Annotated in this window: 51 protein-coding genes, 1 tRNA gene and 1 pseudogene (2 of these 53 running past the window's edge); 32 read left to right on the top strand and 21 right to left on the bottom strand. The window is 64.3% G+C overall.

Annotated elements, in window-relative coordinates; translation table 11 throughout:
* Both ACWAT4_RS34750 and ACWAT4_RS34745 read right to left on the bottom strand, forming a co-directional pair.
* A protein-coding gene (locus ACWAT4_RS34750) for a hypothetical protein (RefSeq protein ID WP_249154535.1) crosses the window boundary here: on the bottom strand, positions 1-12 show its start. Its footprint begins 558 nt before the window's first position; the window shows 12 of its 570 coding nt (coding positions 1-12); it begins with the start codon at positions 10-12; its stop codon lies off the left edge, out of view.
* A gap of 206 nt (positions 13-218) precedes the next feature.
* The gene (locus tag ACWAT4_RS34745; protein WP_449729208.1) at positions 219-422 is read right to left on the bottom strand and encodes a cysteine-rich CWC family protein; all 204 of its coding nucleotides are present in this window, start codon (positions 420-422) and stop codon (positions 219-221) included.
* 114 nt (positions 423-536) lie between these two features.
* Here ACWAT4_RS34745 and ACWAT4_RS34740 point away from each other — a divergent pair, with 114 nt between their 5' ends.
* From ACWAT4_RS34740 to ACWAT4_RS34730, 3 genes are all read left to right on the top strand, one after another.
* The gene (locus ACWAT4_RS34740) at positions 537-2,114 is read left to right on the top strand and encodes a DUF1800 domain-containing protein (protein ID WP_449729207.1); all 1,578 of its coding nucleotides are present in this window, start codon (positions 537-539) and stop codon (positions 2,112-2,114) included.
* Between the two features lie 2 nt (positions 2,115-2,116).
* Positions 2,117-3,334, top strand: coding sequence for a DUF1501 domain-containing protein (locus ACWAT4_RS34735; protein WP_449731304.1), 1,218 nt, complete (start codon positions 2,117-2,119; stop codon positions 3,332-3,334).
* Between the two features lie 242 nt (positions 3,335-3,576).
* Entirely contained in the window at positions 3,577-3,900 is a 324-nt protein-coding gene (locus ACWAT4_RS34730; protein ID WP_212427320.1) for an antibiotic biosynthesis monooxygenase family protein, read from the top strand.
* A 16-nt stretch (positions 3,901-3,916) separates the two neighbouring features.
* On the opposite strand, the gene ACWAT4_RS34725 is transcribed toward ACWAT4_RS34730, so the two are convergent.
* From ACWAT4_RS34725 to ACWAT4_RS34700, 6 genes are all read right to left on the bottom strand, one after another.
* Positions 3,917-4,858, bottom strand: coding sequence for an aldo/keto reductase (locus ACWAT4_RS34725; protein WP_449729206.1), 942 nt, complete (start codon positions 4,856-4,858; stop codon positions 3,917-3,919).
* A gap of 258 nt (positions 4,859-5,116) precedes the next feature.
* Positions 5,117-5,572, bottom strand: coding sequence for a GNAT family N-acetyltransferase (locus ACWAT4_RS34720; RefSeq protein WP_212297018.1), 456 nt, complete (start codon positions 5,570-5,572; stop codon positions 5,117-5,119).
* Between the two features lie 75 nt (positions 5,573-5,647).
* Positions 5,648-6,460: a PAS-domain containing protein gene (locus ACWAT4_RS34715; RefSeq protein WP_212446520.1), complete on the bottom strand. Its 813-nt coding sequence runs from the start codon at positions 6,458-6,460 to the stop codon at positions 5,648-5,650.
* A 130-nt stretch (positions 6,461-6,590) separates the two neighbouring features.
* The gene (locus tag ACWAT4_RS34710) at positions 6,591-6,752 is read right to left on the bottom strand and encodes a hypothetical protein (RefSeq protein WP_212297441.1); all 162 of its coding nucleotides are present in this window, start codon (positions 6,750-6,752) and stop codon (positions 6,591-6,593) included.
* A 70-nt stretch (positions 6,753-6,822) separates the two neighbouring features.
* Positions 6,823-6,999: a hypothetical protein gene (locus ACWAT4_RS34705; RefSeq protein ID WP_212297016.1), complete on the bottom strand. Its 177-nt coding sequence runs from the start codon at positions 6,997-6,999 to the stop codon at positions 6,823-6,825.
* A 154-nt stretch (positions 7,000-7,153) separates the two neighbouring features.
* Positions 7,154-7,804 carry a glutathione S-transferase family protein gene (locus ACWAT4_RS34700; RefSeq protein ID WP_212297015.1) on the bottom strand — a complete coding sequence of 217 codons (651 nt, stop codon included), beginning with the start codon at positions 7,802-7,804 and terminating at the stop codon, positions 7,154-7,156.
* Between the two features lie 646 nt (positions 7,805-8,450).
* Between ACWAT4_RS34700 and ACWAT4_RS34695 the strand changes: the two genes are divergently transcribed.
* From ACWAT4_RS34695 to ACWAT4_RS34660, 8 genes are all read left to right on the top strand, one after another.
* Positions 8,451-9,653, top strand: a complete 1,203-nt coding sequence (locus ACWAT4_RS34695; RefSeq protein ID WP_212297014.1) for a pyridoxal phosphate-dependent aminotransferase — start codon at positions 8,451-8,453, stop codon at positions 9,651-9,653.
* A 424-nt stretch (positions 9,654-10,077) separates the two neighbouring features.
* On the top strand, positions 10,078-10,557 hold the full coding sequence (locus tag ACWAT4_RS34690) for a DUF992 domain-containing protein (protein WP_212297013.1): 480 nt from the start codon (positions 10,078-10,080) through the stop codon (positions 10,555-10,557).
* A 167-nt stretch (positions 10,558-10,724) separates the two neighbouring features.
* Complete coding sequence (locus tag ACWAT4_RS34685) at positions 10,725-12,773, top strand: elongation factor G (RefSeq protein ID WP_449729205.1); 2,049 nt, start codon at positions 10,725-10,727, stop codon at positions 12,771-12,773.
* A 405-nt stretch (positions 12,774-13,178) separates the two neighbouring features.
* A complete protein-coding gene (locus ACWAT4_RS34680) occupies positions 13,179-13,451 on the top strand; it encodes a helix-turn-helix domain-containing protein (protein ID WP_026201995.1) in 273 nt (90 codons plus the stop codon).
* A gap of 113 nt (positions 13,452-13,564) precedes the next feature.
* Positions 13,565-15,307: a SulP family inorganic anion transporter gene (locus ACWAT4_RS34675; RefSeq protein ID WP_449729204.1), complete on the top strand. Its 1,743-nt coding sequence runs from the start codon at positions 13,565-13,567 to the stop codon at positions 15,305-15,307.
* A 68-nt stretch (positions 15,308-15,375) separates the two neighbouring features.
* Positions 15,376-16,215 carry a shikimate dehydrogenase gene (locus tag ACWAT4_RS34670; RefSeq protein WP_212297010.1) on the top strand — a complete coding sequence of 280 codons (840 nt, stop codon included), beginning with the start codon at positions 15,376-15,378 and terminating at the stop codon, positions 16,213-16,215.
* A gap of 56 nt (positions 16,216-16,271) precedes the next feature.
* Positions 16,272-16,898, top strand: coding sequence for a hypothetical protein (locus tag ACWAT4_RS34665; protein WP_212297009.1), 627 nt, complete (start codon positions 16,272-16,274; stop codon positions 16,896-16,898).
* 75 nt (positions 16,899-16,973) lie between these two features.
* Complete coding sequence (locus ACWAT4_RS34660; protein WP_449729203.1) at positions 16,974-17,600, top strand: hypothetical protein; 627 nt, start codon at positions 16,974-16,976, stop codon at positions 17,598-17,600.
* Between the two features lie 218 nt (positions 17,601-17,818).
* On the opposite strand, the gene ACWAT4_RS34655 is transcribed toward ACWAT4_RS34660, so the two are convergent.
* Positions 17,819-18,961, bottom strand: a complete 1,143-nt coding sequence (locus ACWAT4_RS34655; RefSeq protein WP_212297008.1) for an alpha-hydroxy acid oxidase — start codon at positions 18,959-18,961, stop codon at positions 17,819-17,821.
* Between the two features lie 104 nt (positions 18,962-19,065).
* Between ACWAT4_RS34655 and ACWAT4_RS34650 the strand changes: the two genes are divergently transcribed.
* From ACWAT4_RS34650 to serA, 10 genes are all read left to right on the top strand, one after another.
* Positions 19,066-19,233, top strand: a complete 168-nt coding sequence (locus ACWAT4_RS34650; protein ID WP_212297007.1) for a hypothetical protein — start codon at positions 19,066-19,068, stop codon at positions 19,231-19,233.
* A 219-nt stretch (positions 19,234-19,452) separates the two neighbouring features.
* Positions 19,453-20,796, top strand: coding sequence for a phosphoglucosamine mutase (gene glmM / locus ACWAT4_RS34645; protein ID WP_212297006.1), 1,344 nt, complete (start codon positions 19,453-19,455; stop codon positions 20,794-20,796).
* A 137-nt stretch (positions 20,797-20,933) separates the two neighbouring features.
* Positions 20,934-22,184 (top strand): MFS transporter, encoded by a 1,251-nt coding sequence (locus ACWAT4_RS34640; RefSeq protein WP_212297005.1) that lies wholly within the window; start codon positions 20,934-20,936, stop codon positions 22,182-22,184.
* A 229-nt stretch (positions 22,185-22,413) separates the two neighbouring features.
* Positions 22,414-23,262: an outer membrane protein gene (locus ACWAT4_RS34635; protein WP_212297004.1), complete on the top strand. Its 849-nt coding sequence runs from the start codon at positions 22,414-22,416 to the stop codon at positions 23,260-23,262.
* A 169-nt stretch (positions 23,263-23,431) separates the two neighbouring features.
* The gene (locus ACWAT4_RS34630; protein WP_212427327.1) at positions 23,432-24,253 is read left to right on the top strand and encodes an outer membrane protein; all 822 of its coding nucleotides are present in this window, start codon (positions 23,432-23,434) and stop codon (positions 24,251-24,253) included.
* Positions 24,254-24,327: 74 nt separating this feature from the next.
* Positions 24,328-24,918 (top strand): glutathione S-transferase family protein, encoded by a 591-nt coding sequence (locus ACWAT4_RS34625; RefSeq protein WP_212427328.1) that lies wholly within the window; start codon positions 24,328-24,330, stop codon positions 24,916-24,918.
* A 61-nt stretch (positions 24,919-24,979) separates the two neighbouring features.
* Positions 24,980-25,444, top strand: a complete 465-nt coding sequence (locus ACWAT4_RS34620) for a GNAT family N-acetyltransferase (RefSeq protein WP_212427329.1) — start codon at positions 24,980-24,982, stop codon at positions 25,442-25,444.
* Between the two features lie 158 nt (positions 25,445-25,602).
* Entirely contained in the window at positions 25,603-25,809 is a 207-nt protein-coding gene (locus tag ACWAT4_RS34615; RefSeq protein WP_212297000.1) for a hypothetical protein, read from the top strand.
* Positions 25,810-25,888: 79 nt separating this feature from the next.
* The gene (locus ACWAT4_RS34610; RefSeq protein WP_212296999.1) at positions 25,889-27,061 is read left to right on the top strand and encodes a phosphoserine transaminase; all 1,173 of its coding nucleotides are present in this window, start codon (positions 25,889-25,891) and stop codon (positions 27,059-27,061) included.
* 222 nt (positions 27,062-27,283) lie between these two features.
* Positions 27,284-28,873 carry a phosphoglycerate dehydrogenase gene (serA, locus tag ACWAT4_RS34605; protein ID WP_212296998.1) on the top strand — a complete coding sequence of 530 codons (1,590 nt, stop codon included), beginning with the start codon at positions 27,284-27,286 and terminating at the stop codon, positions 28,871-28,873.
* Between the two features lie 45 nt (positions 28,874-28,918).
* On the opposite strand, the gene ACWAT4_RS34600 is transcribed toward serA, so the two are convergent.
* From ACWAT4_RS34600 to ACWAT4_RS34585, 4 genes are read right to left on the bottom strand one after another with little or no spacing between them, the layout of a single operon-like run.
* Positions 28,919-29,854 (bottom strand): amidohydrolase family protein, encoded by a 936-nt coding sequence (locus ACWAT4_RS34600; protein ID WP_212446513.1) that lies wholly within the window; start codon positions 29,852-29,854, stop codon positions 28,919-28,921.
* Positions 29,855-29,866: 12 nt separating this feature from the next.
* The gene (locus ACWAT4_RS34595; protein WP_212296996.1) at positions 29,867-31,132 is read right to left on the bottom strand and encodes a CaiB/BaiF CoA transferase family protein; all 1,266 of its coding nucleotides are present in this window, start codon (positions 31,130-31,132) and stop codon (positions 29,867-29,869) included.
* A complete protein-coding gene (locus ACWAT4_RS34590) occupies positions 31,129-31,992 on the bottom strand; it encodes an HpcH/HpaI aldolase/citrate lyase family protein (RefSeq protein WP_449729202.1) in 864 nt (287 codons plus the stop codon). The genes ACWAT4_RS34595 and ACWAT4_RS34590 overlap by 4 nt, the downstream gene beginning before the upstream one ends.
* A gap of 14 nt (positions 31,993-32,006) precedes the next feature.
* Positions 32,007-33,380: a 2-hydroxycarboxylate transporter family protein gene (locus tag ACWAT4_RS34585; RefSeq protein ID WP_249209534.1), complete on the bottom strand. Its 1,374-nt coding sequence runs from the start codon at positions 33,378-33,380 to the stop codon at positions 32,007-32,009.
* 121 nt (positions 33,381-33,501) lie between these two features.
* Here ACWAT4_RS34585 and ACWAT4_RS34580 point away from each other — a divergent pair, with 121 nt between their 5' ends.
* From ACWAT4_RS34580 to ACWAT4_RS34565, 4 genes are all read left to right on the top strand, one after another.
* Positions 33,502-34,401, top strand: coding sequence for a LysR family transcriptional regulator (locus ACWAT4_RS34580; protein ID WP_212296995.1), 900 nt, complete (start codon positions 33,502-33,504; stop codon positions 34,399-34,401).
* A 118-nt stretch (positions 34,402-34,519) separates the two neighbouring features.
* Complete coding sequence (locus ACWAT4_RS34575) at positions 34,520-35,692, top strand: thiolase family protein (RefSeq protein WP_212296994.1); 1,173 nt, start codon at positions 34,520-34,522, stop codon at positions 35,690-35,692.
* 278 nt (positions 35,693-35,970) lie between these two features.
* Entirely contained in the window at positions 35,971-37,521 is a 1,551-nt protein-coding gene (locus ACWAT4_RS34570) for an FAD-dependent oxidoreductase (RefSeq protein ID WP_449729201.1), read from the top strand.
* A gap of 135 nt (positions 37,522-37,656) precedes the next feature.
* The gene (locus ACWAT4_RS34565; RefSeq protein ID WP_449729200.1) at positions 37,657-39,630 is read left to right on the top strand and encodes a methyl-accepting chemotaxis protein; all 1,974 of its coding nucleotides are present in this window, start codon (positions 37,657-37,659) and stop codon (positions 39,628-39,630) included.
* Positions 39,631-39,633: 3 nt separating this feature from the next.
* On the opposite strand, the gene ACWAT4_RS34560 is transcribed toward ACWAT4_RS34565, so the two are convergent.
* The gene (locus ACWAT4_RS34560; protein WP_449729199.1) at positions 39,634-43,116 is read right to left on the bottom strand and encodes a PAS domain-containing sensor histidine kinase; all 3,483 of its coding nucleotides are present in this window, start codon (positions 43,114-43,116) and stop codon (positions 39,634-39,636) included.
* A 642-nt stretch (positions 43,117-43,758) separates the two neighbouring features.
* Here ACWAT4_RS34560 and ACWAT4_RS34555 point away from each other — a divergent pair.
* The 5 genes from ACWAT4_RS34555 (at position 43,759) to ACWAT4_RS34535 (ending at position 48,904) form a co-directional block, all read left to right on the top strand.
* The gene (locus ACWAT4_RS34555) at positions 43,759-44,190 is read left to right on the top strand and encodes a phasin (RefSeq protein WP_212296990.1); all 432 of its coding nucleotides are present in this window, start codon (positions 43,759-43,761) and stop codon (positions 44,188-44,190) included.
* 315 nt (positions 44,191-44,505) lie between these two features.
* Positions 44,506-44,582: transfer RNA gene (locus tag ACWAT4_RS34550), tRNA-His, on the top strand.
* Between the two features lie 301 nt (positions 44,583-44,883).
* A complete protein-coding gene (locus ACWAT4_RS34545; RefSeq protein ID WP_449729198.1) occupies positions 44,884-46,650 on the top strand; it encodes an adenylate/guanylate cyclase domain-containing protein in 1,767 nt (588 codons plus the stop codon).
* Positions 46,651-46,799: 149 nt separating this feature from the next.
* A complete protein-coding gene (locus tag ACWAT4_RS34540; RefSeq protein ID WP_449729197.1) occupies positions 46,800-47,954 on the top strand; it encodes a hypothetical protein in 1,155 nt (384 codons plus the stop codon).
* On the top strand, positions 47,951-48,904 hold the full coding sequence (locus ACWAT4_RS34535) for a DUF4238 domain-containing protein (RefSeq protein WP_449729196.1): 954 nt from the start codon (positions 47,951-47,953) through the stop codon (positions 48,902-48,904). Before ACWAT4_RS34540 ends, ACWAT4_RS34535 begins: the two co-directional genes overlap by 4 nt.
* A 584-nt stretch (positions 48,905-49,488) precedes the next feature.
* Here ACWAT4_RS34535 and ACWAT4_RS34530 read toward each other — a convergent pair.
* The 3 genes from ACWAT4_RS34530 to ACWAT4_RS34520 form a co-directional block, all read right to left on the bottom strand.
* Positions 49,489-49,701 carry a hypothetical protein gene (locus tag ACWAT4_RS34530; protein WP_449729195.1) on the bottom strand — a complete coding sequence of 71 codons (213 nt, stop codon included), beginning with the start codon at positions 49,699-49,701 and terminating at the stop codon, positions 49,489-49,491.
* A gap of 192 nt (positions 49,702-49,893) precedes the next feature.
* Positions 49,894-50,229 carry a hypothetical protein gene (locus ACWAT4_RS34525; RefSeq protein WP_449729194.1) on the bottom strand — a complete coding sequence of 112 codons (336 nt, stop codon included), beginning with the start codon at positions 50,227-50,229 and terminating at the stop codon, positions 49,894-49,896.
* 133 nt (positions 50,230-50,362) lie between these two features.
* Entirely contained in the window at positions 50,363-51,310 is a 948-nt protein-coding gene (locus tag ACWAT4_RS34520) for an AEC family transporter (protein ID WP_449729193.1), read from the bottom strand.
* Positions 51,311-51,686: 376 nt separating this feature from the next.
* On the opposite strand from ACWAT4_RS34520, the gene ACWAT4_RS34515 reads away from it, so the two are divergent.
* Both ACWAT4_RS34515 and ACWAT4_RS34510 read left to right on the top strand, forming a co-directional pair.
* Positions 51,687-52,037 (top strand): hypothetical protein, encoded by a 351-nt coding sequence (locus tag ACWAT4_RS34515; RefSeq protein WP_212446497.1) that lies wholly within the window; start codon positions 51,687-51,689, stop codon positions 52,035-52,037.
* A gap of 403 nt (positions 52,038-52,440) precedes the next feature.
* Positions 52,441-53,118, top strand: coding sequence for a ParA family protein (locus ACWAT4_RS34510; RefSeq protein ID WP_025032179.1), 678 nt, complete (start codon positions 52,441-52,443; stop codon positions 53,116-53,118).
* A 158-nt stretch (positions 53,119-53,276) separates the two neighbouring features.
* Here ACWAT4_RS34510 and ACWAT4_RS34505 read toward each other — a convergent pair whose 3' ends face one another.
* From ACWAT4_RS34505 to ACWAT4_RS34490, 4 genes and pseudogenes are all read right to left on the bottom strand, one after another.
* Positions 53,277-53,420 carry a hypothetical protein gene (locus ACWAT4_RS34505; protein ID WP_212296984.1) on the bottom strand — a complete coding sequence of 48 codons (144 nt, stop codon included), beginning with the start codon at positions 53,418-53,420 and terminating at the stop codon, positions 53,277-53,279.
* Positions 53,421-53,538: 118 nt separating this feature from the next.
* Positions 53,539-53,688, bottom strand: coding sequence for a hypothetical protein (locus ACWAT4_RS34500; protein ID WP_212296983.1), 150 nt, complete (start codon positions 53,686-53,688; stop codon positions 53,539-53,541).
* A 167-nt stretch (positions 53,689-53,855) separates the two neighbouring features.
* Positions 53,856-54,763 (bottom strand): annotated as a pseudogene (locus tag ACWAT4_RS34495) (4-hydroxy-tetrahydrodipicolinate synthase family protein).
* A 446-nt stretch (positions 54,764-55,209) separates the two neighbouring features.
* Positions 55,210-55,516, bottom strand: the final stretch of a protein-coding gene (locus ACWAT4_RS34490; protein ID WP_164938875.1) for a LysR family transcriptional regulator. Its footprint extends 617 nt past the window's final position; 307 of the gene's 924 nt are visible here — the last part of the coding sequence; its start codon lies off the right edge, out of view; the stop codon is at positions 55,210-55,212.

Below are 55,516 nucleotides of genomic sequence, written 5' to 3'. Positions count from 1 at the left end.
GACGAAGGCCATGCAGGTCAGGAGAATGAAGCGGCTCATGCGGCGTACTCGAATTAACGATTTGCAACTTAGCCGTGTCTGGTTAAGAGACGTGGTATTTTACGGGTTCCGCCGCGCGAAGGTAAATGGAGCCCTAAGAAGATCGCCGGATTCTACTTTTGCGCTCTTGCGCGATTCCGGCCTTCGTCAGATGCCAAACGCGTAATAGTTGCTGCCGACTATTTCGCGGACTTCCCTGCTGCCTTCCGCAAACATTCCCGGCACAAGCAATCCTCACCCCTCACCGGCATCGGCAGCTTGGCGGTCTCCTCCGCGCACCAGCAACTGCCCGAGAGATCACAGCCGAATTCGGTACCGCAGCGGGAACAGGCGAGGCGACGCGGGGCTGGTTGCGGATGCGTGATTTCTTTCGGATTTGTCATGATTTACGCAAAAGCTTCGCCGTCATTTTCATGTCGGGTTCATCTCCGCCCCTTGTATATTAAGCGCCGCGCACGGACCAGGGAAGCGGTCGGCATGGCGCGGAGAACAAATCCATGGCCCGCGATTCGCAAGCCGCTCTCGTCGCGTTGAACCGCTTCGGCTTCGGTGCCCGCGGCGGCGCATCCGGTGATCTCGTCAATGCGGCCTCCGATCCCCGAGGCTTCGTGAAGGCGGAACTGGCGCGTCCCGTTGGCGTGTTGCTGGAGGCGCCGGGCCTGCAATCGACGCCGCAGCTCGGGCAGGCCGCCTTTGCCTATCAGGACCAGGTCAAGCAGGCGCGCGAGGCGGCGAAGACGGCTGCGCCGACCGAGGCGCCGGCGCCGCCCGCCGATCCGAAGCCCGACAATCAACTGCGGCGCAATCTTTCGCTCAACACAGTGATGACCGAGATCGCAGGGCAAAGGGCCGAGGCCAAGCCTGCCGCCGACAGCAAGCCCGCCGACACGGCGATGAAACCCGACGGCATGCAGCCCAATGCAGCCGCGCCGCCGGCTGCTGCAAAGCCGGCGCAGCCGCTCAACGTGATCCAGAAAACCTTTCGTGCCGAGGCGCTGGCGCGATTGCAACGCGCGATGATGGTCGATTGCGGCTTCACCGAGCGCCTGGTCGTGTTCTGGTCCAACCATTTCTGCATCTCGGCGAGCAAGGGTGAGCTGGCGCGGATGTGGGCCGGGGCGTTCGAGCGCGAGGCGATCCGCCCGCATGTGCTGGGCCGCTTCGCCGACATGCTGAAGGCGGTCGAGCAGCATCCGGCGATGCTGTTCTTCCTCGATAACCAGCAATCGCTGGGGCCGGATTCGCGCGCAGGCCAAAACCGCAAGCGTGGGCTGAACGAGAATCTGGCGCGCGAGATCATGGAGCTGCATACGCTCGGCGTCGGCGGCGGCTACATCCAGGAGGACGTCACGTCGCTCGCGCGTATCATCACCGGTTGGACTTTTGCAGGCCGCAAAGGGCAGATCGGGGCGCCGGGCTCCTTTGCCTTCAATGCCAATGCGCACCAGCCGGGTCCGCAGGTGCTGCTCGGCAAGACCTATGACGCGACCGGCCTTGCGCAGGGCGAGGCTGCGCTTGCCGACATCGCGCGCCATCCGTCGACGGCGAATTTCATCGCGACAAAATTCGTTCGGCACTTCGTTGCGGACGACCCGCCGCCGGCGCTGGTGGCGCGATTGCGCGATGTCTTCGTCAAGACCGACGGCGATCTCAAGGCGCTCGCAACAGCGCTGGTCGATTCCGACGAAGCCTGGAAGGCGCCGCTGACCAAGATGCGCAGTCCCTACGATTTCCTGATCGCGAGTGGGCGGCTGCTTGCGCGCGTGCCGGAGGATCCCGGTTTCTACCTCAACAGCCTGAACCTGCTCGGCCAACCCTTGTGGACGCCGGCCGGACCCAACGGGTTTCCCGACACCACAGCGGCATGGGCCGCGCCCGAAGGCATGAAGCTCCGGCTCGACATCGCGTCGCAAATGGGCGCACGGCTCGGGCCCAATATCGATCCGCTCGATTTGCTGGAGTTTGCCGCAGGCGACGCGGCGTCAACCGAAACGCGCAAGACTATCGAGCGCGCGGAATCGCGTCAGCAAGCGCTGGCGCTGCTCTTGATGTCGCCGGAATTGCAGAGGAGATGATGATGGTCGACTGCGTCGAAAACCGGCTCGTCACCTCGCGCCGCGGCCTTCTGCTCGGCGGCGCCTCCTTCGCGGCCTGGGCCTATTTGCCGAAATTTGCGCGCGCCGCCGACGGCCGCGATCCCAGGTTGGTCGTCGTGATCCTGCGCGGCGCTCTCGACGGGCTCGCGACCGTCGCGCCGGTCGGCGACCCCGACTATGCCGGCCTGCACGGCTCGATCGCGCTCGCGGTGGACGGCGCGCATCCCGCGATCAGGCTCGACGGCTTCTTCGCGCTGCATCCGGCGATGCCGGAATTTGCACGCATGTACCGCGACCAGCATGCCGCGGTGATCCATGCGGTGGCGACGCCGTATCGCGATCGCTCGCATTTCGACGGCCAGGACGTGCTCGAGAGCGGCTATGCCGGGCCGGGCCGCGTGCAGTCCGGCTGGCTCAACCGCGCGCTCGAAGCGCTGCCGCGCGGCGAGCGTGTGTCGAGCGGGCTGGCGATCGGTCCGACCACGCCGCTGGTGCTGCGCGGCAGTGCGCCGACGGTCGGCTGGGCGCCCGTCGCGCTGCCGCAGGCCGACGACGACACCGCGATGCGGCTGGTCGATCTCTATCGCCATCGCGATCCCGCGCTGGCCTCGGCGCTGTCGCAAGGGCTTCAGCTGGAGAAGGCCGCGAGCGGCGACGACATGAAGCCGAAGCCCGGCAACCAGGTCGCGCAGATGCGGCAGGTCGCGCGCGGCGCGGCCAAGCTGATGGCCGCCGCCGACGGTCCGCGTATCGCCGCACTCGCTTTCGACGGCTGGGATACGCATGCCAATGAAGGCGGCCCGGTGGGGCGGCTCGCCTTCCTGCTCGGTGGGCTCGATGGCGCGCTCGCTGAATTCGAAAGCGGCTTGGGGGATCGCTGGCGCGACACCGCCGTCATCGTCGCCACCGAGTTCGGCCGCACCGCGCGCATCAACGGCACCGACGGCACCGACCATGGCACCGGCACCATCGCGCTGCTCGCCGGCGGCGCCGTGAAGGGTGGTCGTGTCATCTCCGACTGGCCGGGCCTCAAGCCTGCCAACCTCTTCGAGGCCCGCGACCTCAAGCCCACCACCGACCTGCGCTCCGTGATCAAGGGCGTGCTGCAGGGACAGTTCGGCCTGTCGGATCGCGTGCTGTCCGAGACGGTGTTCCCCGACAGCGCGGGCGTAAGGCCGATGAAGGGATTGGTAATTTAGCCTCTCCCCGCTCTTTTGCGGGGAGAGGTCGGATCGCGTAGCGATCCGGGTGAGGGGCAGTGCACATCGTTTGCCAAAGCAGCGGTCCATCCGACTCGCACAACGATCGTGCGAAGGTCATGCATATCGCCTACAATCTGGACCAAACTCGCGGAGGCGGCCCCTCACCCCACCTGCTCCCCGTAAGAACGGAGCGAGGGAGTGAGATAGCGGTGCTTCGCTCACATCAGGAGGCCACCCGCATGTACATCGCCATGAACCGCTTCCGTGTCGCCAAGGGTTCGGAATCAGCCTTCGAACAGGTCTGGGCGTCGCGCGACACGCATCTGGACAAGGTGCCGGGCTTCGTCGAATTCCATCTGCTCAGAGGGCCCGAGCTCGAGGACCACACGCTCTATGCCTCGCACACCGTGTGGGCGAACCACGCGGCGTTCGAGGCCTGGACCAGGTCGGAGGCGTTTCGCGCGGCGCACGCCCGTGCCGGCGACAACAAGCCGCTCTATCTCGGCCATCCCCAGTTTGAAGGTTTTGAAGTGATGCAGACGGTGGGGCGCGGCACGAAGTAGCGCCGCGCCGTAAGGATCAGCCCTTCGTGATCTTGTCGATCTCGGCGAGATCATCCGCGCTGAGCTGCCAGGCGATCGCCTTGACGTTCTGCTCGATCTGCTCGACGCGGGTGGCGCCTGCGATCACGCTCGACACCTGCGGACGGGCGGCGAGCCAGGAGAAGGCGAGCTCGAGCATCGAGTGGCCGCGCGCCTTGGCAAAGGCCTGGAGCTTCTCGACGATGTCCTCGTTGCGTGGGGTCACGTAGCGGTCGCGCAGCGCCGGCGCCTTGCCGAAGCGCGTGTCGGCCGGAGCTGTCGCGCCGCGCTGGTATTTGCCGGTCAGAAGACCGCTCGCCAGCGGGAAGAACGGCAACAGGCCGAGCTTGTACTCCTGGGCTGCGGGCAGCAAATCCTTCTCGATGTCGCGGACGACGAGGCTGTACTCGTCCTGGGCCGAGACGAAGCGGCTGACATTCATCGCGCGCGCGGTGAACTCGGCTTCCGCGATGCGCCACGCCGGAAAGTTGGAGTGGCCGATGTAGCGGACCTTGCCCTGGCGGACGAGATCGTCGAGCGCGCGCAGCGTCTCTTCCATCGGCGTCAGCGGATCGTAATCATGCTGCTGATAGAGGTCGATGTAGTCGGTCTTGAGCCGCGTCAGGCTGGCCTCGACCGCGTTCATGATGTAGCGGCGCGAGGCGCCCTGCTTGGTGCCGTCGGCCGCCATCGGCTTGGAATATTTGGTGGCGAGCAAGATGTCCTTGCGGCGGTCGCCGAGCACGGTGCCGAGCACCGTCTCCGAACCGCCCTGGCCGGCATAGATGTCGGCGGTGTCGAACAGCGTGATGCCGAGATCGATCGCGCGATGGATCACCTTGCGCGAGGTTTCCAGGTCGGTGCGCTGGCCGAAATTGTTGCAGCCGAGCCCGACCGCAGACACGCGCAGGCCGGAGCCGCCGAGATTACGAATTTCCATGGGAGATCCTGTCAGAACGAAGCAGGCGCCCATTGTGACCGCGGTGCGCTGCACCGGCAAGCGGCTGGCCGCGTTGCTGCCATGCTGGCAAAGAGAGACGGACAAAAAAACGCGGCCCCTGTCAGACGCGGCGACTGACGGGGACCGCTTGGGGCGCTTGATCGGTGACGGGGGGCCTGATCAGACGCGACTGCAGCCTAGCCCCGGTGTGTAACGCCCCGGTGACAAAGGGAGTTATCCACAGGGTGCGGCGGGGGATTAGAACAGCTTGCGATAGACGATGAAGCCGGAGCGCTCCGCGACCTTGTCGTACAGGCTCTGCGCGGTGGTGTTGGTCTCGTGCGTCTGCCAGTAGACGCGCGGCGCGCCCGCGAGCTTGGCCCGCTCATAGACGCCATAGATCAGCGCCGAGGCGACGCCCTTGCCGCGGGACGCTTCCAGCGTGAACAGGTCCTGCAAATAGCAGGACGGCTCGATCGCGGTGGTGCTGCGATGGAACAGATAATGCGTGAGCCCGAGCAGGCGGCCATCGCTTTCGGCAACCAGCGCATGCACCGGCTCATAGGCATCGAAGAAGCGCTGCCAGGTCATGCGCGTGATCTCGGGTGCGAGTGCAGTCGGGCCCGAGCGGCCATAGAAGGCGTTATAGCCGTCCCACAACGGCAGCCATTGATCGTAGTCCTGCCGGGTGACGGAGCGAATGGTGAGCGACATCTGGGAAATCCGCGGGCCGATGAAGCGTCCTTCATACGTGATGAGGGGCGCATCGATCAATTGCGACGTCGCACATCACTCCGCCACGCGCAGGTATCGGATCAGCTTCCGCCCGGTGGGATCGCGCAACGAGCGGTAGTAGTCGGCGCGCCCGGGCGCATCGGTGTGGCGCACGAGGTCGGTCACCGGCGTATAGCTCAGCATGCGGCCGCCGTCGGGCAGCGCGGTGCAGACGAAACGCAGCACCTCGCCGTTGCGCAAATTGATGTTGATCGGCGTGGCGTCGCCGATCCGCACCATCTCCATGCGCTGTGCGATGAAGACGCCGAGCTCATCCTCCGGCAGCTCGAATGCGCCGGTGTCGCGGCCGTGATACATCAGCGCGATGAAGGGCGGCTTGTCGTCGGCCTTCTCGTCCGGCAGTGCGAAATAATCGCGGAAGGCGCGGTTGATGAATTCGGCGCGGGTCTCGGCATCGAGCAGCACGATGCCGATATCGACCCGGTCGAGCGCGGCCGACAGGCGCGCGGCGGTGGCATGGTTGTGCCGCTCGGCGGCAAAGGCATCGAGCAGGCGCTCGCGCATCAACCCGGTGATGCCTGCTGTGCCGGCGGTGGTCAGCGCCAGCAGCCCGAGTTGCGCGAGATCGGCCGCGGCAAAGCCGGGCGCGGTGCGCTGGCTGAGCGCGAGCAGCGCCGCGCCGATCACGGCGATGGCGGCGCTGCCGAGCGCTGACGCAAAGCCCGAGAGCGAACCGGCCAACGCCACGATACAGACGAACAGCGGTGCCAACGAGAGCGCGGGCGCATGACGGTCGAGCAGAATCGCCAGCAGTGCGATCGCTGCCGTCAGCACGGGACCGGAAATGGCTCGCCATCCGAACCGCATGGACCCTCGCTCGTTCCTCCCTGAACGAGATAAGGCGGTCAGACTGACCTATGGTTGCGCGAACGCAAGCCGGTTTCGCGCGGCGCACTTAAGGGGCGCTTGCAGGCACGTCCAAAGCTTTCAGATCATTTTAGGCCAAATGCGCGTGCATGACGCGCTGTTGCGGCGCGGGCGCATTCAGCGTCGATATTCCCGGACCCTTGCGGGTGCCGACGAAAATCAGCAGCGATGCCGCGACCAGGATGGCCGCGGTCAGGGTGATTGCGACGATGACCACAGGCGATTTCATCATTGTCCTGTCGCGATGCCGGTCGGCGCGAGGCTGCGCGGCACCTTGAAGGCTGTTGAGGATGAAACGGGGATCAGACCGGCAGGCCCATCGCCATGGTCGCCTTGGTCGACAGTACCGTGAGGGTAACGATCAGACACAGCGACAGCGCCGCAACGGCGAGCGAGGCCGCCACCGCGTTGGTTAGCCGGGAAGACGAGACCGTATCGGTTTGGCTCTGAAAGCCGACCGTGCCGGACGCCCGAATCATGGTCTAAATCCTTCAACGTGCGAGCGAATCACCCGCGACGCCGGACAATTTCACAATTTCAACTGGCAATATTGCGGCGGTGATCGCTCTGAAAACGGCAGGATTGCGGCAAAGGTTAACGCCATGCCCGCTATTTCTTAACGCTTCACCGGTTTCAGGCGCCGGCGGCGATGCTGGCGGGGTCGTCGATGTCGGCGGGGCGCCAGTCCATCGTCACGAAGCCGGGCGCAGCCTCGACGCGCTTCAGCCAGTCCCGGATCGCCGGAAAAGGCTCCAGGTCAAAATCGCAGCGGTCGGCGAGGTGGGTGTAGCCGTACAGGGCGATGTCGGCGACCGTGAGCTGGCGCGCGGCGAAGTAGGCGTTGGTCCTGAGGTGGTTCTCCATCACCTGGAGCGCGCCATAGCCGCGCTCCATCCAGTCCTCGAGCGCGTGGGTCTGCAGGTCGCGGCCGCCCTTGACCAGCGACAGCCAGAAATAGGCGGCGCCGATGTTGGGCTCGAGCGCGTGCTGCTCGAAGAACATCCATTGCAGCGCCTCGGCGCGATCGATCCGGTTCTCCGGCGCGAGCGGCGTACCGACCGCGACGTACCAGAGGATGGCGTTGGACTCGGCGAGGAAGCGGCTGTCGCCGACCTCGAGCAACGGCACCTGGCCGGACGGGTTTTTGGTCAGAAAGTCCGGCGTGCGGCTCTCGCCGCGCAGAATGTCCACCTCGACCGCTTCGTAGGGTACGTTCAACAGCGCCAGCGCAAGGCGGACCTTGTAGCTGTTGCCCGAGCGTTGCATCGAATAGAGCTTGTACATTCTGGGAGTTCGATTCCAAGGACGGGAAGGTGCGGTGCGTGTTGCCCCGGACCGCGGCTAAACAATGATGCCGATGCGAATCCGCCGCAAGGGCTGGTCCATAGAAAAACTCGAAACGCCTACCGCACTGCAACGCCAGAGAAGATCATGTTCGCAGCGATTTGCAAATCAGATCACGCTTGCGTCAGCATGCGCGACTCATCGCTTCGCGCGATCGTGTGCGAGAGAGCGGGAGCTGTTGGATTTAGGCCGTTGATGCTTCCACATCGTCATGGTCGGGCTTGTCCCGGCCATCCACGCCTTGCCCCGCGGAACGAAGAACGCGGATGCCCGGGCCTTCGCCTCGCCGAAGCGGCTTCGGGCGGGCAGGCGGGACAAGCCCGGGCATGACGGCGTGCTGGTTTCGTAGCGGCACGCAACACGCAAAATTGCTCCGAGGACAAGGCTTGCCGGATATGAGCGGTTTGCCCGGCAAAGTTACGGAAAATTGCGGGAAATCGAGCCTCCGGCCGCAGGAAATCGGTAAACTTTTGCGAGATCGGGCCGAAGTTTCTTGCGGTGCAGCGGCACACGTTTTAGGGTGTCTGCATTCCCACAATTGGAGTCGTGAGGCCAAAGGGTTCACGACGCTTGTCAGGAGATGACGATGTCCTTCCTTGCCGCTGCGCTCGACCGTGTGAAGCCGTCCGCGACCATCGCGGTCACGGATAAAGCACGCGCGCTGAAAGCGGCGGGCCGCAACGTCATCGGCCTCGGCGCCGGCGAGCCCGACTTCGATACGCCCGCGAACATCAAGCTGGCGGCGATCCGCGCCATTGAAGCCGGCAAGACCAAGTACACCGCGGTCGACGGTATCCCTGAGCTGAAGGAAGCCATCATCGCGAAGTTTCAGCGCGAGAACGGCGTGGCCTACAAGCCGAACCAGATCATCGTCGGCACCGGCGGCAAGCAGGTGCTCTACAACGCGCTGATGGCGACCATCAATCCGGGCGACGAGGTGATCATCCCCGCGCCCTATTGGGTCAGCTATCCCGAGATGGTGGCGCTCGCCGGCGGCGAGCCGGTGCCGGTGGTCTGCACCGCCGCGACCGGCTTCAAGCTCGGGGCCGAGGCGCTCGAGCGCGCGATCACACCCAAGACCAAATGGGTGATCCTGTGCTCGCCGTCGAACCCGACCGGCGCGGCCTACACCAAGGCCGAGCTCAAGGCGCTCACCGACGTGCTGGTCAGGCATCCGCATGTGTGGGTGATGACCGACGACATGTACGAGCACCTCGTCTATGACGACTTCCAGTTCACCACCGTCGCGCAGGTCGAGCCCAGCCTCTACGACCGCACGCTCACCGTGAACGGTGTCTCGAAGGCGTATTGCATGACCGGCTGGCGTATCGGTTATGCCGGCGGTCCGGCTCAGCTCATCAAGGCGATGTCGACCATCCAGTCGCAGTCGACCTCGAACCCCTGCTCGATCGCGCAGTGGGCATCGGTGGAAGCGCTGAACGGTCCGCAAGACTTCATCCCTGCCAACAACAAGGTGTTCAAGGAGCGCCGCGACCTCGTCGTCTCCATGCTCAACCAGGCGAACGGCATCGAGTGCCCGCGCCCCGAGGGCGCGTTCTACGTCTATCCGTCCTGCGCCGGCACGATCGGCAAGAAGGCGCCGTCGGGCAATGTGATCTCCAACGACGAGCAGTTCGTCACCGAGCTCCTGGAGACCGAAGGCGTCGCCGTGGTGCAGGGCTCGGCCTTCGGCCTCGGCCCGGCGTTCCGCATCTCCTACGCGACCAAGACCTCGGATCTCGAAGACGCCTGCAAGCGCATCCAGCGCTTCTGCGGTAATCTGCGCTAGGCCTGTCGCGACATGCAAATTGGAAAGGCCCGCTTCGGCGGGCCTTTTTTATGCGTGTTTCGATTGGGTGGAGTCGGATGGGCTGTTGCTCTGGCCGGCATCGTGCTCGACCCCCTCACCCGGATTGCTGCCGGACGATGCTTCGCATCGCCGGGGCAATCCGACCTCTCCCCGCAGAAGGGCGGGGAGAGGTTGGCTCGCGTCCGCTAGCGCGTTCTATTGATTGCCACGGTAAGGGGCGCACACTCGTGCACTCCCTCGCCCCGTTCTTACGGGGAGAGGGTGGGGTGAGGGGCTCTATCCGCGCGTTCGATTTTAGATGCCCTCCGATCTGGCACCCACAACACTCTTGTGGCATAGACCATCGCGCGTCGCTTGCAGCGCGCCCTCTCTGCCCGCATCACATTCATCGCCGGAGATTTTCATGCGCCGCTCACTCCTCCTCGCCGGGCTCACTGCCGCGAGCCTCGTCGTCTCCGTCGCGGGCGCCAGTGCACAGTCGCGCTTGGTGAAGGTCGGCGTGCTGGAATGCCGCGGCGGCGCGAGCATCGGTTTTGTGGTGGGATCGGTGACCCATCTCGGCTGCGTGCTGCGCGCCGACGGTCTGCCCGAAGATCGCTACGTCGCGACGATCCGCAAAGTCGGCCTTGACATCGGCATCACCCAGGAGACGGCGCTCGCCTGGGGCGTGTTCGCGCCGGTCAATCGGCTCGGCCCCGGCGATCTCTCCGGCGATTATGCCGGCGCGCAAGGCAGCGCCTCGGTGGGCGTCGGCCTCGGCGGCAATGTGCTGGTCGGCGGCTCCAACAACTCGATCGCGCTTCAGCCGCTCAGCGTGCAGGGGCAGGTCGGGCTCAACGTTGCGGCCGGACTCGAAAGCCTGGAACTTCGTCCGGGCCGTTGAGATATTTGCAGACGAGGCTTTCTCTTGACCTCTCCCCAGCGGGGAGAGGTGGAACACTGACGACGCACCGCAGCGACGTTTGACGCTTGCCAAATCTCGGGGACGGGCAGAGCATCTGCGTTTGCCGACCCAATCATGGGCCGAGCTCCACACCAAGGAGGCGGCGAATGGGACAAGACGTCAGAAGTCCCCGAGGTCCACGGTGCATTGCGCTGGTGGGCCCTTTCCAAAGCGGTAAAACCACACTTCTCGAAGCAATCCTGGCGCGCACGAGTGCAATCCCCCGCGCCGGCAGCGTCGACGCCGGAACTTCCGTCGGCGACGCCACCCCCGAGGCCCGTCATCACAAGATGACTGTCGGGCTCACTGCCGCCACCACGAGTTTCATGGGCGACAGCTACACCTTCCTCGATTGTCCCGGTTCCGTCGAGTTTGCCCACGACATGCGCGCCGCGCTTCCTGCCGTCGATGCCGCCGTCGTGGTCTGCGAGGCCGACGAGAAGAAGCTGCCGCAGCTTCAGATCATCCTGCGCGAGCTGGAAGAGCTGAAGATCCCGCGCTTCCTGTTCCTCAACAAGATCGACCGCGCCAACGAGCGCATCCGCGAGACGCTCGCGATGCTGCAGCCCGCTTCGCGCGTGCCGCTGGTGCTGCGCCAGATCCCGATCTGGAAGGGCGAGCTGATCGAAGGCTTTGTCGATCTCGCGCTGGAACGTGCGTTCATCTATCGCGAGCACAAGGCCTCCGAGGTGGTTGCGCTCGACGGCGGCAATCTCGATCGCGAGAAGGAAGCCCGCTTCTCGATGCTGGAGAAGCTCGCCGATCACGACGACGCGCTGATGGAGCAATTGCTGGAAGATATCCAGCCGCCGCGCGATGCCGTGTTCGACGACCTCGCCCGCGAATTGCGTGAGGGGCTGATTTGCCCCGTCCTCCTCGGCGCGGCCGCGCGCGAGAACGGCGTGCTGCGTCTGATGAAGGCGCTGCGCCATGAGGCGCCCGGCATTGCCGAGACCGCAAAACGTCTCGGCGCGCCCGCTGCGAAGGACGCTCTTGGCTTCGTCTTCAAGACTCTGCACTCGCAGCACGGCGGAAAGCTGTCGCTGACGCGGCTGCTCGGCGGCCATCTCGACGACGGTGCCACGCTGCAATCCTCCTCCGGCGGTGTGAGCCGCATCTCCGGTATTCTCGCCGTGAGCGGCGCTTACGACAGCAAGCGTGCCTCGGCCGAAGCCGGTGACACCGTGGCGCTCGCCAAGCTTGATGCGGTCAAGACCGGCGACACCGTCTCGAGCGGCAAGACCGCGCCGGCTGCTCTTGCAGCCTCGGAGCCGACGCCACCGGTGCTCGCCATGTCGGTTGCTGCCACCGATCGCAAGGACGACGTCAAGCTCGGCCAGGCCTTAATGCGACTGCACGAAGAGGATCCGTCGCTCGTCGTCGTGCAGAACGCCCAGACCCACGACACCGTGCTGTGGGGGCAGGGCGAGATGCACCTGCGCGTCGCAAACGAGCGGTTGAGCGACCGCTTCGGCGTCAAGATTGCCTCGCATCCGCCGGCGATCGGCTACCAAGAGACCATCCGCAAGCCGATCACCCAGCGCGGCCGCCACAAGAAGCAGTCCGGCGGTCACGGCCAGTTCGGCGATGTCGTGCTCGACATCAAGCCGCTGCCGCGCGGCGAGGGTTTCAAGTTCGCCGAGAAGGTCGTCGGCGGCGCGGTGCCGCGCAACTATATCGGCGCGGTGGAGGAGGGCGTTGTCGACGGGCTCGCGCGCGGTCCGCTCGGCTTCCCCGTGACCGATCTGCAGGTGACGCTGACCGACGGCTCCTATCACAGCGTCGACTCCTCCGACCTGGCCTTCCGCACGGCGGCGCGGGTCGGATTGAACGAAGGCCTGCCGCAATGTCAGTCGGTGTTGCTGGAGCCGATCCACGTGGTCGAGATCGTCTGTCCGACCGACGCCACCGCCAAGATCAACGCGATCCTGTCGGCGCGGCGCGGCCAGATCCTCGGCTTCGACACCCGCGACGGCTGGAGCGGCTGGGACTGCGTGCGCGCCATGATGCCCGAAGCCGAGATCGGCGAGCTGATCGTCGAGCTCCGTTCGGCCACGGCCGGTGCCGGCAGCTTCACCCGTCAGTTCGACCACATGGCCGAAGTCACGGGACGAGCCGCCGATCAGATCATCGCTGCGCATCAGCACGCGGCGTGATCGGCTCCGCGCGGTAAGCGCGGTCAGGCAGGCGCCACTCTCTCACTCCCTCTCCCCGTTCTTCACGGGGAGAGGGAGCGAGGAGCTTTCTCCGTGCGCGCGGCGTTTTCATGCAAGGCCGCGCCTCTCCACACGTCATCGCGAACGCAGCGGAGCCCTAGCTCCGTCATCCCCGCGCGACGGCGAAGCCGTTGTCGCTGGAGGTCCGAGCCATGGGACGCAACGCGTCCCGTGGGAGCTTCGAAGGATGCACGGCCCGCTGCTGCAGCCGGGCCGTCGCCCTTGATCCCGTCCACTGCGCTCGCAATGACGGAGGAGGCACTTGCGTTCGCCTCCATATGATGTATTTTACATCATTGTATATGTACTAGATATCACTTATAAGTTCTGATACGTGAGGCCAAGGTGATCACGTCATTCCAGATGCGGGCAGCCCGCGCGTTGCTTGGCATCGACCAGAAAACCCTGGCCGAGCTCGCCGGCGTATCGTTGCCGACCATCCAGCGGATGGAGGCCTCGACCGGCAATGTGCGCGGCGTGGTCGAGACTTTGATCAAGGTGGTCGAGGCGTTCGATCGGGCCGGCGTCGAGCTGATCGGCGAACAGGTCCGCAGCGACAGCGGCGGACGCGGCGTTCGCCTCAAGGAGCCGGGGCCACCGCGTCGCGTTGGGGCATGATCGCGCGTTGATCGTGCTCGAGATCAAGATGGGCTAGCGCATCGTCGCACCTCGGCAACACGGGACGCACGATGCATCGGAGCATTGTGGGGCCAGCGGAGCACTTTGCTGAAATGAGCATCACAAGCGATCACGCAAGCGGGCTATCTCGGCTGCGTCAGCCGACCTTTGCCGAACTGTACATGCCAAAACTCGTCACCGTCTGGCGCGAGGGGTATGGGCTCGCGGACTTCCGCGCCGATGTGTTCGCAGGCCTCACGGTTGCGATCGTCGCGCTGCCGCTGTCGATGGCGATCGCGATCGCCTCGGGCGTGACGCCGGATCGCGGCCTCTACACCGCCGTGGCCGGCGGCTTCATCGCCTCGCTGCTCGGCGGCAGCCGGTTCCAGATCGGCGGACCGGCCGGCGCCTTCATCGTGCTGGTTGCGGCGACCGCCGAGCGTCACGGCGCCGACGGCGTGATCCTCGCCACTCTGATGGCGGGTCTCTTTCTGATTGCCGCGGGTTTCCTGCGGATCGGTACCTACATCAAGTTCATTCCCTATCCGGTGACGGTCGGCTTCACCGCCGGCATCGCCGTGATCATCTTTGCGAGCCAGCTCCGCGATCTCGGCGGGATCACGCTTGTCTCGAAGGAGCCGAGCGAGTTCCTTCCGAAGCTCATGGCGCTCGCCGGAGGCCTGCACACCGTCAATCCGTCCGCGGTCGCGGTCGCGATCGGCAGCATCGTCGTGATTGCCGGCCTGCGTCGCTGGCGGCCGTCCTGGCCCGGGATCCTGATCGCGGTCGTGCTCGCGGCGGTCGCGACCGCCGTGCTGTCGCTGCCGATTGAGACGATCGGATCGCGCTTCGGCGGCATCCCGCGCGAATTGCCGTCGCCGGCGCTGCCGGCGTTTTCGTTCGAGAAGGCGAAAGCGGTGCTGCCGGATGCGATCTCCTTCGCGCTGCTCGCGGCCATCGAATCGCTGCTGTCGGCAGTGGTCGCCGACGGCATGACCGGCCGCCGTCACCGCTCCAATTGCGAGCTCGTCGCGCAAGGCGCCGCCAATATCGGTTCGGCGCTGTTCGGCGGCATCTGCGTCACCGGCCTGATCGCGCGCACCGCGACCAACATCCGCGCCGGCGCCCGCGGGCCGCTGGCAGGCATGCTGCATTCGGTGTTTCTGCTGCTGTTCATGCTGATCGCGGCGCCGCTTGCAAGCTACATCCCGCTCGCCGCGCTCGCCGCCGTGCTCGTGGTGGTGGCCTGGACCATGGCGGAGAAGCACGAATTCGCCACGCTTTTGCGCTCCTCCTGGGGCGATGCCGTCGTTCTGCTCGCGACCTTCCTGCTCACGATCTTCCGCGATCTGACCGAAGGCATCCTGGTCGGCTTCGCGCTCGGCGCGGTGCTGTTCATCCATCGCATGGCCGAGATGACCGGCATCGAGGAGCGCTCGCCGCTGGTCGCGGCGGATCGGCCCGATGACGGCAATGGCGAACGCGTGCCTTATGATCCCGCGCTTGCGGTCGATCGCGACGTGCTGGTCTACCGCATCACCGGTGCGTTCTTCTTCGGTGCGGCGTCGGCCATCGGCGGCGTGCTCGACGGCATCGCCGACAAGCGCAAGGCGCTCGTCGTCGATTTCGCGGCGGTGCCGTTCCTGGACTCGACGGCGGCGAATGTGTTGGGGCGCGTCGCGGCCAAAGCCCAGCGCCAGGGCATCCGGCTGTTCATCACGGGGGCTTCGCCCACGGTCCGCCGTGCCTTGCTGACGCACGGTGTGGGCCCGCGACGCGCGCGTTATCGTCAGACCATCGAGCGCGCGGTCGCGGATATCAAGGCAGCCCCCGGCGCGGCCGAAGCCACGGTGTAGCCTCCGCCTGCTTGACAGGACCGGCCGGACGCGAAATGGATCGCCCTCGAACGCGACCCGAGGGAAGGATGACCGTGACCAAGGCTCCAGCAGCCTGCTTGATCGGATGGCCGGCAGCACATTCGCGCTCGCCGCTGATCCATCACTACTGGCTGCGCACGCTCGGCATCGAAGGCGGCTATGTCATCGAGGCCGTTCCGCCCGAGGACCTGCGCGATTTCGTGCTGCGGCTGTCGCTGCGCGGCTTTGTCGGCGCCAACGTCACCATCCCGCACAAGGAAGGCGTGCTGGCGCTCTCGACGCCGGATGCGCGCGCCAGGGCCGTGGGCGCCGCCAATACGCTGTGGTTCGAAGGTGGCGAACTGCGCTCGACCAACACGGATGTCGAGGGCTTTCTTGGCAATCTCGACGCCAGCGCACCCGGCTGGGACAAGGCCGACGAGGCGCTGGTGCTGGGGGCCGGCGGCTCCTCGCGCGCGGTCGTGTTCGGCCTGCTCGAACGCGGCTTTGGCCGCGTCCATCTCGCCAACCGCACTCCGGCGCGGGCCGAGGCGCTGGCGGCGCAGTTCGGGCCGAACGTGCATCCGCTTGCCTGGGACGGGATCAACGAGATCCTGCCGCGGGCAAAGCTTCTCGTGAACACGACCTCGCTCGGCATGCACGGCCAGCCCGCGCTCGAGGTCGATGTGACGCGGCTGCAGCAAGGCGCCGTCGTCGCCGACCTCGTCTATGTCCCCCTGGTGACGCCGCTGCTTGCGGCCGCCAGGGCCCGTGGGCTGAAGACCGCCGACGGGCTCGGCATGCTGTTGCACCAGGCGGTGCGCGGCTTCGAGCTGTGGTTCGGCCAACGCCCCAAGGTGACTGCCGAGCTGCGCGCGCTGGTCGAGGCCGATCTCACAAAGACTTGAGAGAATAGTGCGCCGTCTCCGGCGTTCTAACCCCGTGGGGATAATCGGAGACATTCATGACGATCCAACGTGCCAGTTTCACGCGCCCGCTCATCGCCGTCGCGATGGTGGCGGCGTCCACTCTCGCAGCCGTCGCGCAAAAGGCGCCGGTGCCGACTCGCGTGCGCGGCACGATCGAGAGCGTCGATGGCGACACGATGCAGGTCAAATCGCGCAGCGGTGAGGACATCAAGCTCCACATCGCCTCCGACGTCCGCGTGGCCGGCGTCACCAAGATTTCGCTCACCGACATCAAGGTCGGGTCTTTCGTCGGCGCCACCACCGTGCCGGGACCGGACGGTGCCCAGAACGCCGTCGAGGTCCACGTGTTTCCGGAGAGCATGCGCGGCACCGGGGAGGGCTCGCGGCCCTATGATCTCAAGCCGAATTCCAGCATGACCAACGCCACCGTGTCGGAGAGCGTGGTCGGCAATGACGGCCATACGCTGCTCGTGAAGTACAAGGACGGCGAGAAGAAGGTCTTCGTCTCCGATATGACACCGGTCGTGACCTTCGTTCCCGGCGACAAGGCTGAGCTGAAGGCCGGCGCCAAGGTCATTGCATTCATGAAGCAATTGCCCGACGGCTCGTTCGAGACCAATCGCGTCAGCGTCGGCCGTGATGGCCTGACACCGCCGATGTGATCGGGAATTCAGGGAATAGCGGCGATCGCATGGGGTTTGCCGTGATTGATCGTCGCAAACCCTGAAGGGACAATCATGCCGAAGCCGAACAACTGGGTGCCGCGCGCTGTCGTGGCTGCCTTTGCCACCTGCATCTTCATTTCAACCGTTTCGGCGCAGCAGGCGCCGACCGTTCGCATTCGCGGCATCATCGAAAGCGTCGACGGCAGCACGCTCGGCATCAAGACGCGCGAGGGCACTGAGGTGAAGGTGAAGATGACCGACAACGTCGCCGTCTTCGCCGTGGTAAAGACCGAACTCTCCGAGATCAAGGAAGGCTCCTATATCGGCGTCACCGCCATGCCCGAGCCCGACGGCACGCAGAAGGCCATTGCCGTCCATATCTTCCCGGAGAACCAGCGGGGCGCCGCCGAAGGCTTCCGTCCCTGGGACGCCCGCGCCAACTCAACCATGACCAACGCGACCGTGGCGCAGACGGTGAAGGGTAGCGACGGCCAGAACATCACGGTCAAATACAAGGACGGCGAGAAGAAAGTCGTGGTGCCGCCGGACACCCCGATCGTCACCTTCGTCGCCAGCGACAAGTCGGAAGTGAAGCCCGGCGCCAAGCTGATCATTTTCGGCGCGGCGAAGAAGGACGACGGCACGCTCGAGGCGAACCGGGTCAATGTCGGCCGAGACGGAATTGCGCCGCCGATGTGAGGTGAAGGAAGCGGCTGCCGCTACACCCTCGGCGTCGTCCCGGCGAAGGCCGGGACCATACCGCGTGATCCATCGATGGGCGCAGGTATCAGTCCCGCGCGAAGGCCGAATAACTAACAGTCATCGCCAATCCACTCCCTGTGGTTATGGGGCCCGGCCTGCGCCGGGACGACTGCTGAGTATGTCGTGGCTGCTTTCCACCACCCTACGGCATGCCGTTACGGCGCCACCGCAATGATATGATCGTCGATCTCGTCGATCCTGTTGACGCCGCACAGGCCCATGGTCGTGAGCAGCTCCTTCTGGATGATGTCGATCGCCTTGGCGACGCCGGCCTGGCCGCCGGCGCCCAGCCCGTAAGCATAAGCGCGGCCGATCATGCAGGACTTTGCGCCGAGCGCGAGCGCGCGCATCACGTCCTGGCCGGAGCGGATGCCGCCGTCGAACATGATCTCCATCTTCTCACCGACGGCATCGACGATCTCGGGCAGCACCTCGATCGAGGACGGCGCGCCGTCGAGCTGACGGCCGCCATGGTTGGAGACGACCAGCGCCTGCGCGCCGGTCTTGGCGGCTTCCTCGGCGTCCTCGACGTCGAGAATGCCCTTGATGACGAGCTTGCCCGGCCAGATGCTGCGGATCCATTCGACGTCCTTCCAGTTCAACGAGGTGTCGAACTGCGAGGCGGTCCATTCGGCGAGGCGATTGAGGTCCTCGGTGTTTTTCACGTGCCCGGCGATGTTGCCGAAGGTACGGCGCTTGCCCTGCAGCACGCCGGAGACCCAGGCGGGCTTGGTCGCGAAATCGATGAACTTCGACAGCGTCCATTCCGGCGGGATCGTCATGCCGTTCTTGATGTCGGCATGGCGCTGGCCGATCACCTGGAGGTCGACGGTGAGAACCAGCGCGCTGCACTTCGCCGCGATCGCGCGCTGGACCAGATCCTTGATGAAGCCGCGGTCCTTCATCACGTAGAGCTGGAACCAGAACGGCTTCTCGACGTTGGCCGCGATGTCCTCGATCGAGCAGATCGACATGGTCGACTGCGTGAACGGAATGCCGGCAGCCTGCGCCGCGCGGCAGGCGTGAATTTCGCCGTCGCCATGCTGCATGCCGAGCAGGCCGACCGGCGCCAGGATCAGCGGCATGGTCGAGGGCTCGCCGAGGATCGTGGTCGAGGTGTCGCGCTTGGAAACGTCGACCAGGATGCGCTGGCGGAACTTGATCGCCTGCATGTCCTCGCGGTTGGCGCGCAGCGTTTCCTCGGCATAGGAGCCGCGGTCGCAATAGTCGAAAAACGCCTTCGGCACGCGGCGCTTATGCAGCGCGCGAAGATCGTCGATACAGGTGATGTGCTTCATGAACGTTCCCCGGCCCGTCTTGCATCGGAAGTCTTGCATTGGAAGATTGAGGGGTCATCTAGCATGGTTGGATGCGCAGCCAAATCGTTTGCGGGAGGGACGCCATGACCAAGCCGCACGCCGCACCTTCGCCGGAAGAGATCAAGGAGAAGCAGGCCCTCGACGACGCGCTGGAGGAGGGCCTGGAAGAGACCTTTCCGGGTTCCGATCCCGTCAACGTCACCCAGCCGGCGCCGAGCCGCGGCGATGGCCACGTGAAGCGTTCGGATTAGCCCAAATTCCCCCTGTTCCAGGTGATCCATTGGGAAATATAATGTTAACAATAGGTTAGCAGGGCGGCGGTGCTCCCGGTTCCGTAACGATTTATCATATTTTTTGAAGCCAATTTAGGCGCGCAGGCATTATAAGACCCCAGCAAATCAGGGATGCGGGGCCGGTTCGGGCACCCGGAGGTTGTTGTGGGGATCCCTGGTTGTTGCTTGGGGGACGATATGAGCCGCAAATATTTCGGGACGGACGGGATTCGGGGCCGCGCCAACGGACTGATCACGCCGGAGCTCGCGCTCAAGGTCGGCCAGGCCGCGGGCCTTGCGTTTCAGCGTGGTGACCACCGCCACCGGGTCGTGATCGGCAAGGACACCCGCCTGTCCGGCTACATGATCGAATACGCGATGGTCGCGGGCTTCACCTCGGTCGGTATGGACGTGCTGCTGGTCGGCCCGATGCCGACGCCGGCGGTGGCGATGCTGACCAAGTCGATGCGCGCCGATCTCGGCGTCATGATCTCGGCCTCGCATAATCTGTTCGAGGACAACGGCATCAAGCTGTTCGGCCCGCAGGGCTTCAAGCTTTCCGACGACGTCGAGAAGCAGATCGAGCAGCTGCTCGACGAGCCCATCGACAAGCGTCTTGCCCAGAGCGCGAGCCTCGGCCGCGCCCGCCGTATCGACGGCGTGCATGACCGCTACATCGAATTCGCCAAGCGCACGCTGCCGCGCGACCTTTCGCTCGACGGCCTGCGCGTCGTGATCGATTGCGCCAACGGTGCCGCCTACAAGGTGGTGCCGGAAGCGCTGTGGGAATTGGGCGCCGACGTGGTGCCGATCGGCGTCGAGCCCGACGGCTTCAACATCAACAAGGATTGCGGCTCGACCTCGCCGGAAGCGCTGTCGCGGAAGGTGCGCGAGATGCGCGCCGACATCGGCATTGCGCTCGATGGCGATGCCGACCGCGTCATCCTGGTCGACGAGCGCGGCCATGTCGTCGACGGCGACCAGCTGCTGGCGGTGATCGCGCAGAGCTGGAAGGAAGATGGGCGGCTGTCGCGTCCGGGCATCGTCGCGACCGTGATGTCGAACCTCGGGCTGGAGCGCTTCCTGAAAGAGCACGGGATCGATCTCGTGCGCACCCCGGTCGGCGACCGCTACGTGCTCGAGCAGATGCTGAACGGCGGCTACAATCTCGGCGGCGAGCAGTCCGGCCATATCATCCTGTCCGACTACGCCACCACCGGCGACGGCTTCGTGGCCGCCCTGCAGGTGCTGGCCGTGGTGCAGAAGCTGCGCCGTCCGGTGTCGGAGGTCTGCCACCGCTTCGATCCGCTGCCGCAGATTCTCAAGAACGTCCGCCACAAGGGCGGCAAGCCGCTCGACAATTCCGATGTGCAGTCGGCGATCTCGGACGGCGAGAAGCGGCTCAACGGCTGCGGCCGCCTCCTGATCCGCTCCTCCGGCACCGAGCCCGTGATCCGCGTCATGGGCGAAGGCGAGGATCGCGTCCTGGTCGAGGACGTCGTCGACACCATCGTCTCCGCGCTGGGCCAGGCCGCGGCCTGATCTCTTCCTTCTCCCCTTGTGGGAGAGAGTAAGATGAGAGCACACACGCATCCCAGCCATTTGTGATTGGCGGTGGTTCCGCCGCCCCGTGCATCGTAACTAGCGGTCGCGGCAATCTGCCGCGCCGGGATGCTCCAGTGAACAAGCCTGTCGTCGTCTCAGAGGAAACGCTGACCGAGCCCGTCGTCATCAGCGGCGTCGCGCCCGCTGCAAAGGCGGCCGCTGGGCCGGCCTACGTCGTGCTCGCCGGCATCAGCTTCTCGCATTTCCTCAACGACACCATGCAGTCGCTGATCGCCTCGGTGTATCCGATCCTGAAGGATACCTATGCGCTCGACTTCGCGCAGATCGGCATGATCACGCTGGCCTTCCAGTTCACGGCCTCGCTGCTGCAGCCGGTGGTCGGGCACTACACCGACAAGAAGGCGCAGCCTTATTCGCTGTCGATCGGCATGGCCTCGACCTTCTTCGGCCTGCTGCTGCTCAGCATCGCCCGGCAATATCTCGTCATCCTGATTGCCGCGGCACTGGTCGGTCTCGGCTCGGCGGTGTTTCATCCGGAGTCGGCGCGCATTGCGCGGCTCGCCTCCGGTGGCCGTTACGGCTTTGCGCAATCGGTGTTCCAGCTCGGCGGCAGCTTCGGCACCTCGATGGGGCCGGTGCTTGCGGCCCTCATCGTCGTTCCGTTCGGGCAGGGCAGCATCGCCTGGTTCTCCTCGATCGCGTTCCTCGCGATCGTCATCCTCTGGCGCATCGGCCGCTGGTACGAACCGCAGATCAAGGCGAAGAAGACGGTGGCGGTTCAGGCTCATCCCGATGCGCCGAGCTCGCGCCGTGTCGCGGTCGCGCTGCTGGTGCTGGTGGCGTTGCTGTTCTCGAAGCAGCTCTACGTCTCCAGCCTGTCGAGCTATTACATCTTCTACCTGATCGACCGTTTCGGCGTGTCGACCCAGACGGCCCAGATCTATCTCTTCATCTTCCTTGCGGCGAACGCGGTCGGCGCATTCTTCGGCGGGCCGCTCGGGGATCGCTTCGGCCGCAAGATCGTGATCTGGATCTCGATCCTCGGCGCGCTGCCGTTCACGCTGGCGCTGCCCTTTGCTGGGCTCTATGCGAGCGCGGCGCTCTCGGTGATCATCGGCCTGATCATCTCCTCGACGACGTCGTCGATCATCGTGTTTGCGCAGGAGCTGGTGCCGCACCGTTTCGGCATGATCTCCGGCGTCTTCTTCGGTGTCGCCTTCGGCATCGGCGGCCTTGGCGCTGCGGTGCTCGGCAAGCTCGCCGACCACACCTCGATCGAGTTCGTCTACCAGGTCTGCGCCTATCTGCCGGCGATCGGGCTGCTCGCGGTGTTCCTGCCGAAGCTGCCGCGGCACGCGCGTTAACAAATCCTCCTTCGCTGCACTGCGGCTTCATACATCGTTAGCAATTGCGGTCCGCCAGCTGCCGCATTTCTGCAACGCTTGCGCCGCATCCGCGTGTGCGGTGAGAAAAAATCAACCTTAAAAATTAGGGTTAAGTGGCGCTTAAGCATTTGCTGCCATCGTCCGGCTCGTGAGTTTCCAGAACGTGGGGCGCCCGTATTCAGCCTCACCGGCCATAAGGACGAAGCCAATGCGTAGCGTTAAGTCTCTCCTTGCCGCGGGTGCGGCATCCCTGATCTCGTCGATGGCGTTCGCCGCCGATATGCCGATCGCGGCGCCCCCTCCGATGTACGCGCCGCCGGCTCCGCCCGCGGACTTCGGCGGCTGGTATCTCCGCGGCGACATCGGCTTCAGCAACCAGAAGACCAGTGATCTCCACTACACCCGCGAGTCGGCTTACTCGCAGCTCACCTCGTTCAACCAGCAGTCGTCCTTCGACACCGGCGGCGTCTACGGCCTCGGCGCCGGCTACCGCTTCAACAACTGGTTCCGCGCCGACGTGACCGGACAGTATCGGGGCAACGCCAACTTCAAGGCGACCGATCGTTTCACCGGTACGGCAGGCGGCGTGCCTTACAACGGCATCGACAATTACAGCGCCAGCAAGTCCGAATGGCTGTTCCTGGCGAACGCCTATGTCGACCTCGGGACCTGGTGGTGCATTACCCCGTTCGTCGGTGCCGGCGTTGGTACAGCGCGGGTTTCGATCGCGAACTTCTCCGATACGGGCATCAACAATCTTCCGTTCTCGACCGCGAGCTTTGCCACCGCTCCGACGGGTTCGAAGTGGAATTTCGCCTGGGCTGCCCACGCGGGTCTCGCCTACAAGGTCAATCCGAACCTGATCCTCGAACTGGCCTACAGCTACGTCAATCTTGGCGAGGGCCAGACCGGTATCCTGTCGGACTTCACCGGCGCGACCACCAACAACGTCTTCAAGTTCAAGGACATCACCTCGCATGACTTGAAGCTCGGCGTGCGCTGGGAGCTCAACAGCCCGCCCGCCTACGCGCCGGCGCCGCTGGTCACCAAGGGCTGATCTTCAGCCCCATCGCTTAACGTCTCTTAACGGCGCGGGATCATCCCGCGCCGTTTTGCTTTGCGTATTTTTCATCGCTTGGCGGCGACGGAAGCCTCCGGCGCAACCATTGGTTAAGGTTAACGAGCCATGATCACGAGCAAGAGTTCGAGTTCGATGGAGCGTTGCAATGCGTGGGCTTTTGTTGGCGGCGGTGATGTTGGGGACGGTGTCTGCCGCGCACGCGGCCGACATGCCGGATCTGCCGATCCTGCGTGGCAGTCTCACCGACGGTCTGAGCAAGTCCAACGTCAACTGGCAGGGCTTCTATGTCGGCGGCCAGGCCGGTTACGGATCTTCGGACGAAAGCTTCAGTGGCACAAACACCAACATGCTCTCTGCTTTGCTCGACCATAACGTCATCGAGCAGATGCAGGTCTCGCAATGGAATCTCGGGCTCGGCAAGCAATCGAGCCGCGCCAGCGGCTATGGTGTCTTCGTCGGATATAACGAGCAGTGGGAAGACGTCGTCTACGGTCTTGAAATGAGCTATCTGCACGGCTCGTACGGCGGCTCATCCAACGCGTTCAAGGAGCTTGTCAGCGGCACCACGCTTTCCGACGGCGCCTTCCATGATGTTGCGGTCACGTCGTCAGCCTCGATAGCGATCTCGGACCTGGCGACGTTCCGTGGACGGGCGGCTTATGCCTGGGGTTGTTTCCTGCCCTACATGTTCGGCGGACTCGCGCTCGGTAAGGCCGATATCTCGCGTTCGGTCCTGGTCACCGATTCGGTCAGCACCAACGGAACGACATGGACGGCGCTGCAGCCGCTGTCGGCGAACGATACGCAGCATAATCACCTGATCTACGGCTACACGGCCGGCCTTGGTATGGACGTCAACCTGGTTGGCGGTCTCTTCATGCGAGCCGAGTGGGAATACATTCGCTTCACCTCGCAGGTCGATACCAGCATCAACACCGTTCGCGCCGGCCTCGGCTACAAGTTCTGACTCCGCTGCGCTTCGTCGCGGTTGACAGGTCATCTCCGCCCTGATGCTCTGTCGCCCGACATGGGGCGACAGCGATGCGGATTTACGGCGACAGCAATTCCGGCAATTGCCTGAAGGTGAAGTGGGTCTGCGACAAGCTCGCGCTGCCCTATCGCTGGATCGAGACCGATACGCGCAAGGGTGAGACGCGTACGCCGCAATTTCTCGAGATGAACGGCGCCGGCCAGGTGCCGACCATCGCCTTGGACGACGGCCGCACGCTGGCGCAGTCCAACGCCATCATCCGCTATCTCGCCCGCGACAGCGCGCTCGTCCCGCGCGACGCCTTTGCCGCCGCCAAGATGGACGAATGGCTTTTCTGGGAGCAATACAGCCACGAGCCCTATATCGCGGTATGCCGCTTCCAGATGGTCTATCTCGGCAAGGATGCCTCCGAGCTCGATCCTGACAAGGTCAAGCGCGGCTATGCGGCGCTCGATCGCATGGAGCAGCATCTTGCCGCGAGCCGCTTTTTCGCCGGCGACGAGGTTTCGCTCGCCGACGTCTCGCTGCTCGCCTATACCCGCCTGGCGCATGAAGGTGGTTTCGATCTCGGGCGTTATGCGGCCATTGGCCGCTGGATCAGCGAGGCTGAGGCTTGTCTTGGCCTGCCGCCGGCCCGCTGAGCACCGCGCGCGGAGCGTCTCGCGTCGTTGAGTCCTTCGCGTTGAGTCTGGAGCTTCCGGTATGAACGATAGGTCTGTTTCCATCCGTCCGGCGCGCCGCGCGGACCTGCCTGCGATCGTGGCGATGCTTGCCGACGATCATCTCGGCCGCGCCCGCGAGCGCATCGAGGATCCGTTGCCGGCCGTCTACTATCAGGCCTTCGAACGGGTCGAGCGCGATTCCAATCTCTCCCTGGTCGTCGCCGAGAGCGAGGGCAGGGTGGTTGGCTGCCTGCAACTCGCGGTGCTTGCTGGCATCAGCTCGCAAGGCGGCATTCGTGGTCTGCTCGAGGACGTGCGCGTTGCCGCCGATTGTCGCAATCGCGGCATCGGTGAGCAATTGGTGCAATGGGCGATCGCGGAAGCGAAAGCGCGCGGCTGCAATCTGGTCGAATTGCTGACGCATTCGAGCCGGGTCGATGCGCAGCGCTTTTACAAGCGTCTTGGATTTGCGTCGAGTCACGCCGGCATGACTGTCCGCTTTTGACGCAGTGCGCCGTGCGCGTTGCGCGATCAACGAAATCGGATCGCGCGTTCGTTCATCTTAACAGCTGATAAACTACCCGTTCGTCGTTCACGTTGATCGGGGAACGAAGGGTGCTACGGGAACGTCAGACACCGGGCTCGGTCGGTTCGGGGATTTCGATGACAAAGTATTCCATGATCAAGGTCGGCAACGACTACGTTGTGCTGGCCGACGACCAATGCATCTTGAAGGTCGGCAGCCGCCGCCGTGCCGCGCAATTGATCAGCGAGGCCACGGACTTGCTGAACGCGCTCGCGTCCGTCGAGGCCCCCGGTATCGCGCCGGAGGCGCCATCACTGGCCCGTGAGACGCCTGAACTTCCTTGACTGCCCTTCCCGATTCCCGTATCAGCCGCGGCGGGACACCTCCCCCCAACGGGAGGCTTACTATCTGGAAGGGTAGATTATGACTGTAGCGAAGCCCGCTTCGCGGCCCAACGTGCCGCATTTCTCCTCCGGCCCCTGCGCCAAGCGCCCCGGCTGGAACGCCCAAAATCTCAAGGACGCAGCGCTCGGCCGTTCGCATCGCGCGAAGGTCGGCAAGACCAAGCTCAAGCTCGCGATCGATCTGACGCGCGAAGTGCTTGAAGTGCCGGCCGATTATCGCATCGGCATCGTTCCGGCTTCCGATACCGGCGCGGTCGAGATGGCGCTGTGGTCGCTGCTCGGTGCACGGCCCGTCACCACGCTCGCCTGGGAATCCTTCGGTGAGGGCTGGGTCAGCGACATCGTCAAGGAATTGAAGCTCAAGGACGTCACCAAGCTGAATGCAGCTTACGGTGAGATTCCCGACCTCTCCAAGGTCGATCCCAAGAGCGACGTCGTCTTCACCTGGAACGGCACCACCTCCGGCGTCCGCGTGCCGAACGCCGACTGGATCAGCGCGACCCGCGAAGGCCTGACCATTTGCGACGCCACCTCGGCCGCGTTCGCGCAAGCCCTCGACTGGGCCAAGCTCGACGTCGTCACCTTCTCCTGGCAGAAGGCGCTCGGCGGCGAAGCCGCGCACGGCATGCTGATCCTGTCGCCGCGTGCGGTGGAGCGGCTCGAGACCTACAAGCCGGCTTGGCCGCTGCCGAAGATCTTCCGCATGACCAAGGGCGGCAAGATCAACGAAGGCATTTTCGTCGGCGAAACCATCAACACGCCGTCGATGCTGTGCGTCGAGGACTATCTCGATGCGCTGAACTGGGCCAAGTCGATCGGCGGCCTCAAGGCGCTGATCGCGCGCGCCGACGCCAACACCAAGGTGCTGGCCGACTGGAAGGCGAAGACGCCCTGGATCGACTTCCTGGCCAAGGACGCTTCGATCCGCTCCAACACCTCGGTGTGCCTGAAGTTCACCGATCCCGCGATCACCTCCCTCTCGGATGACGCGCAGGCCGACTTCTCCAAGAAGCTGGTTGCGCTGATCGAGAAGGAAGGCGCCGGTTACGACTTCGCGTATTACCGCGATGCACCGGCGGGCTTGCGCATCTGGTGCGGCGCCACCGTCGAGGCCAAGGATGTCGAGCTGCTGACGCAGTGGATCGACTGGGCTTTTGCCGAGACCAAGGCGCAGCTCGCGAAGGCGGCGTAAGTTTTCGTTCTTCGCCTCTCTCCGTTCTTACGGGGAGAGGCCGGGTCGCGCAGCGATCCGGGTGAGGGGCTCTCTCCACGAGCACTTCGCCTGCGGCTGCCCCTCACCCCAACCCTCGCCCCGTAAGAACGGGGAAAGGGAGAGCAACAAGCTTCCGAGTCACTCACGCATTTCCGGCCCTCGGGCCGATCCTCCCTCAGGGACGGTGAAGGACACATTCCCATGACCAAACCCAAAGTTCTCATTTCCGACGCGCTCTCGCCCGCTGCCGTGCAGATCTTCAAGGATCGCGGCGTCGAGGTCGACTTCCAGCCCAATCTCGGCAAGGACAAGGACAAGCTCGCCGAGATCATCGGCAATTACGACGGTCTCGCGATCCGCTCCGCGACCAAGGCGACCGCCAAGATCCTGGAGAAGGCGACCAACCTCAAGGTGATCGGCCGCGCCGGCATCGGCGTCGACAATGTCGAGATCCCCGCCGCCACGGCCAAGGGCATCATCGTGATGAACACGCCGTTCGGCAATTCGATCACGACCGCCGAGCACGCCATCACCCTGATGCTGGCGCTCGCCCGCGAGATCCCGCAGGCCGACGCCTCGACCCAGGCCGGCAAATGGGAGAAGAACCGCTTCATGGGCGTCGAGATCACCGGCAAGGTGCTCGGCGTGGTCGGCTGCGGCAACATCGGATCGATCGTTGCCGACCGTGCGCTCGGCCTGCGCATGAAGGTGATCGCGTTCGATCCGTTCCTGTCGCCGGAGCGCGCCAAGGACATCGGTGTCGAGAAGGTCGATCTCGACGACCTGCTCAAGCGCGCCGACTTCATCACGCTGCACACGCCGCTGACCGAGAAGACCAAGAACATCATCGACGCGGCCGCGATCGCCAAGATGAAGAAGGGCGTGCGCCTGATCAACTGCGCCCGCGGCGGCCTCGTCGACGAGCAGGCCGTGGTCGATGCGCTCAATTCCAAGCACATCGCCGGCGCCGCCTTCGACGTGTTCGTCGAGGAGCCCGCGAACACCAACGTGCTGTTCGGCCATCCCAACGTGATCTGCACGCCGCATCTCGGCGCCTCCACCACGGAAGCGCAGGAGAACGTCGCGCTCCAGGTCGCCGAGCAGATGTCGGATTATCTGCTCACCGGCGCGATCTCGAACGCCGTCAACTTCCCGTCGATCACCGCGGAAGAAGCGCCGAAGCTGAAGCCGTTCATCGCGCTTGCCGAGAAGCTCGGCTCGTTCGCCGGCCAGCTCACCGAAAGCGGCATCCTCAAGGTCGAGATCACCTATGAGGGCCATGTCGCCGAGATGAAGATCAAGGCGATCACCTCGGCGGTGCTGTCGGGCCTGCTGCGGCCGATGCTGGGCGAGGTCAATGTGGTGTCCGCGCCGGTCGTCGCCAAGGAGCGCGGCATGGTGGTGGACGAGATCGTGCGCGCCGCGCAGAGCGATTACGAGAGCCTGATCACCGTCACGGTGGCGACGGAGCGCCAGGAGCGCTCGGTCTCCGGCACCGTGTACCATGACGGCAAGCCACGATTGGTTGACGTCAAGGGCATCCGCGTCGACGCCGAGTTCGGCAAGTCGATGATCTACATCACCAACGAGGACAAGCCGGGCTTTATCGGCCAGTTCGCGAGCCTGCTGGGCGATGCCAAGATCAACATTGCCACCTTCCATCTCGGCCGCGTTGCGCCCGGCAGCGATGCGATCGCGCTGGTCGAGGTCGACGGTGCGGTGCCGGCGGACCTGCTCGCCAAGGTGCAGGCCCTGCCGCAGGTCAAGCAGGCCAAGGCACTGAGGTTCTGAGGCGTATCAGCAGAACGCGCTGACGCTGCTCCGGCACCGGCAGCGTCAGCGATCGAAGCCGTAAAGCCGCGCCGGATTGTCGACCAGGATTGCATCGCGCGTCTTTTCATTGCCGGCCCACGCTGCGAGCAGGTCGAACAGCTCTGCGTCATCGGGCTTGTGCTTCTCGGTGACATGGGGCCAGTCGCTGCCCCAGACCAGGCGATCGGGCGCGATCTTGACGAAGGCCTGCGCGGTTCGCGTCGCGTCGGCATAGGGCGGGCCCTGCTCGGTGTTGAGATAGGCGCCGGCGAGCTTCACCCAGGCGCGGCCCTTGCTCGCGAGATCGGCGATGACGCCGAAGGCCGGATGGTCCGGCCCCTGTTTCGGCGGAAGCCGCCCCATATGATCGAATACGATTCCGCAGGGCAGGCGGCCGAGCATCGCCGACGTCTCGACGATCTGGTCGCCGGACATGTGAAGCTGGACGTGCCAGCCTAGATCGGCGATGCGCTTGGCCAGCGGTTCGATCATGTCGATTGTGGTCACCGTGTCGCTCGGATTCCAGACGCTGAAGCGAAGTCCGCGGATGCCGCCGGCATCGAGCCGCTTCAGCTCCGCATCCGTCACGTCGGGATGACAGACCCCGACGCCCCGTCCGTTCTTGCCGAGCCGGCTGAGCGCATCGAGGATGCAGGCATGGTCGGTGCGGTGATATTTCGGCTGCACCGGAACCGCGCGCGCCGTGCCGATGCGGCGCTGATGCAGCACATAGTCATCGAAGGTCGAGCCTGCCGGCTTGGCGCTTTCCGGTGTCGGAAAGCGGGGATCGATGATGTGGAAATGCGCGTCGCAGGCGTTCGCCGGTGCTTTTGTCTTCGGCGCCTCGGCGCCGGATGAATTGGGGATCGTGTCGGCTGCCGCATGACGCGACTGAGCAAGCCCCGCGGTGGTTGCGGCGGCTGCCGTGACGAATGTCCTTCGTGTCATCTGGTGCGGCATCGAAATTCTCCGTTACGGACTGGAATGGCGTTTGGCCGTCGCGGCCTCGTTCGTGTCTTCGCAGACCACATTGGCCTCGCGCAGTGCCGCGTAGCCGTCGTCGCCAATGCCGATTTCGCTGAGCAGCTCCCGATTGTGCTGGCCGAGCGCCGGCGCCGGCGTCCGGATCGTGCCTGGCGTCTGCGACAGCCGCGGCACCACATGGTGCATCGGGAGCTGCCCCATGTCCGGGTCCGGATAGTCGGCGATCAGCTCGCGGGCGATGACGTGCGGATCGGCCATGATCTGCGGGGTATCGTAGATCGGGCCGATCGTGACCTCGGCTTGCTCGAAGAAAGCGACGTTCTCGGCCTGCGTCCGTGCTCCGATGAACTCGCCGATGATGGCGTCCAGCTCGTCGGCATGAAGCAGGCGGTCGGCATTGGTGCGGAAGCGCGGGTCGTCGACCAACTCGGGGCGGCCGATAGCGCGGAGCAGCCGCTCGGCCATCTTCTGGATCGAGCCGGACAGGCTGACATAGTGTCCGTCGCTGCATTTATAGGCGTTGCGCGGAGCCGAATTGGTGGAGCGGCTGCCGGTGCGCGGCTTGACCTTGCCGGTGAGCCGGTAGTTCGCGGCCTGCGGGCTGAGGATCGCGAACAGCGGATCGAGCAGCGGCAGGTCGACGACCTGGCCGCGGCCACCCTTCATCTCGACCTCGCGCAGCGCGATCATGGCGGCGGAGGCGCCATAGAGGCCGGCGACGCCGTCGGCAAGATACATCGGGGGTAACACCGGTTCGCGGTCGGCAAAACCGTTGATGGCGGCGAATCCCGACACGCCCTCGATCACGGTGCCGAAGCCGGGGCGCTGCGCGTAGGGACCGTCCTGCCCCCAGCCGGAAATCCGGATGATGACCAGCGACGGATTGAGCGCCAGCAGCGTCTCCGGCGACAGTCCCATCTTTTCCAGAACGCCGGGGCGGAAGCTCTCGATGAAGATCCGGGTCGATGGCACCAGCTTCCGGATGATGTCGATCGCGCGCGGATCGCGCAGCGACAGGCACAGGCTCTTCTTGTTGCGCGAATAGACTTTCCAGTGGGTCTCGACGCCCTCGGTTTTCCAGGCGCGCAGCGTGTCCCCTTCGGGCGGCTCGACCTTGATCACCTCGGCGCCGAAGTCGCCGAGGATCTGGGTCAGCACGTTGCCGGCGAACAGCCGCGACAGGTCGAGGATACGGACACCATCCAGCGTGCCGCTGCGACCGGGCTCATAATCGCGGGCGTGCAATTGGCTCATGGCTTGACCTCGGTTGCGATTGTGTCGGCCAGCGCAACGACGGCGCGGGCGCGCTCGACGAACGGCTTGTCGATCATGTGGCCGTCGACCAGATAGGCGCCGATGCCGCGGGCGTCGGCGTCCGCAGCGGCGGTCACGACCTTGCGTGCCCATGCGATCTCGGTCGCGTCGGGCATGAATGTCTCGTTGGCGATCGCGATCTGGCTCGGATGGATGCAGCTCTTGCCGGCAAAGCCGTGCTTTCGTGCCGCCAGGCATTCGGCGCGGTAGCCGTCGATATCCTTGACCGCGGCAAAGGCGCCGTCATAGGCGGCGATCGCGCCTTCGGCGGCAGCGAAGCGGACCGCAAGTCGGATATGGGCGAGCGCGTCGCGGTCGGACCTGCTGATGCGGCAGGGCTCGAGCAGATCGGCATAGCCGATCTGCAGCCCCATCACGCGCGGATGCGAGGTGGCGAGTGCGGCGGCGTTCCGTAGGCCCTTGGGTGTCTCGACGTTGAGCAGCACGCCAACCTGTCGCGACGAAGTCTCCAGCCTTTCGATCCGCGCGATAGCCTGGCTCACCGCATCCGCGTCCTCGGCCATCGGCAGGTTGATGATATCGACCACGGCTCCGGCCATCGCTTCGATGTCGGCGTCGAATTCGGCGGTGTCGAACGCGTTCACCCGGACCACGATGGATTTGCGGGTAGGCGGCAGCTCGCGCAGGAATCTGGCCAGCAGCGCACGCGCCTGCGATTTCTGGCTTTGGGCGACCGCGTCCTCGAGATCGAACGACAGCGCGTCGGCGGCGGAGTTCAACGCCTTGTCGAACAGTTCGGGCCGCGAGGCCGGAACGAACAGCTTGCTTCGCATCAGCATGCCTGTCGCTCCACTCAGATGACCTTGAAGTGGGCCATCGCGATGATCGCGAGCGTCACCGTGATGGCGCCACCGATTCGGGTCGCGACCTGCGCGAACGGCATCAGTTCCATTCGTTCGGCAGCGGTCAGGATCATGACGTCGCCGGTGCCGCCGAGTCCGCTGTGGCAGGCGTTCACGATCGCCGTCTCGATCGGATACATCCTCAGCAGGCGGCCGACATAGAATCCGCTCGCCGTCAGCGTCACGATGGTCGCGATGATGGTGATCAGATTGGCGGGGTGGAACGCTTCGACCAGTTCATGCCATGGCGTCAGCGCCACCGCGGTGGAGAACAGCAGCGGATAGGTAACCGCGGTGACGAAGAAGCGAAACACGACGCGCGCGCCTTCCTCCAGCGAGGCCGGCACCGCCTTGAGCAGCTTGACGAGCACGACCAGGAACAGCATGGCGACCGGGGCCGGCAGGCCGATCAGGCCGTGAATCAGCGTGCCGAACACGTAGATGGCGATGCCGGTGATGCCGCCGGCCGCGACGGTCGCGACGTCGACGCTGGTGACGCCAGCATGCGCGTGGTCGCGGACGGTATCCGCCGCAACGTCGGCGCCCGGCTGGAGCTGGCCGTCGCCGGTGAGATCCGGTCGCCGCTTGCCCAGCGAATTCAGGGCGCCGCAGCAGATGATGGCGACGAGGTTGCCGAAGAACACCAGCGGCAGGATCTGGCCGAGCATGGCGCCCTGGTCGAGCCCCAGCGCCTCCGCATACCCGACCGAAAGCGGGATCGCGCCTTCGCCGACGCCGCCCGCCATCACGGGGACGACGACATAGAGGATCGAGCGCCAGAAGCCGATCCCGCACAGCCAGCCGACCGCACCACCGACGCCGAGCGCGAGGATCGAGCCGCTCACCAGCGGAATGAAGATCTTGACGAATCCCTGGATCAGCACGCGCCGGTCCATGCTCAGGATCGAGCCGACGACGACGGCGGTGATGAAGAGATAGATGAAGTTGGTGGACTTGGTGAAATTCGTCACCTGCTGCACCAGCGGCGCCGGCAGCAGCTGATGCGCGACCAGGAACGACGGCAGGAAGATCGTCACCAGCGAGGAGCCGCCGATCACGTTCAGAATCGGGATCCGCCGCCCGATCTCGGCGCAGGTGAAGCCGCCGGCGACGAGCACGGCGATCATCACCGTGACCTCGCCGGAAATCTTGCCCTTGAAAGAGAAGGCCGCGATCAGGCCGAGCAGGAGCAGATAGACCGGCAGCGGGATGATGCCGACCCTGATCTGCATCAATCGCTGCAGGACATTGGAAGTGGATGTCTCGGCCGTCGGCGCGCGCTCCGTGACCGGATGCATGGGACCTGCCACCGCATTGGTCGTCATCGTTCCCTCCTGAAGTTCCGATAGGCGCGGCCCGGTTGCGTGTCCGGCCGTCGGGGCGACCTTGCGGGAGGCTACAGCTTGCGTAAAATGCATTAATTGCAATTTTTCATGAGAAATATGCATGAAGATCCCGATCGACGGCGTCCAGGCCTTCGTCCATGTCGCTGAGCTCGGCAGCTTCAATCGGGCGGCGGATCATCTCTTCATCACCCAGACCGCATTGACGCGCCGCATCCAGCGGCTTGAGGCTTTTGTCGGGCTGCGTCTGATCGATCGCACCACGCGCTCGACGGCGTTGAGCCCGATGGGGAAGGATTTTCTGCCGCTGGCGCGCCGCATCGTCGATGACCTCGTCCATGGTCTCGACCGGCTGCGCACGACGTCGCGCCTCGGAGTCGGCGACGTCACGCTGGCGACGCTCCAATCGGTCGCGTTCCGGCAGTTGCCGTTGGCGCTGCGCATGTACGCCAGGAAGTATCCTCACAATCGCGTTCAGCTGCTCGAGCGGTCCGGCGCGCTCGTCACCGATGCGGTGCGCGAGGGCCGGGCCGACTTCGGTATCCACATCCAGCAGGAGGCCAATCCCGATCTCTCCGAGGAGATGCTGGTGCGTGATCCCTTTGTTCTGGTCTGTAGCCGCGCGCATCCGACCTCGAAGCTGAAACGGGTGACGTGGTCGAGCCTGGCGGGCATCGACCTCATCACGCTCGGCGGCGCCAGCGGCAACCGCCGCATCGTCGAGACGCAGCTCGTCAAGGCAGGGCTGGAGACGCGAGGCCGCTTCGTGGTCGAGAGCACGCCGAGTGCGATCGCGCTGGCGCGGGAGAATGTCGGCGCGGCAATCCTTCCCGCGGCAATGAACGCGACCGCGGTCGCGACCGGCTTGGTCGAGGTGCCACTGTTCGATCCGGTCCTGTACCGCACGATCGCTCTGGTGCGGCGGCGCAACGAGACGCTGTCACCTGCCGCCAGCGCACTCTACGGAATCATCAAGACACGGCTGTCGAGCGGCAGGCGATGATATCGGGCAGTTCCGCTGGCCGGAAAATCGGGCGAAACGATTTCTGTTGCCTTGGCCGGATATCTGTACGAAGAGCGTCTGAAGAGCCACAATCGACGATCCGAAAAGGGAGAAAACAATGCGTGAAGCCGTCATCGTTTCCTACGCGCGCACGGGCCTCGCCAAATCCGGCCGCGGTGGGTTCAACATCACGCCGCCGATGTCGCTCGCGGCCCACGCCATTCACCACGCGGTCGACCGCGCCGGGGTCGACAAGGACTATGTCGAGGACTGCTATCTCGGCAATTGCGCCCATGGCGCGCCGAACATCGGCCGCCAGGCTGCGCTGCTCGCCGGCCTGCCGAAGTCGACCGGCGGCGTCTCGGTGAACCGCTTCTGCTCCTCGGGCCTGCAGACCATCGCGATGGCCGCCAACTCGATTCGCTCGGACGGCGCCGACTGCATCGTCGCCGGCGGTGTCGAGAGCATCTCGATCCCCGGTGGCGGCACGCCGAAGGAATCGATCGATCCGGAGCTCTTGAAGACGGCGCCCGACATCTTCATGGCAATGATCGACACCGCCGACATCGTCGCCGAGCGTTACAAGCTCAGCCGCGAATACCAGGACGAGTATTCGCTGGAATCGCAGCGCCGCATGGCGGCAGCCCAGCAGGCCGGCAAGTTCAAGGACGAGATCGTCCCGATGAAGACCAAGATGAAGGTGGTCGACAAGGCCACCAAGGCCGAGAGCATCGTCGACTACGTCGTCGACCGTGACGAGTGCAACCGTCCCGAGACCACGCTCGAAGGCCTCGCCAAGCTGGAGCCGGTGAAGGGCCCGGGCAAGTACGTCACCGCCGGCAATGCCAGCCAGCTCTCCGACGGCGCTGCCGCCGTGGTGCTGATGGAAGCCAAGGACGCCGAGAAGCGCGGCCTCAAGCCGCTCGGCCGTTTCGTCGCGTGGGCTGCGGCCGGCTGCGAGCCGGACGAGATGGGCATCGGCCCGATCTTCGCCGTTCCGAAGCTGCTCAAGCGTCACGGCCTGAAGATCGACGACATCGATCTCTGGGAGCTCAACGAGGCCTTCGCCAGCCAGTGCCTCTACTCGCGCGACAAGCTCGGCATCGATCCCGAGAAGTACAACGTCAATGGCGGCTCGATTGCGATCGGCCATCCCTTCGGCATGACCGGCGCCCGTCTGACCGGCCATTTGCTGCAGGAAGGCGCGCGCCGCAAGGCCAAGTGGGGCGTCGTCACCATGTGCATCGGCGGCGGCCAGGGCGGCGCCGGCCTGTTCGAGATCTACAGCTGATCTGAACGCGCAGAGATGTGAAAGGCACGGCGCTTGCGGCGCGCCGTGCCTTTTTCGTTGCGCATCCGGCGCCGCGAAACTATAAGCCTCGTGTCGGAAAAGGCAGATTTGGTCTGGTCAGCCCAAATCCTTTCGGTAACGAAAGCTCTGGTCTTTGGCCTTGTGCACGAGATCCCCACGACGAACAGCGGGCGCCACGCAGGCGCTCAATTGTTCGTCCGTGTGATCCTCGAAGCTCTGGGAACGCTCCGGTCGAACATCGACCCGAGGAGCGTCTCATGCAAACTCAATCCAAAAATCTCTACGATGTCGTCATCGCCGGTGCCGGCCCGGTCGGCCTGTTCCTCGCCTGCGAGCTGCGGCTCGCCGGCCTCTCGGTGCTGGTGCTGGAGCAGGCGCAGGACCCGCACGCTGCGCTGAAGCAGCTCCCGTTCGGCCTGCGCGGCCTGTCGATCCCGACAACCGAGGCCTTTCACCGGCGCGGCTTGCTCGACGAGATCGTCGCCGCCCAACGCGCGAAGTCAGGCGCGATCAGGAGCGCTGCGCACTGGATGCAGCAGGCGCGACGGCCCGCCGGCCATTTCGCCGGCATCCAGTTCTTTCAGGATGATATCGATGCCGCGCAATGGTCCTGGCGCCTGCCGACCCCGGCCGATGCCGGCGTCGCCGTCGACCTGGACACGCTCGAATCCGTTTTGGCGGTGCGCGCATGCAGCCTGGGCGTCGACATCAGGCGCGGGTTTGGCGTGAATGCGATTGCGGCCTCGGACGATGACGTGACCGTGCAGGCGGCCGGGGAAACCTTTTGTGGACGCTGGCTCGTCGGTTGCGACGGCGGCCGCAGCACGGTGCGCAAATCTTGCGGATTCGACTTCGTCGGCACCGACCCCGAATTCACCGGCTATTCCATCGAGGTCGAGCTGGCCGATGCGGAGAAAATCAGCCCCGGCCGCAACTACACGCCGACGGGCATGTACACCTACGCGCCATCAGGCACGATCGCGATGGTCGATTTCGACGGCGGTGCGTTTCACCGCACCGCGCCGATCAGGATCGAACATTTGCAGGGCGTCTTGCGCCGCGTCTCCTGCACGGATGTCACCATCACTGGGCTTCGACTTGCCGCCACATGGACGGATCGGGCCCGTCAGGCATCCAGCTATCGCAAAGGCCGCGTGCTGCTCGCGGGCGATGCCGCGCACACCCATTCGCCGCTGGGCGGCCAGGGCCTCAATCTCGGTCTTGGCGATGCGATGAACCTCGGCTGGAAGCTGGCTGCGACCGTCGGTGGCCACGCGCCGGATCGTCTCCTCGACACCTATTTGCGCGAGCGGCATTCCGTCGGCGCGCAAATCCTTGACTGGTCGCGCGCGCAGGTCGCGATCATGCGGCCGACGCCGAGCGCCCGCGCGCTCCAGGCCATCGTCCGCGATCTCATCGCGACCCGCGACGGCGCGACCTATTTCGCCGAGCGCGTGCGCGGCGTTTCGCTGCGCTACGATCTTGGCGGCCGCCATCCGCTTGTCGGCCGCAGCGTTCCCGATTTCGAACTCGCTGACGGCACGACGACCGGAGACAGTCTCAGGGCAGCGAAAGGCCTGTTGCTCGACTTCGACACGCGTGCGCCGCTTCGCGCGCTTGCAAGCGGCTGGATTGATCGGATCGCGTATGTTGCAGGCGAGCCGAGGGACCGGTTGGGCCTGAGCGCCGTGCTGGTGCGCCCCGATGGTTTCGTTGCCTGGGCCGGCGACGGTGCCTCCGATCATGAGGAAGCGGCTGAGGCCGCGTTTCGATGGTTCGGCGAACCGGCGGCACGCAGAACTCCGTGAGCGCCACAAAAGTCGGTTGTGCACCTTTGCGTGCATTGTGTCACAATGCACGTAATCTTACGTGCCCGCAAATTAACGGAAGTTTTGATCCGTTGGCGCCTCATCAACCGCATTGATCACAACCGGTTTTCAACGATGCGTTTTCTCTCTCTTCGCCTCACTCACAAGATCACCGCGATCGGCGTCATCGGCGTCGCCAGTGTCGTCCTCATCGGCGGCATTCACCTCTATGGCGAGCGCGCGATGGGTGTCTATCGCGACGCCGCCGAGAACGCGCGCACGATCTTCGAGCTGAACGGCCGGATCGCGGTCGAGCTGCTCGAAGGCCGCCGCGCCGAGAAGGATTTCCTGCTGCGCAACGATGCGAGCAAGGTCCAGCGCCAGATCGAGATCGGCAAGGAGGTTGCCCTCGACATCGATAAGCTCCGCGGCAGAATTGCGGCTCTCGGCAAGCCCGAGCTGGTGCAAAGGATCGACGCGATGAACGCGTCGCTGAAGGCCTATCAGACGCGTTTTGCTGCGGTGGTCGAGGAGAGGCTGCGTCTTGGGCTGGATGAGAATTCAGGCCTCGAAGGCCGCCTGCGCGCCTCCGTCCACGAGATCGAGAGCAAGGTCGACCAGCTGCATGATGCCTCGCTCAAGGTGATCATGCTGATGATGCGCCGGCACGAGAAGGATTTCATGCTGCGTCGCGACGCCAAATACGGCGGCGAGATGAAGAAGCGCGCCTCGGAATTCCTGGGCGGCATCGATGCCGCCGCCATTCCCGAGGCGGCAAAGACCGAGCTGCGGCAGAAGCTTGCCGACTACCAACGCGATTTCTCCGCCTGGATGGAGACCGCCTTGCGGCTGGCGACGGAATTGAAGGCGATGTCGGAAGCGTTCGCGGCGGTCGAGCCCGTGATCGAGCAGGTGTCGAAATCGGTCGATACTCTCCGCCTCGAGGCTGACCGGCTGAACGAGGCCGAGCGGGACGGCATCCAGTTCTGGATCGCCATTGCGATCGCGCTGGTCGCGACCGGCGTGCTCGGCCTCGGCATCTTCATCGGCCGTTCGGTCTCGAAACCGCTCGCGGCGATGCGGGCGGCGATGATCGAGCTCGCCAAGGGCAATTTCGCCATCGTGCTGCCAGGCCTCGGCCGTCCCGACGAGATCGGCGAGATCGCGCAGGCGGTCGAGACGTTCAAGATCAACGCCGAGCAGAAGGCGCGCGAGGAGGCGGACGAGAAGATCAGGCAGGACAAGCTCGCGGCCGAGCGCCGCCGCGCCGACATGATCAGGATGGCCGACGATTTCGAGGGCGCGATCGGCGAGATCGTCGAGACGGTGTCCTCGGCGGCCACCGAGCTCGAGGCGTCCGCGACCTCGCTGACCTCGACCGCGGGGCGGTCGACCGAGCTTGCCACGCTGGTCGAGGCCGCCTCGGAAGAGGCCGCCACCAACGTGCAGTCGGTGGCGTCCGCCGCCGAGCAGCTGACCGCCTCCGTCAACGAGATCAGCCGCCAGGTGCAGGCCTCCGCGCGCATTGCCGGCGAGGCCGTCAGCCAGGCGGGCCACACCAACGATCGCGTCGGCGAATTGTCGAAGGCGGCCGCGCGCATCGGCGACGTGGTCGAGCTCATCAATGCCATCGCGGGCCAGACCAATCTGCTGGCGCTCAACGCCACGATCGAGGCGGCGCGTGCGGGCGAGGCGGGCCGCGGCTTTGCCGTCGTCGCGTCCGAGGTGAAGGCGCTGGCCGAGCAGACCGCGAAGGCGACCGGCGAGATCGGTCAGCAGATCGCCAGCATCCAGGGCGCGACCAACGAGTCCGTCGGCGCGATCAGGACCATCGGCGGCACCATCGAGCGCCTGTCCGAGATCTCGTCCACCATCGCGGCCGCCGTCGAGGAGCAGGGCGCCGCGACCGGCGAAATCTCGCGCAACGTCCAGAGTGCGGCGATCGGCACCACGCAGGTCAGCGCCAATATCAGCAATGTGCGGCAGGGCGCGGTCGAGACCGGTTCGGCCTCGACCCAGGTATTGTCAGCGGCCAGATCGCTGTCGGGCGACAGCAACCGCCTCAAATTCGAGGTCGGCAAATTCCTGGAGACGGTGCGCGCCGCATAGGCCTCACGCCCGCGCCGCCACCGGCGCGAACGTCACTTCGATCAGCGTCCCCGACGTCCCCGCGCTCCTGATGGTGAACTGGGCGCGGTTGGCTTCGACCAGGGCCTTGGTCAGCGACAGGCTCAGCGCCGAACTGTCCGAGGCGTCTCCGGGCGGTGGGGTGCGGAACGGCTCCATCGCGGCGGCGACTTCCTGCTCGCTGAGGCCATGGCCGGTGTCGCGGATGCGAAGCGCGATCTCGCCGCGGTCGGACTGTGCGGTCGAGACGATCACCTGGCCGCCGGCACTCGCAAGCCGGATCGAGTTCGAGATCAGATTCATGGTCACCTGGCGCAGCGCGCGCGCGTCCGCCGTCACCTGCGGCAGCGCATGCGCGAGCGAGGTGCGGATGATGATGCGCTCGCGGTTGGCCTGCGGCTGCATCACGGTGACACAGGCCTCGACCAGGTCGTTGAGGTTGAGGTTGGCGAAGACGAGATCGAGCTTGCCGGTCTCGATCCGCGACAGCTCCAGCAAATCGTCGATGATGGTGATCACCCGCTCGCCGGAGGCGCGGATGTCCTTCATGTATTCGCCGTAGCGCTCGTTGCCGAGCGCGCCGAAGCGCTCGGAGATCATCACCTCGGCAAAGCCGATGATGGCGTTGAGCGGCGTGCGGATCTCGTGGCTGATCCGCGCCAGCATGTCGGCCTTGGCATTGGCGGCGCCGTCGACCAGACGGCGCGCCTGCGTCAGCTCGCTCTCGCCTTTCTTCGCATGGGAGAGATCGCGGAACACGGCGAAGAAGTTCGGACCATCCGGCCGCGTCCGGCCCATGATCATGGCGAGCGGCAGCACGCCGCCTTTCTTCTCGCGGCCCAGCACCTCGCGGCCGTGGTCGAGCAGGCTCGCAATGTCCTGGCTCTTGAGGCTGTCGAGATAGTCGAGCACGACCTGCTGGCTCTCGGGTGCGAACAGCGTCGCCAGGTTCTGCTGCAGCAGCGCCTCGCCGTCATAGCCGAACAGCGCTTCGGCGCTGCGGTTGCAGGCGTGGATGTTGCCCTCGGCATCGAACATCACGATGCCCTCGGCCGTGGTGTCGAGGATCGCGGCGAGGTCTTCGGCGTCAGCGTCTCCGGCTTCGGGTTCGAGCTCGGGCGCGTAGACCAGCGGCTCGTCGATCTCGGTCTCGGCGGCCACCGGCGGCGCGACAACCGGGGCGACGATCATGGGTGCGGCTTGCGGCAGCGCGCAGATCAGCGCATGCGCGCTCTCGCCGTTCCAGTCGATCGTGTGCAGATGCGCTTCCGTCGTCGCCAGCGGCTGCTCGCCATTGGCGATGGCGGCGCTGATCGTCACCGGCGTGCCTGCTTGCGACGTGCTGCTGGCGGCGGAGACGCCCGGCTCGACATAGAGCGCGTCCAGCCCGCCGGCATCTTCCAGCGCATTGATGCTGGCATAGCCCATGCGCGCGAGAAAGGCGGGGTTGGCGTAGAGCAGGCGATCGAGCCGGTAGATCAGGATGCCCGTCGGCAGCAGGTCGAGCAGCGTGCGGTCGCGCGCGCTGTCGCCGCGCGCGGGCGGCGCCGGCTCGGTCAGCCATTCGGCCGCGGCGGGCGGCGCTTCGGGCTCCGGCGGTTCGGGTGTGATCTCCGCGGCCGGCGGCTCGTTTGCGGCGGACGCAATCTGCTCGCGCTCGCGTTCGAGCCGTTCGGACAATTGCCGCGCCAGCTCGTTGAACGCGCTGTTCTCGACCGGTGTCAGCGTCGGCGATCTCTGATCACTTTGTGATCTGAGATCACCGGGGGCGCGGAACGGCACGACATTCGGAGGCGTTTCCACTGGCGTTTCCGGATCGGTTGGGTGTGAATTCGCTTCGGTTGTGGGTTCGGGCAGTTCGGCGACAGGCTCAGGTATCGGTTCGGGCTCAGGCGGCGGAGCCTCGACCTGCAGAGGCGGCGCCTCTGCCTCTGCCGCGGGCGTGGGCTCCGGCTCAGGCTCGACCACATCGGCGGAAAGGCCGTGCTGCGCGACCGGCGCGGCGAACAGCTCGTAACGGCGCAGCGCATCGAGCCGGTTGAGGCCGTCGAGATCGCGGCAGACGCCAAAGCCCTTGAAGCCCGCGAAGTTGCGCGCGTGGTCGTAGACCGGCAGGCCGGCAAGCTCGACCGGCAGATGCTCGCCGCCGTCGGCCGGCCAGTTCACGGTGATGCCGGCCCAGGTGTCGTGGCTCGCCAGCGCCTGCGCGACGCGGCCCTCGGGATCGAGCGAAAATTCGTCGGCGATCTCGCGCCAGGGCCGGCCGAAGCCGGCGGCGGTGTGCGTGCCCATCAGGCGAATGAATTCGGCTGACGCCAGCACAAAGCGCCCCTCCGCATCCATCTGCCAGAGGAAGCGCAGCGGATGCTGGCGCGGTGTCTCCGCATTGGCAGACTGCGGCTGCGCATGTCCGGGCGGCTCGACCATGGCTGAGGTGATCGGCGCGGCTTGCGGCGGCACGATGGCTGCGGGCGGGTTTTCAACCGGTGTTTCCGGCGCGGCATCCGCCGCATCCGTGATCGTCTCCGAGACAGGCTCTGCGGCCGCTTCCGTCGCGGTGTCCTGGATCGTGACGATCTCGCTCGCCGTTTCCTCGGTCGTCACCACGCTCGCAGGCGGCGCGGGCGCGATCGTCTCGTCCGGCTCTGCCGTCTCGTCCAACTCGGCAAAGGCATCGAACAGGTCGATTCCCGCGACGGGCTCGCTCGGCGTCTCCGCGGCTGGCGGCACAGGCTCAACCGCCGCCTCCAGCGCCGATGCAGGCTCCGCTTCAGGCGCAGGATCCGGCAAGCTCTCCGCAACAGGCGCCGCTTGCGGCGGCGCCGGCTCGATCAGCGCGACCAGACCGACATCGCTGCCGACGCCGACCCGCTGCAGCACCATCTTGCCGATGCCGATCGGCATCTCGACGCGGCCTTGTCTCAGCGCATCGCTGCGGGCCTGGTCGAGCCCGGCCTCGCCGAGATCGCGAAAGCCGAGCAGGGGCCGCGCCGCCTCGCTGGCGCCGGCGAACATTCCGTCCGGCGCGAACGCCGCCATCGGCGTGGTTGCGCCGTCGACCAGGCGATGCAGCCGCTCGACCAGCGACATGCTGCGCGCGCCTGCATCCATCGCGGTGACGAGCACGCCTTCGCCGCCATCGGCAAAGGTGAGCCGCGCACAGGCGCAGGTCATCAGCGTGCCGAGTCCGGCGCCGAAGCCGCGCAGCCGCTCCAGCCTGACCGCGCCGTTTCCGGACAGCCGGCGCGCCAGCTGCACGACCTGGCGGCGATGGCCATCGGCGGGGCCGAATGTTTTTTGGGCGAGGGCCGCCGCATTGGCCGCCCCGAAGAATTTTGCGCCGACCGCGTTGGCCCACAGTACGCGGCTGCCATCGAGCGACCACAGCCACGCCGGCAGCGGAGAGGTGGCGTGCACGGACAGCCTGGGATCGCCGACGCCTCGCAACTGGAAATCCGAATTGGTCATCGGCGGGCTTTAGGTCTCGCTGTCACGCTTCACGTCGGGACTGCCGGGAATGACAGCCTTAAGAAAGGGTTAGTATCGCGCGCGGGCGCGGGCAGGTCCACGGCCCCAGCCTATGAGGGGTGTCCTAATGCCGCGATAACCTTAATCCGGCCGCCCCCGCAAGCAGCCGCCTTGCTGCATCCGCAGGATTCAAGCGGGGGGAAGGGGCGTGATACCGCCAATACCGTCAGCCGCGCCGCGATGGGCGACCCAGGCGAGGCATCAGTCCTCGCCGTCATTCCGGGGCGCGACGAAGTCGCGAGCCCGGAATCCATCGGGCCGCAGAGATGGTCGATGGAAGGATTCCGGGCTCGCGCTGCGCGCGCCCCGGAATGACGGGCACGGAAATACCTCAACCACCGGTTCCCCACTCGGGGAACCTCGCCTTCAGGATTAAATTCTTGCAACGCACGCGAGATCACGTTTGCGTTGCACAATGTTGACATGTTAGGCAGCCATACTACTGGGCGCTGGACGAGCCATCTCGTTTGTTTTGCGTTCCAGTCTTTCGTACCCGCCAGTCGTAAGAAGAAATGGCCCCGGTTGGGTCGGCGGGCGCGCCAGAAGGCTCACTCCATTTTTCATTATCGCGAGGGACCAACCATGACAGGTGCGACTGATCCGTTTTCTGCCTCGATCATCCCGTTCGAGGTTCCCGAGCAGGTGCGTGCGTTCGCCGAGAAGGGCGTTTCGCAGGCCCGCGAGAACTACGCCAAGTTCAAGGACGCCGCCGAAACTCACAACGGCACCGTCGAGGCCGTGTTCGCCTCGGCCAGCAAGGGCGCGAGCGAGTACACCGCCAAGCTGATGGAATTCGCCAAGGCCAACACCACGGCCCATCTGGATTTCACCCAGGAGCTGCTCGGCACCAAGTCGCCGACCGATGCCTTCCAGCTCTGGTCCGGCCACGCCAAGACCCAGCTCGAGACCTTCCAGGCCCAGGCCAAGGAGCTGGTCGAGATCGCCCAGCGCGCCGCCAGCGCGACCGCCGAGCCGATCAAGGCCTCCGCCTCGAAGTTCTACCCGGCCGCCTGATCAAAAAGGCGGATCGATCCAATTAGGAAACCCGGGCCTTAAGGGCCCGGGTTTTTTGTCACCTCTCCCGGAGGGAGAGGTCGGATCGCCCCGGCGATGCGAAGCATCGTCCGGCGCGAGCCGGGTGAGGGGATCAGGTCTCACGAGGTAAATCGTGGACAGCCGATCGAATCCAAGGATTTATCGCGCTGGAGAGGGGCAAATATCGGGTTTTGCGGCCTTGCCAAAGGCGGCCGTTGCACCTAGTTTCCGCCCCGTTCAGCCCCCTCGGTTGTCGGCCCTCTCAGGGCGCCCCCAAGGGCGGCTCGCAAGGATGCAGTTGTAGCTCAGTTGGTTAGAGCGCCTGTCTGTGGAACAGGAGGTCGGTGGTTCGAGCCCACCCAACTGTACCAGCGCCGGCAGAGACCTGGCCCGCGATCCTGCAACGTCCCGATCACCAAGCTTCGGGGCCCGTCCAGCCTCAAGGCATATGCCCACGGGGTGCGTCGCCATCGCCTTGGCTCGCCACCAACGGCGAAAGGCCATCCACCGCGCCAAACCCCCACTTCAACGTATGAGCCCCAGCCGATAGGCCATTTCGTTTGAACTCCCTCTGGATCTACGCCCAGATCGGCCTGCAACGCTCAACCTTGCCCGATTGACGCTCGGAGCCGAGCGGCCCAAAGTTGCGTCGAGGCAGCCGTTGGCGCACCAATGTCAGACCTTAACGAGGTCAGCAGGAAGCTCGTCGCAGTCTTCGCGGCAGACGTCGAGGGCTACAGTCGGCTTATGGGCGACGATGAGGTCGGCACCCTGAAGGGTCTCACCGAGCGCCGTGCCATTCTGGATAAGCTCATCGGGCAGCATCGAGGCCGCATAGCGAACACGGCGGGCGATAGTGTTTTGGCCGAGTTTGGCAGCGCAGTGGAAGCCGTGCAATGCGCCGTGGACGCGCAAACCGCGTTGGCCGAAGCCAACGCCAGTCTCAAATCCGATCATCGCATAAGCTTCCGGATCGGTATCCACATTGGTGACGTCATGATCCGCGCCGGAGATCTCTTCGGCGACGGTGTGAACATTGCCGCACGACTGCAGTCGATTGCGAAAGCGGGCGGCGTGTGTATTTCCCGTGCCACCTACGATCAGGTGCACAAGGTTCTGCCGATGGCCTTCGTGGATCTTGGTGTTCAGACGGTGAAGAACATCCAAGAGCCGGTCAGGGCCTATCACGTCGCGGCGACACCAACGGAAACACAAGAGGCTGCTTTCACGCATTTCGCCGAGGTCGAGAGCCCGCCTCCGATCCCCGACAAGCCTTCCGTTGCGGTGCTCCCGTTCCAGAACATGTCCGGTGATCCCGAACAGGCGTATTTCGCCGATGGGATGGTTGAGGAAATCATCACCGCCCTCTCGCGCTTCAAATCGCTGTTCGTGATCGCACGCAATTCCAGTTTCACCTTCAAGGATCGGGCTGTCGACATCAAGGACGTTGGACGCGCGCTTGGCGTCCGCTACGTCCTTGAGGGGTCCGTGCGCAAGGCATCGGGCAAAGTTCGTATCACTGGACAGTTGATTGATGCGATGACAGGGGCGCACCTGTGGGCGGACAGGTTCGAACGCGATTTGGCGGACATTTTTGCTCTGCAGGACGAAATAACGACCGCTGTCGTCTCGGCAATTCATCCAAAATTGCTCCAAACAGAAATTGCAACACGGCGACGGCCGGAGAACCTCACGGCCTACGATTTTTTCCTCCGCATGATGCCGCAATATTACCTAGCCACGCGCGAGGGAATGGCAGAGGCGATACGTCTGGGCGATCGCGCGTTGGAGTTGGATCCGCGTTACGGGTTTGTGGCCGCGATCGTGGGGGCCTGCCACATGCTCAATATCTTGTGCGGCCACTCGAGAGATCCGCAATCCGACCGCACGGAAGCGGTTCGACTGCTGAGAGTGGCGATGGGTGTCGACGACGACGATGCGGAGAAGCTGGCATTTGTCGCCGCGACCCTGGCGTTCACGGGCGATTATGAGAGCAGCATCGAAATCGCGGACAGGTCGGTCGCGCTCAACTCGAATTCGTTTCATGCATGGCATGGCAGGGGGACGGTCTACAGGATTGCGGGCTTGCCTGAGGAAGCCATCCGAAGCCAGAAAATCGCGATGCGCTTGAGTCCGGTAGACCCGCTGCTATTCCAGTCTTTCAACGTCATGGGGCTGGGCCTGATCGAGCTTGGTCGCTTCGATGAGGCCGTCGCTGCTGCGAAGAGGGCTCTCCGTCTGAATCCCTCCTTTCCCCCAGCGTATTACTGTCTCACCTCCGCTCTCGCGCATCTCGGACGTGAAGCAGAGGCGCGCGAGGCAGCGGCCCGTCTTCTTCAAGCCGACCCCGCCTTTACAATAGCCGGGCGGATCGCCGGGAGCGCGCAATCATCGAAACGGATCATCGAGGGCCTGAGGAAGACCCAGTTGCCGGAATGAGTTCGGGGTATGTATCTCCTCGTTCTTTGTCGACGACGCGGGCCTGTCACTGAAATTATCGTGTCTCACGTCAGGGGTGCAGTCCAGCACTGTCACCGTAACCGTCAGGCTGCCATGCGCGCCATCTATGAAAATTTGTCGTGGGGGAAATGATCCGTCCGGTCAGAATACATCTCGACACATCCGACTACTCGGCCATGCACGATGCGCCGACCGGCAGCCCTATTCAGAAAGTTCGAGAAAGGCTTGCCGTGTTGGCGGGATGCGGCCGGATCGAGATCGGACTATCCTACCACGTGGTTTTTGAATTGCTGCAACGAGCAGACGCCGAGCATCGAGGCAATCGTCTATCTCGGGCTCGACTGCTTTCTGAGCTTTGTGGGCTGAACGCATTTCCCTATCCGACCGATCTAGGTGAGGGGCATCGCTTCTCGAAAGAAGGACTCTGGCAGCCCCGCATAACCCTCAACGATCACGAGATCGAAGCAATCGTTGGTCAATTTATTGAGTCGGCTAAAAATGATCCCGAAACGACAACTCACGTTCGGTGCATTGCAGCAAGGCGCAATTACCTGCGTCGGTGGGCCGAAGAGTACCCCGACCGTTTTGCGGCCCTAGCTTACAAGAATTGGCCAGTAATGTTCGGCAGATCATTAGTGGAGGATGGAACGTTTGGCAGGTACGTCGCGGGCTCAATGAGTCGTGACGAAGCGAACCGAAGAGTATGGTTCTTTATCAACGATCCCGCATCAATCTATGAACTGTGGTTTGAGCAGTGCAACTGGGATTGCCCGATCATAGAGAGACGAGACAACATTGCGGGCACATTCGCCAAAATGCTGGGAGAATTCCGGAGCATGATGGCGGGTACGAAGGATTTGCGGACCAGGATCACCGCCGAACTAAATGCCACGGGGGATGAAGCTCTATCACCGGACGGGCGTTCGCAACTCCTACAATTGCGGAGAGACCGGAAGACATTTCGCGAAGAAATATCTTCGCCGCAGCAGTTATGTGAAGACGTCCCGATTTGGAAGCAGCTATTCGGAGATGAGAGCGCTCTCCTCGCTGCTGAAGTCCTCTTCGCATTTGAGCGCGATGGGCGGTCGATCAAAGAGTCGGATGGTATCGATTTCGTGCATGTGATGTACCTGCCGCATACCGACCTCTGGCGAGGCGACCGTGCCTTTTCGGGCCTTCTCAAGAAGCATAAGGTTAGCTTCAGCGAGCGCGTCGTGCCTACACTGCTTGAACTCCCCGCGAGAATCGAGGAGATAGATACCATCGAACCTGGGAAAGAATGAGCGCGCCGCTCGACCACCATTTCATTCCAGCTTTCTTCCTCTCCCAGTGGGCCGGGGCAAACGGAAAGCTGATCGAATACACGACTAAGCATGGCAAGCTGATTTCAAAGTCTGTTGGGCCACGAGCTACGGGCTTTGAGCCCCAATTGTATTCCTTCCCCGAATTACCGCCCGACGTGGCTCAATTCCTCGAACAGAAGTTTTTTGACTATGCCGATCGGGTCGCCGCGGATGCGCTCAAACTTCACCTGAGCGGAAGTTCGACAAGCTGGACAGTTGAGCTAATCAGCGCGTGGTCGCGTTTCGTGATCGCTCTGCACTTCCGGCATCCTGACGCGATGCCCGAGTTTCGCGTTGCGGCAAAATCAGTATGGGATGGGAATGGAGCAAAGTATCAAAAGGAATACGAGGCAATCAAGAAACCCGAAGACCCTCCAACATTTGACGAGTATTTGGCCGCCAAAGACCCACTCGTCGGCACGAAAGTACACGTCAATTCGATCATCAGGATTTTCGACAACGAGGTTCTCGGCAAGCACCTCAACAACATGAAATGGAGCGTGCTTGACGTTTCAGCGTCGAACCACCGTTTCCTGCTGTCGTGCCGTCCGGTGTGCTTTGCGAATTTGAAGGAACGGCATGGTGTCGTGTATCTGCCTATTGGCCCAACGAAGCTTTTTGTCGCCGCAAACGATCCTGGCTCATTGCGGCAGCTGAGGGCACTTCCACCGCGGGAGCTCGTACATAACCACAACAGGTTTATAGTCGGTCGGGCACGTCGATTTGTGTGGGCTCATGATGAATCGCAAACTGCATTTATTGCGAAATGTATGTCGAAAGATATGGAAGCGACTCCGCTCTTTCCGGGCATCGGCTATTACCCGGATGATGAAAGGCAGGCAGGTGATGGAGAAATCGCCGACAGGCCAGCAGAAGGCACTGGTAGATGAGGCCCTCTTCCTGCGAGGCCGGATTATCGCGTCGTATTCGCAGGTCGAGTTCATCTGGCCGACTTTGCCGTAAAGGTCGGATTGCGATTTCCGTATCGAGTCCAAGATCGGATAAAGGCCGCCGAACGAATTGCAGAGGACGAGGGATACGAACCGTATAGAGCCGACCTGGAGCGTCTGTGCGATCAACTACTCGCATACGACGAGATCCGGCATTTAATGGCGCACGGCTTCCTTCGTCTCGATACGGATAAGGCAGGGAACCATCGATTTGAGTTCTTGCGTTATGAGCGAGAAGGGGAAGGCAAACATCGCTTGATGCAAGGTCGCAAAAAAGAAGTACAGCGGCTCCGCGACGCCGCCGAGGATATCACTCGGTACTGCGAGGAGGTATTCACACTATTCATAAGAATCTACCGCGAGAAAGGCATCGAGAAATAGAGGCCTTTGCCGGATCAATTTGCACTCACCGAAAGATTACGGTGACGGTGCACTAAACTCCCGGAAAGTGGGCGCATAGATTTGCCCTTCTCCCGCAATTTCCTTGAACTCCGATCCGAGAGGCCGCAGACCTTGGGGCGGCCTCAGCGGCAGGCCATGATCTTCTGGCCGTTCGGGCCGATCTCCTCCCGCAACGTGCAGGAGCGGGTGTTGGAGGGCGGATTGTACCGCTGCCACTGCGCGTCGAGCCGGGCCTGGATGGACGGGTTGCGGTCGAGGGACACGCGCTCGCCGGCGAGCGAGGCCGTCGGGGCAAGCAGGATCAGCGAGAAGGCGGCCGCGCGGAGGGTAGTCATAGGGGACTCCTTGATGATGCCCCCGACTGCTAGACGGACGGCATTAAAGATCCGGCCGCCGAATGGCTCGACCTTTAGGGAAACATTGGTCAAGGCCAGGGCACTAAGCTCAGAATCGTCCAGAGCGCGTGCTATCATCCGCTGGTCAGAACTAATCGATGCGATCCCGCGAACACTGACAGCGCTGCATCGTCACTGATCCCCAACAATCCGAACAAGCTCCACCTCAAGCTTCAACCCCGGCGATTGCTTCGCAAACCCCGTACAGGACGTGGACGCGCCGTCGACCGAGCGGCCGGACACGACAATGTCGATCTCATCCAATCCGAAGACGCCGGGCGGCCCCGGCTCTACGCGTCGGGCGGAAAGACTGGCTTTGAAGTGCTCGCCCTGCTGCGTCCAGTTTCCCGCATAGGCAAACGTGGAATCGCCGCCGCTCAGTTTCCCGTCAGGGCCGAACTCGACCACGCCGGCGCCTTCACCGACCGGCGTCTTGAACCACACGGAATATTTGCCCGGGGTGATCACTGAGGCCCACCCTTATCGACCGGTATCAGGGCCGAGTTGAGCCAGATCAAAATGGCTATCGCGTGGCGGGCGCGTGTTCCGCGGCGTCTGCAACCTCGGGCCAGACGGACCTCCGCGGCGCGTTATCTCCTCGCTACCTCACCCCTGCCGCCACCACCAGCACCACCACCGGCAACGTCACCGCCGCCAGCAGCGTCCCCAGCGCCACCGCGCCCGAGACCGGGTTGACCAGCCGCTGATACTGAACCGCAAAGATGTACGCGTTCGCGCCGGTCGGCATCGCCGCGAACAGCACGATGACGCCGGCGGCGACCGGCGGCAGGCCGAGCAGCTTCGCCAGCAGATACGCGATCGCCGGCATCGCCACCAGCTTGAGCGCGCTCATCACGACGACGCTTCCCATCTCGCCCTTCACCTCGAAGCGAAACAGATTGATCCCGAGCGCGATCAGCGCGGCCGGCGATCCCGCTTGCGCGAGCAGCTCGATGGTCTTGTCGACGACGGGGTTGAGGCCGAGGCCGGTGAAGCGCCAGATGACGCCGAAGCCGATGCCGAGCATCAAGGGATTGCGCGCGAGATCTGCGAGCACCGGACGGATGACCGCGAGCGGCGAGCCCGTCCGCTTGCGGTTGACGAGCTCCATCTGCAAAATACCGCACAGCCACAGCAGCGGCGTGTTCACCGACAGGATCAGCGACATCGGCCCGGCGGCCTCGTTGCCGAGCGCCGAGAGCACCAGCGGAATGCCGAGCATCACGATGTTGCCGTAGACCGAGCCGATCGCGAACACGACGCCGTCCTCGCGGTCCTCGCGCCGTTCGCGCATGAGCGCCGAGATTGCCATCGCCGCGATCCAGGTCAGCGCGAGCGCGCCGTAATAGGCGCCCCACATCCGCCAGGGGCTGACGTCGGGGAATTCCGACACGACGATGGTGCGAAACAGCAGCGCGGGGATCGCGATGCTGAAGGCGAATTCGGAGATGCCCTTGTGCGCGCCCTCGGAGACGAAGCGAAACAGCACCGACGCATAGCCGGCGGCGATCAGCGCAAACACCGGTGCGACGATCAATACGGTGGCCATGCGGTTCTCCCCCTCACGGGGAGATCAGGCCCACCACCCCACGCGCGTCTCGATGCTGCCATCATGCCGGTGTTTTGCCCGACGTGTCAAAGGAAATTCGTAAAATCCGCAAGGTCGACGAAATTCGCGAGGGGCGCCGGTGATCTGGCTACGGTGCATGGGGTTGTTTTCGCGGTTTGGGTCGGAGGGGAGGAGTTAGCTGGGCCTGCTGTGGCCGCGCGGGGAGGTGGAGCGAGCCCGGAGCGTCGCCCTCAAGCCTATTCGACGTCGTCCCTGTTGCCGAGACCGCACACGCGCCGTTTTTGCCTTACCCCTCGTTGCCAACCAACGCCCGTTCACCCACACTCCCGTCCGACTCGACATTCTGGGGGGATCGATGCCGGCATCGCGCTTCAAGACATCCATGGCTGCTGCAGCCCTCTCGCTGGCGCTCGCCGTTCTGGTGCTGCCGGGCCGGGGCTTTGCCTACACGCCCGAGGAGGAGCAGGCCTGCACGCCGGATGCGATGCGGCTCTGCAGCGAGTTCATTCCGAACGTCGATGCCATCACCGCCTGCATGATCCGGAAGAAGGCGCAGCTGACGCCGCAATGCGCGGTGTTCTTCCGCCGCGGACCGGAGCCGGGCGAGGCGCGCCGCGCCGGCAAGCCGACCAGCATCACGCCCGTCGTGGCGAAGAAGACGAGCAAGCCGAAGACGACCAAGAAGAAAAAGACCGAGGACGGCTAGGCACCCCGTCACGTTCGCTTCTCGAAACGCGTGACGCCCCTCCGTCAGGATGACGGGGCGGCGTCAGCCACGCGACAGCCACCGGACTCGTTTTGTTCGCGGACCCTGCGCGCACGCCTGCAGCGATTGCGCTTCGCATGCGATGGAAAAGCTCGTCGCGTCGATTTGCGCGGCCAGGTTGCAGTCGGGTTTTTCCGGCGTGATGGCCTGGAAAACACGCGATTGCCCGTGCGAACGGCGATTCATGACAGTTCATGTCTGTCGTCGCGCGCGGCAGTGTGACTCAAAAGCCAACACCCCTTGTTATTTCGTGGCGGCAACGCAACTGCCGATAAATTTTTCTTTCACGAATCAGCGCGGTGATTCATTTTCGCGGCCTGGGGTCAATCTGGAGGCCAGAGGTATGAACGTTATTGTTTTTGCATCGCGTAAAGGCGGCTCGGGCAAGAGTACCCTGGCTGCACATCTCGCTGCGCAGATCAAGGCGAGCAAGCAGGTGATGCTCGTGGATGCGGATCCGCAGGGCTCGCTCACGCTGTGGCACAAGCTGCGCGGCACCAACGAACCGCCGATCAAGGCAGCCGTGAACTCGGTCAGCGGCATCGTCTCCGCGGCCAAGCGCGACGGTTACGAATGGGTGTTGATCGACACGCCGCCGAACCTGTCGGCCGTCGTCGACGACGCGATCAAGAATGCCACCATGGTGGTGATCCCCGCACGGCCCGGCGTGTTCGACGTCAACGCGGTGCAGGAAACCATCCAGATGTGCCGCGCGGCGCGCAAGCCCTACGCGGTCGTGCTCAACGGTGCGCCGGCCAAGCGCGACGAAGCCGAGAGCCCGATCGTCACCATCGCCCGCGAGGCGCTTGCCAAGTTCCGCGCGCCGGTGTGGGGCGGTCAGATCACCAATCGTTCGGATTTGTTGATGGCACTCAGCCACGGCGAAGGCGCGCGTGAGTATCAGGCCGAGAGCCGTGCTGCCCAGGAAATTGCAAGGCTGTGGGCGGCGATCGAGCGTTCAGTCAAAGCTATTCGCGGCACGGCGTCGGCATCCGGCGCAATGCACAAGCAGGCGGCATAATTTCATCAATCATTTCCCCGGACGACAAACGCGCGGAAGTCCGCGCGTTTTGCGTTTTCGCCCTCAGCTGTCATTCGGGGACGGCGCGCAAGCGCCAGACCCGGAGTCTCGAGATTCCGGATTCGCCCTTCGGGCGCTCCGGAATGAGGACACGAAGGTTACGCCACCATCAGCATGTAAAAGACGATGACCGGCGACAGCGTCAGGATCACCGACCAGATGCCGACGGCCCAGATGATGTCTTCGGTGGAAAAGCCCTGCTCGGCGTCGTAATGTGACGCCGCATCATTCTGATTATTCAAATTCGCCCCCGCGATTTCTTCGCTTATGGGGTGAACGATACGCACGATGTTTTAAAATTCCAGGTTGCAGCTCCGCTCGCATTTTGAGCGCATTTGCGACCTTCGCTTAACTATCCCGTCAGCCTGCCAGCCAGACGCGAAACAGCAGCACCGGCATCAGGCCGAGCACCACGGCCCAGAAGCCGAACGAGGACACCACCAGAATTCCCTGCAAAAGATCGGCAGGCGCGAAGGTTTCCGCCGCAGTCGGGCGAACGCGTTGCCCCATGGTCATTCCCCCTTTTGAAAGTCGTTGAGGGAGAACGATAGGCGCCATTGCGTAAACGAGACGTGGATGCGCCATGCGGCGACAGCGAAGGCCATTCGCCTCCGGTTAACCAAGGCCGGCGTTCTCGCAACTCCCCCCGCTGTTGCGGGGAGAGGCGAGGGAGAACGTTACGCTGCGACTTTCATCCGCCGCTCGATCTCGCGGTCGAGCGTGGCGGCGAGCTCGCTGCTCACTTCCACCATGGGCAGGCGCACCTCGGGGCTGTCGATCAAGCCGGTCCGCCACAGCCAGTACTTCGCCGGTGCCGGGCTCGGCTCTGCGAACAACAGCCGCGTCAGCTCCGCGACCTCCCGCCAGCGCGCCTCTGCCGCATCGGATTGCCGCGCTTCAGCTCGGCATGGACGGCGGCAAACGTCGCGGTCTCGAGATGGGCGGACAGCAAGATGCCACCGTCGGCGCCGTCGCTGAGCGCCTCGAAATAGTTCGCGTCCTCGCCGGTCAGCACATGAAAGCCCTTCGGCCGGTCGCGCAGCAGCGCGATCGACTGTTCGCGGCTCGCGCCGCAATCCTTCAGCCCGATGATGTTGGGATGCTCGGCGAGCCGCAGCAGGGTCTGGTTGGTGATGCCGACGGCACAGCGATAGGGAATATTGTAGAGCGCGAGCGGCCAGGCCGCGTGATCCGCCAGTGTCTCGAAATGGGCGAGGATGCCGCGCTGCGACGGTCGCACGTAATAGGGGCTCGCGATCAGATAGAAGTCGATCGGCCAGTCCGCGGTCTCGTCGAGCCGCTCCTTCATCCGCGAGCTGTCCGCGCCTGATAGCCCAAGCCCGATCGGCAGCGTGCGGCGGCCGGCCGCCATCTCATCGCGGACGATGGCGACGAGGCGCTCGAGCTCGGCGTCGCGCAGCGTCATGCCTTCGCCCGAGGTCGCCCCGAGAATAAAGCCGTCGATGGCTTGGGTGCAGTAGTGCCGCGTCAGCCGCCGCAGCGACACCTCGTCGAGGCGGCTGTCGCGAAACGGCGTCACCAGCGGCAGCCAGAGTCCATGCATATGGGTTCGCAGATCGGTCATGGTCTTATCTCCTTCTCAAATGAACCTGAGACGGAGGGCACATGAAAAAACCCCGTCCAGGTGGCGGGGTTTTCCGGATTGGCTCGCGATGACGAAGTCGGCCTAGCGCGCGCAAAAATCCGAGGTCCCCGGATGGGGGCCTTTTTTCGAGACGATTGCGCACGACTTCGTGATCATTCGCAAATGATGCGGGGTATGCCCAAAGCTGTCAATACACGCGGAAGGCGAAAGCCGATTTAGACAGAAAAAAAGCCGGACCCGAAGGGCCCGGCTTAGGTATTGGCCACGTGAGGCCGACACAATCACCTTCCAAGAGGGATTACTGAACTCCCGCGCCACTGGAGGAGGGGGACAAATGCGCAACGCGAAGGCTCAGCGTACAAGTAGTATGAGCTTGACGAGCGGCATGCAGCAACAGCCGAGGCCGCATGTCAGTCATGCGGAAATCAGGACGGCCAGCGCTGCGCCTTGCTCACCACGAAGTCGCGGAACACCTGCACGCGCGCGACCGTCTTCAGCTCCTCCGGATAGACGAAATACGTATCAAGCTGGATCGAATCCGATTCGCCGAACAGTTGCACGAGCTTGCTCTGTTCCTCGACGAGATAGTCGGGCAGCGCGGCGATGCCGAGGCCTTGCTGACAGGCGCGCACCAAGCCGAGGATGTTGTTGACCTTGAAATAGGCCTCGCGCGGACCCGAGCCGTTGCGACCGGCTTCGACCAGCCAGTTGCGGTTCTGCAAATGCGGCGCG

The organism is Bradyrhizobium sp. T-1 (assembly GCF_053592855.1).
Note: the sequence above shows the minus strand (reverse complement) of the source record. Positions and strands in the feature narration are given on the sequence as shown.

What these genes read in the sequence shown, in the direction of transcription:
- ACWAT4_RS34660 (WP_449729203.1), top strand. Translation starts at nt 16,974, where the DNA reads ATGCCGAAGCCGAACAACTGGGTGCCGCGCGCTGTCGTGGCTGCCTTT.
- ACWAT4_RS34705 (WP_212297016.1), bottom strand. Translation starts at nt 6,999, where the DNA reads ATGATTCGGGCGTCCGGCACGGTCGGCTTTCAGAGCCAAACCGATACG.
- ACWAT4_RS34675 (WP_449729204.1), top strand. Translation starts at nt 13,565, where the DNA reads ATGAGCATCACAAGCGATCACGCAAGCGGGCTATCTCGGCTGCGTCAG.
- ACWAT4_RS34570 (WP_449729201.1), top strand. Translation starts at nt 35,971, where the DNA reads ATGCAAACTCAATCCAAAAATCTCTACGATGTCGTCATCGCCGGTGCC.
- ACWAT4_RS34715 (WP_212446520.1), bottom strand. Translation starts at nt 6,460, where the DNA reads ATGCGGTTCGGATGGCGAGCCATTTCCGGTCCCGTGCTGACGGCAGCG.
- ACWAT4_RS34595 (WP_212296996.1), bottom strand. Translation starts at nt 31,132, where the DNA reads ATGAGCCAATTGCACGCCCGCGATTATGAGCCCGGTCGCAGCGGCACG.
- ACWAT4_RS34710 (WP_212297441.1), bottom strand. Translation starts at nt 6,752, where the DNA reads ATGATGAAATCGCCTGTGGTCATCGTCGCAATCACCCTGACCGCGGCC.
- ACWAT4_RS34730 (WP_212427320.1), top strand. Translation starts at nt 3,577, where the DNA reads ATGTACATCGCCATGAACCGCTTCCGTGTCGCCAAGGGTTCGGAATCA.
- ACWAT4_RS34555 (WP_212296990.1), top strand. Translation starts at nt 43,759, where the DNA reads ATGACAGGTGCGACTGATCCGTTTTCTGCCTCGATCATCCCGTTCGAG.
- ACWAT4_RS34665 (WP_212297009.1), top strand. Translation starts at nt 16,272, where the DNA reads ATGACGATCCAACGTGCCAGTTTCACGCGCCCGCTCATCGCCGTCGCG.
- ACWAT4_RS34585 (WP_249209534.1), bottom strand. Translation starts at nt 33,380, where the DNA reads ATGACGACCAATGCGGTGGCAGGTCCCATGCATCCGGTCACGGAGCGC.
- ACWAT4_RS34560 (WP_449729199.1), bottom strand. Translation starts at nt 43,116, where the DNA reads ATGACCAATTCGGATTTCCAGTTGCGAGGCGTCGGCGATCCCAGGCTG.
- glmM (WP_212297006.1), top strand. Translation starts at nt 19,453, where the DNA reads ATGAGCCGCAAATATTTCGGGACGGACGGGATTCGGGGCCGCGCCAAC.
- ACWAT4_RS34545 (WP_449729198.1), top strand. Translation starts at nt 44,884, where the DNA reads ATGTCAGACCTTAACGAGGTCAGCAGGAAGCTCGTCGCAGTCTTCGCG.
- ACWAT4_RS34740 (WP_449729207.1), top strand. Translation starts at nt 537, where the DNA reads ATGGCCCGCGATTCGCAAGCCGCTCTCGTCGCGTTGAACCGCTTCGGC.
- ACWAT4_RS34620 (WP_212427329.1), top strand. Translation starts at nt 24,980, where the DNA reads ATGAACGATAGGTCTGTTTCCATCCGTCCGGCGCGCCGCGCGGACCTG.
- ACWAT4_RS34600 (WP_212446513.1), bottom strand. Translation starts at nt 29,854, where the DNA reads ATGCCGCACCAGATGACACGAAGGACATTCGTCACGGCAGCCGCCGCA.
- ACWAT4_RS34535 (WP_449729196.1), top strand. Translation starts at nt 47,951, where the DNA reads ATGAGCGCGCCGCTCGACCACCATTTCATTCCAGCTTTCTTCCTCTCC.
- ACWAT4_RS34590 (WP_449729202.1), bottom strand. Translation starts at nt 31,992, where the DNA reads ATGCTGATGCGAAGCAAGCTGTTCGTTCCGGCCTCGCGGCCCGAACTG.
- ACWAT4_RS34540 (WP_449729197.1), top strand. Translation starts at nt 46,800, where the DNA reads ATGATCCGTCCGGTCAGAATACATCTCGACACATCCGACTACTCGGCC.
- ACWAT4_RS34720 (WP_212297018.1), bottom strand. Translation starts at nt 5,572, where the DNA reads ATGTCGCTCACCATTCGCTCCGTCACCCGGCAGGACTACGATCAATGG.
- ACWAT4_RS34625 (WP_212427328.1), top strand. Translation starts at nt 24,328, where the DNA reads ATGCGGATTTACGGCGACAGCAATTCCGGCAATTGCCTGAAGGTGAAG.
- serA (WP_212296998.1), top strand. Translation starts at nt 27,284, where the DNA reads ATGACCAAACCCAAAGTTCTCATTTCCGACGCGCTCTCGCCCGCTGCC.
- ACWAT4_RS34580 (WP_212296995.1), top strand. Translation starts at nt 33,502, where the DNA reads ATGAAGATCCCGATCGACGGCGTCCAGGCCTTCGTCCATGTCGCTGAG.
- ACWAT4_RS34565 (WP_449729200.1), top strand. Translation starts at nt 37,657, where the DNA reads ATGCGTTTTCTCTCTCTTCGCCTCACTCACAAGATCACCGCGATCGGC.
- ACWAT4_RS34690 (WP_212297013.1), top strand. Translation starts at nt 10,078, where the DNA reads ATGCGCCGCTCACTCCTCCTCGCCGGGCTCACTGCCGCGAGCCTCGTC.
- ACWAT4_RS34695 (WP_212297014.1), top strand. Translation starts at nt 8,451, where the DNA reads ATGTCCTTCCTTGCCGCTGCGCTCGACCGTGTGAAGCCGTCCGCGACC.
- ACWAT4_RS34500 (WP_212296983.1), bottom strand. Translation starts at nt 53,688, where the DNA reads ATGGGGCAACGCGTTCGCCCGACTGCGGCGGAAACCTTCGCGCCTGCC.
- ACWAT4_RS34530 (WP_449729195.1), bottom strand. Translation starts at nt 49,701, where the DNA reads ATGACTACCCTCCGCGCGGCCGCCTTCTCGCTGATCCTGCTTGCCCCG.
- ACWAT4_RS34615 (WP_212297000.1), top strand. Translation starts at nt 25,603, where the DNA reads ATGACAAAGTATTCCATGATCAAGGTCGGCAACGACTACGTTGTGCTG.
- ACWAT4_RS34725 (WP_449729206.1), bottom strand. Translation starts at nt 4,858, where the DNA reads ATGGAAATTCGTAATCTCGGCGGCTCCGGCCTGCGCGTGTCTGCGGTC.
- ACWAT4_RS34510 (WP_025032179.1), top strand. Translation starts at nt 52,441, where the DNA reads ATGAACGTTATTGTTTTTGCATCGCGTAAAGGCGGCTCGGGCAAGAGT.
- ACWAT4_RS34655 (WP_212297008.1), bottom strand. Translation starts at nt 18,961, where the DNA reads ATGAAGCACATCACCTGTATCGACGATCTTCGCGCGCTGCATAAGCGC.
- ACWAT4_RS34575 (WP_212296994.1), top strand. Translation starts at nt 34,520, where the DNA reads ATGCGTGAAGCCGTCATCGTTTCCTACGCGCGCACGGGCCTCGCCAAA.
- ACWAT4_RS34610 (WP_212296999.1), top strand. Translation starts at nt 25,889, where the DNA reads ATGACTGTAGCGAAGCCCGCTTCGCGGCCCAACGTGCCGCATTTCTCC.
- ACWAT4_RS34520 (WP_449729193.1), bottom strand. Translation starts at nt 51,310, where the DNA reads ATGGCCACCGTATTGATCGTCGCACCGGTGTTTGCGCTGATCGCCGCC.
- ACWAT4_RS34635 (WP_212297004.1), top strand. Translation starts at nt 22,414, where the DNA reads ATGCGTAGCGTTAAGTCTCTCCTTGCCGCGGGTGCGGCATCCCTGATC.
- ACWAT4_RS34745 (WP_449729208.1), bottom strand. Translation starts at nt 422, where the DNA reads ATGACAAATCCGAAAGAAATCACGCATCCGCAACCAGCCCCGCGTCGC.
- ACWAT4_RS34685 (WP_449729205.1), top strand. Translation starts at nt 10,725, where the DNA reads ATGGGACAAGACGTCAGAAGTCCCCGAGGTCCACGGTGCATTGCGCTG.
- ACWAT4_RS34735 (WP_449731304.1), top strand. Translation starts at nt 2,117, where the DNA reads ATGGTCGACTGCGTCGAAAACCGGCTCGTCACCTCGCGCCGCGGCCTT.
- ACWAT4_RS34700 (WP_212297015.1), bottom strand. Translation starts at nt 7,804, where the DNA reads ATGTACAAGCTCTATTCGATGCAACGCTCGGGCAACAGCTACAAGGTC.
- ACWAT4_RS34670 (WP_212297010.1), top strand. Translation starts at nt 15,376, where the DNA reads ATGACCGTGACCAAGGCTCCAGCAGCCTGCTTGATCGGATGGCCGGCA.
- ACWAT4_RS34630 (WP_212427327.1), top strand. Translation starts at nt 23,432, where the DNA reads ATGCGTGGGCTTTTGTTGGCGGCGGTGATGTTGGGGACGGTGTCTGCC.
- ACWAT4_RS34650 (WP_212297007.1), top strand. Translation starts at nt 19,066, where the DNA reads ATGACCAAGCCGCACGCCGCACCTTCGCCGGAAGAGATCAAGGAGAAG.
- ACWAT4_RS34515 (WP_212446497.1), top strand. Translation starts at nt 51,687, where the DNA reads ATGCCGGCATCGCGCTTCAAGACATCCATGGCTGCTGCAGCCCTCTCG.